Source organism: Serinicoccus sp. JS2-9, from assembly GCF_059025165.1.
Genome location: NZ_CM180091.1, coordinates 2302938 through 2358652 on the forward strand (window position 1 = coordinate 2302938; position 55715 = coordinate 2358652).

55 protein-coding genes (2 of these 55 cut by a window edge) are annotated in these 55715 nt (G+C 72.0%); 37 read left to right on the top strand and 18 right to left on the bottom strand.

Annotated features, from left to right (window positions below; translation table 11 throughout):
* Together aspA and AC5PYY_RS11080 are read right to left on the bottom strand one after the other, a co-directional pair.
* Positions 1-978: the 5' portion of an aspartate ammonia-lyase gene (gene aspA / locus AC5PYY_RS11075; protein WP_493896870.1), read on the bottom strand. The gene continues 456 nt to the left of window position 1, outside the view; the window shows 978 of its 1434 coding nt (coding positions 1-978); it begins with the start codon at positions 976-978; its stop codon lies off the left edge, out of view.
* A 34-nt stretch (positions 979-1012) separates the two neighbouring features.
* Positions 1013-1291: a hypothetical protein gene (locus AC5PYY_RS11080; RefSeq protein ID WP_493896871.1), complete on the bottom strand. Its 279-nt coding sequence runs from the start codon at positions 1289-1291 to the stop codon at positions 1013-1015.
* A gap of 560 nt (positions 1292-1851) precedes the next feature.
* On the opposite strand from AC5PYY_RS11080, the gene AC5PYY_RS11085 reads away from it, so the two are divergent.
* The 3 genes from AC5PYY_RS11085 to AC5PYY_RS11095 all read left to right on the top strand — a co-directional run bounded on the left by AC5PYY_RS11085 (position 1852) and on the right by AC5PYY_RS11095 (position 4458).
* On the top strand, positions 1852-2190 hold the full coding sequence (locus AC5PYY_RS11085; RefSeq protein WP_493896872.1) for a hypothetical protein: 339 nt from the start codon (positions 1852-1854) through the stop codon (positions 2188-2190).
* Positions 2191-2339: 149 nt separating this feature from the next.
* Complete coding sequence (locus AC5PYY_RS11090) at positions 2340-3851, top strand: alpha/beta hydrolase (RefSeq protein ID WP_493896873.1); 1512 nt, start codon at positions 2340-2342, stop codon at positions 3849-3851.
* A gap of 88 nt (positions 3852-3939) precedes the next feature.
* Positions 3940-4458 carry a cupin domain-containing protein gene (locus tag AC5PYY_RS11095; protein WP_493896874.1) on the top strand — a complete coding sequence of 173 codons (519 nt, stop codon included), beginning with the start codon at positions 3940-3942 and terminating at the stop codon, positions 4456-4458.
* 3 nt (positions 4459-4461) lie between these two features.
* Here the strand turns inward: AC5PYY_RS11095 and AC5PYY_RS11100 are convergent, their stop codons facing one another.
* The gene (locus tag AC5PYY_RS11100; RefSeq protein ID WP_493896875.1) at positions 4462-6951 is read right to left on the bottom strand and encodes a DNA gyrase/topoisomerase IV subunit A; all 2490 of its coding nucleotides are present in this window, start codon (positions 6949-6951) and stop codon (positions 4462-4464) included.
* Between the two features lie 241 nt (positions 6952-7192).
* Between AC5PYY_RS11100 and AC5PYY_RS11105 the strand changes: the two genes are divergently transcribed.
* From AC5PYY_RS11105 to AC5PYY_RS11120, 4 genes are all read left to right on the top strand, one after another.
* Entirely contained in the window at positions 7193-7909 is a 717-nt protein-coding gene (locus tag AC5PYY_RS11105) for a GNAT family N-acetyltransferase (RefSeq protein WP_493896876.1), read from the top strand.
* An 86-nt stretch (positions 7910-7995) separates the two neighbouring features.
* On the top strand, positions 7996-9207 hold the full coding sequence (locus AC5PYY_RS11110; RefSeq protein ID WP_493896877.1) for a metal-dependent hydrolase family protein: 1212 nt from the start codon (positions 7996-7998) through the stop codon (positions 9205-9207).
* Positions 9207-10160 (top strand): bifunctional Delta(1)-pyrroline-2-carboxylate/Delta(1)-piperideine-2-carboxylate reductase, encoded by a 954-nt coding sequence (gene lhpI / locus AC5PYY_RS11115; RefSeq protein ID WP_493896878.1) that lies wholly within the window; start codon positions 9207-9209, stop codon positions 10158-10160. Before AC5PYY_RS11110 ends, lhpI begins: the two co-directional genes overlap by 1 nt.
* 45 nt (positions 10161-10205) lie before the next feature.
* On the top strand, positions 10206-12080 hold the full coding sequence (locus AC5PYY_RS11120) for a helix-turn-helix domain-containing protein (protein WP_493896879.1): 1875 nt from the start codon (positions 10206-10208) through the stop codon (positions 12078-12080).
* An 82-nt stretch (positions 12081-12162) separates the two neighbouring features.
* Here AC5PYY_RS11120 and AC5PYY_RS11125 read toward each other — a convergent pair whose 3' ends face one another.
* From AC5PYY_RS11125 to AC5PYY_RS11145, 5 genes are all read right to left on the bottom strand, one after another.
* Positions 12163-13224 (bottom strand): branched-chain amino acid ABC transporter permease, encoded by a 1062-nt coding sequence (locus AC5PYY_RS11125; RefSeq protein ID WP_493896880.1) that lies wholly within the window; start codon positions 13222-13224, stop codon positions 12163-12165.
* The gene (locus AC5PYY_RS11130) at positions 13221-14090 is read right to left on the bottom strand and encodes a branched-chain amino acid ABC transporter permease (RefSeq protein ID WP_493896881.1); all 870 of its coding nucleotides are present in this window, start codon (positions 14088-14090) and stop codon (positions 13221-13223) included. Before AC5PYY_RS11130 ends, AC5PYY_RS11125 begins: the two co-directional genes overlap by 4 nt.
* An 81-nt stretch (positions 14091-14171) precedes the next feature.
* Entirely contained in the window at positions 14172-15422 is a 1251-nt protein-coding gene (locus AC5PYY_RS11135) for an ABC transporter substrate-binding protein (protein WP_493896882.1), read from the bottom strand.
* Between the two features lie 50 nt (positions 15423-15472).
* A complete protein-coding gene (locus AC5PYY_RS11140) occupies positions 15473-16180 on the bottom strand; it encodes an ABC transporter ATP-binding protein (RefSeq protein ID WP_493896883.1) in 708 nt (235 codons plus the stop codon).
* Positions 16173-16952 (bottom strand): ABC transporter ATP-binding protein, encoded by a 780-nt coding sequence (locus AC5PYY_RS11145; RefSeq protein WP_493896884.1) that lies wholly within the window; start codon positions 16950-16952, stop codon positions 16173-16175. The genes AC5PYY_RS11140 and AC5PYY_RS11145 overlap by 8 nt, the downstream gene beginning before the upstream one ends.
* A 172-nt stretch (positions 16953-17124) precedes the next feature.
* Here AC5PYY_RS11145 and AC5PYY_RS11150 point away from each other — a divergent pair, with 172 nt between their 5' ends.
* The gene (locus AC5PYY_RS11150) at positions 17125-17862 is read left to right on the top strand and encodes a 3-hydroxybutyrate dehydrogenase (RefSeq protein ID WP_493896885.1); all 738 of its coding nucleotides are present in this window, start codon (positions 17125-17127) and stop codon (positions 17860-17862) included.
* Between the two features lie 54 nt (positions 17863-17916).
* Here AC5PYY_RS11150 and AC5PYY_RS11155 read toward each other — a convergent pair whose 3' ends face one another.
* The 4 genes from AC5PYY_RS11155 to AC5PYY_RS11170 all read right to left on the bottom strand — a co-directional run bounded on the left by AC5PYY_RS11155 (position 17917) and on the right by AC5PYY_RS11170 (position 21964).
* Positions 17917-18768, bottom strand: coding sequence for an ABC transporter permease (locus AC5PYY_RS11155; protein WP_493896886.1), 852 nt, complete (start codon positions 18766-18768; stop codon positions 17917-17919).
* Positions 18765-19742, bottom strand: coding sequence for an ATP-binding cassette domain-containing protein (locus AC5PYY_RS11160; protein ID WP_493896887.1), 978 nt, complete (start codon positions 19740-19742; stop codon positions 18765-18767). The genes AC5PYY_RS11155 and AC5PYY_RS11160 overlap by 4 nt, the downstream gene beginning before the upstream one ends.
* Before the next feature lie 136 nt (positions 19743-19878).
* Positions 19879-20517, bottom strand: a complete 639-nt coding sequence (locus AC5PYY_RS11165; protein WP_493896888.1) for an outer membrane protein assembly factor BamB family protein — start codon at positions 20515-20517, stop codon at positions 19879-19881.
* Between the two features lie 184 nt (positions 20518-20701).
* A complete protein-coding gene (locus AC5PYY_RS11170; protein ID WP_493896889.1) occupies positions 20702-21964 on the bottom strand; it encodes an amidohydrolase in 1263 nt (420 codons plus the stop codon).
* A 38-nt stretch (positions 21965-22002) separates the two neighbouring features.
* Between AC5PYY_RS11170 and AC5PYY_RS11175 the strand changes: the two genes are divergently transcribed.
* Positions 22003-23067, top strand: a complete 1065-nt coding sequence (locus tag AC5PYY_RS11175) for a PfkB family carbohydrate kinase (protein ID WP_493896890.1) — start codon at positions 22003-22005, stop codon at positions 23065-23067.
* A gap of 203 nt (positions 23068-23270) precedes the next feature.
* A complete protein-coding gene (locus AC5PYY_RS11180) occupies positions 23271-23531 on the top strand; it encodes a hypothetical protein (RefSeq protein WP_493896891.1) in 261 nt (86 codons plus the stop codon).
* A gap of 167 nt (positions 23532-23698) precedes the next feature.
* Here the strand turns inward: AC5PYY_RS11180 and AC5PYY_RS11185 are convergent, their stop codons facing one another.
* Positions 23699-24322 (bottom strand): nitroreductase family protein, encoded by a 624-nt coding sequence (locus tag AC5PYY_RS11185; RefSeq protein ID WP_493896892.1) that lies wholly within the window; start codon positions 24320-24322, stop codon positions 23699-23701.
* A gap of 53 nt (positions 24323-24375) precedes the next feature.
* Between AC5PYY_RS11185 and AC5PYY_RS11190 the strand changes: the two genes are divergently transcribed.
* From AC5PYY_RS11190 to AC5PYY_RS11205, 4 genes are all read left to right on the top strand, one after another.
* On the top strand, positions 24376-27042 hold the full coding sequence (locus tag AC5PYY_RS11190) for a bifunctional acetate--CoA ligase family protein/GNAT family N-acetyltransferase (RefSeq protein ID WP_493896893.1): 2667 nt from the start codon (positions 24376-24378) through the stop codon (positions 27040-27042).
* A 12-nt stretch (positions 27043-27054) separates the two neighbouring features.
* Positions 27055-27633 carry a DUF5998 family protein gene (locus tag AC5PYY_RS11195; protein WP_493896894.1) on the top strand — a complete coding sequence of 193 codons (579 nt, stop codon included), beginning with the start codon at positions 27055-27057 and terminating at the stop codon, positions 27631-27633.
* 4 nt (positions 27634-27637) lie between these two features.
* The gene (locus AC5PYY_RS11200) at positions 27638-28864 is read left to right on the top strand and encodes an alkaline phosphatase family protein (RefSeq protein WP_493896895.1); all 1227 of its coding nucleotides are present in this window, start codon (positions 27638-27640) and stop codon (positions 28862-28864) included.
* A 62-nt stretch (positions 28865-28926) separates the two neighbouring features.
* Positions 28927-29652, top strand: a complete 726-nt coding sequence (locus AC5PYY_RS11205; protein ID WP_493896896.1) for a thymidine kinase — start codon at positions 28927-28929, stop codon at positions 29650-29652.
* Positions 29653-29838: 186 nt separating this feature from the next.
* Here the strand turns inward: AC5PYY_RS11205 and sepH are convergent, their stop codons facing one another.
* Positions 29839-31497 carry a septation protein SepH gene (gene sepH, locus AC5PYY_RS11210; protein WP_493896897.1) on the bottom strand — a complete coding sequence of 553 codons (1659 nt, stop codon included), beginning with the start codon at positions 31495-31497 and terminating at the stop codon, positions 29839-29841.
* A gap of 80 nt (positions 31498-31577) precedes the next feature.
* Between sepH and AC5PYY_RS11215 the strand changes: the two genes are divergently transcribed.
* The 12 genes from AC5PYY_RS11215 (at position 31578) to AC5PYY_RS11270 (ending at position 43457) form a co-directional block, all read left to right on the top strand.
* Complete coding sequence (locus AC5PYY_RS11215) at positions 31578-32255, top strand: trimeric intracellular cation channel family protein (protein ID WP_493896898.1); 678 nt, start codon at positions 31578-31580, stop codon at positions 32253-32255.
* The gene (locus AC5PYY_RS11220) at positions 32252-33490 is read left to right on the top strand and encodes a ferrochelatase (RefSeq protein ID WP_493896899.1); all 1239 of its coding nucleotides are present in this window, start codon (positions 32252-32254) and stop codon (positions 33488-33490) included. Before AC5PYY_RS11215 ends, AC5PYY_RS11220 begins: the two co-directional genes overlap by 4 nt.
* Positions 33490-34374 (top strand): inositol monophosphatase family protein, encoded by an 885-nt coding sequence (locus AC5PYY_RS11225; protein ID WP_493896900.1) that lies wholly within the window; start codon positions 33490-33492, stop codon positions 34372-34374. The genes AC5PYY_RS11220 and AC5PYY_RS11225 overlap by 1 nt, the downstream gene beginning before the upstream one ends.
* Before the next feature lie 217 nt (positions 34375-34591).
* Complete coding sequence (locus AC5PYY_RS11230; RefSeq protein WP_493896901.1) at positions 34592-34891, top strand: DUF4193 domain-containing protein; 300 nt, start codon at positions 34592-34594, stop codon at positions 34889-34891.
* A gap of 55 nt (positions 34892-34946) precedes the next feature.
* Entirely contained in the window at positions 34947-35450 is a 504-nt protein-coding gene (gene dut / locus AC5PYY_RS11235) for a dUTP diphosphatase (RefSeq protein ID WP_493899363.1), read from the top strand.
* Between the two features lie 7 nt (positions 35451-35457).
* Entirely contained in the window at positions 35458-36354 is an 897-nt protein-coding gene (locus AC5PYY_RS11240; protein WP_493896902.1) for a DUF3710 domain-containing protein, read from the top strand.
* The gene (locus tag AC5PYY_RS11245; RefSeq protein ID WP_493896903.1) at positions 36351-37070 is read left to right on the top strand and encodes a DUF3159 domain-containing protein; all 720 of its coding nucleotides are present in this window, start codon (positions 36351-36353) and stop codon (positions 37068-37070) included. The genes AC5PYY_RS11240 and AC5PYY_RS11245 overlap by 4 nt, the downstream gene beginning before the upstream one ends.
* Before the next feature lies 1 nt (position 37071).
* Entirely contained in the window at positions 37072-38469 is a 1398-nt protein-coding gene (locus AC5PYY_RS11250) for a class I SAM-dependent RNA methyltransferase (RefSeq protein ID WP_493896904.1), read from the top strand.
* A 121-nt stretch (positions 38470-38590) separates the two neighbouring features.
* Positions 38591-41395, top strand: coding sequence for an aconitate hydratase AcnA (gene acnA / locus AC5PYY_RS11255; protein WP_493896905.1), 2805 nt, complete (start codon positions 38591-38593; stop codon positions 41393-41395).
* A 121-nt stretch (positions 41396-41516) separates the two neighbouring features.
* Positions 41517-42734: a potassium/proton antiporter gene (locus AC5PYY_RS11260; protein ID WP_493896906.1), complete on the top strand. Its 1218-nt coding sequence runs from the start codon at positions 41517-41519 to the stop codon at positions 42732-42734.
* Between the two features lie 82 nt (positions 42735-42816).
* A complete protein-coding gene (locus AC5PYY_RS11265) occupies positions 42817-43068 on the top strand; it encodes a type II toxin-antitoxin system Phd/YefM family antitoxin (protein ID WP_493896907.1) in 252 nt (83 codons plus the stop codon).
* Positions 43068-43457 (top strand): type II toxin-antitoxin system VapC family toxin, encoded by a 390-nt coding sequence (locus AC5PYY_RS11270; RefSeq protein WP_493896908.1) that lies wholly within the window; start codon positions 43068-43070, stop codon positions 43455-43457. The genes AC5PYY_RS11265 and AC5PYY_RS11270 overlap by 1 nt, the downstream gene beginning before the upstream one ends.
* 39 nt (positions 43458-43496) lie before the next feature.
* On the opposite strand, the gene ppk2 is transcribed toward AC5PYY_RS11270, so the two are convergent.
* Both ppk2 and AC5PYY_RS11280 read right to left on the bottom strand, forming a co-directional pair.
* Positions 43497-44393 (bottom strand): polyphosphate kinase 2, encoded by an 897-nt coding sequence (ppk2, locus tag AC5PYY_RS11275; RefSeq protein ID WP_493896909.1) that lies wholly within the window; start codon positions 44391-44393, stop codon positions 43497-43499.
* Positions 44394-44454: 61 nt separating this feature from the next.
* Entirely contained in the window at positions 44455-45150 is a 696-nt protein-coding gene (locus AC5PYY_RS11280; protein ID WP_493896910.1) for a siderophore-interacting protein, read from the bottom strand.
* A 196-nt stretch (positions 45151-45346) separates the two neighbouring features.
* Between AC5PYY_RS11280 and AC5PYY_RS11285 the strand changes: the two genes are divergently transcribed.
* The gene (locus tag AC5PYY_RS11285) at positions 45347-45706 is read left to right on the top strand and encodes a hypothetical protein (RefSeq protein ID WP_493896911.1); all 360 of its coding nucleotides are present in this window, start codon (positions 45347-45349) and stop codon (positions 45704-45706) included.
* A 23-nt stretch (positions 45707-45729) separates the two neighbouring features.
* Positions 45730-46563 carry a PhzF family phenazine biosynthesis protein gene (locus AC5PYY_RS11290; protein WP_493896912.1) on the top strand — a complete coding sequence of 278 codons (834 nt, stop codon included), beginning with the start codon at positions 45730-45732 and terminating at the stop codon, positions 46561-46563.
* A gap of 18 nt (positions 46564-46581) precedes the next feature.
* Here AC5PYY_RS11290 and AC5PYY_RS11295 read toward each other — a convergent pair whose 3' ends face one another.
* Positions 46582-46962 carry a hypothetical protein gene (locus tag AC5PYY_RS11295; RefSeq protein WP_493896913.1) on the bottom strand — a complete coding sequence of 127 codons (381 nt, stop codon included), beginning with the start codon at positions 46960-46962 and terminating at the stop codon, positions 46582-46584.
* A gap of 397 nt (positions 46963-47359) precedes the next feature.
* Here AC5PYY_RS11295 and AC5PYY_RS11300 point away from each other — a divergent pair, with 397 nt between their 5' ends.
* From AC5PYY_RS11300 to AC5PYY_RS11340, 9 genes are all read left to right on the top strand, one after another.
* Entirely contained in the window at positions 47360-47497 is a 138-nt protein-coding gene (locus tag AC5PYY_RS11300) for an SDR family oxidoreductase (RefSeq protein WP_493899364.1), read from the top strand.
* Between the two features lie 76 nt (positions 47498-47573).
* The gene (gene dxs, locus AC5PYY_RS11305; protein WP_493896914.1) at positions 47574-49460 is read left to right on the top strand and encodes a 1-deoxy-D-xylulose-5-phosphate synthase; all 1887 of its coding nucleotides are present in this window, start codon (positions 47574-47576) and stop codon (positions 49458-49460) included.
* A gap of 2 nt (positions 49461-49462) precedes the next feature.
* On the top strand, positions 49463-50452 hold the full coding sequence (locus AC5PYY_RS11310) for a diacylglycerol/lipid kinase family protein (protein ID WP_493896915.1): 990 nt from the start codon (positions 49463-49465) through the stop codon (positions 50450-50452).
* A complete protein-coding gene (locus tag AC5PYY_RS11315; RefSeq protein WP_493896916.1) occupies positions 50452-51621 on the top strand; it encodes a phosphatase domain-containing protein in 1170 nt (389 codons plus the stop codon). Before AC5PYY_RS11310 ends, AC5PYY_RS11315 begins: the two co-directional genes overlap by 1 nt.
* A gap of 57 nt (positions 51622-51678) precedes the next feature.
* Positions 51679-52974 (top strand): ABC transporter substrate-binding protein, encoded by a 1296-nt coding sequence (locus AC5PYY_RS11320; protein WP_493896917.1) that lies wholly within the window; start codon positions 51679-51681, stop codon positions 52972-52974.
* A complete protein-coding gene (locus tag AC5PYY_RS11325) occupies positions 52971-53204 on the top strand; it encodes a hypothetical protein (protein ID WP_493896918.1) in 234 nt (77 codons plus the stop codon). The genes AC5PYY_RS11320 and AC5PYY_RS11325 overlap by 4 nt, the downstream gene beginning before the upstream one ends.
* Entirely contained in the window at positions 53201-53845 is a 645-nt protein-coding gene (locus tag AC5PYY_RS11330) for a carbohydrate ABC transporter permease (protein WP_493896919.1), read from the top strand. The genes AC5PYY_RS11325 and AC5PYY_RS11330 overlap by 4 nt, the downstream gene beginning before the upstream one ends.
* Positions 53842-54687: a carbohydrate ABC transporter permease gene (locus tag AC5PYY_RS11335; RefSeq protein ID WP_493896920.1), complete on the top strand. Its 846-nt coding sequence runs from the start codon at positions 53842-53844 to the stop codon at positions 54685-54687. Before AC5PYY_RS11330 ends, AC5PYY_RS11335 begins: the two co-directional genes overlap by 4 nt.
* Complete coding sequence (locus AC5PYY_RS11340) at positions 54687-55133, top strand: DUF3253 domain-containing protein (RefSeq protein WP_493896921.1); 447 nt, start codon at positions 54687-54689, stop codon at positions 55131-55133. The genes AC5PYY_RS11335 and AC5PYY_RS11340 overlap by 1 nt, the downstream gene beginning before the upstream one ends.
* Here the strand turns inward: AC5PYY_RS11340 and AC5PYY_RS11345 are convergent.
* Positions 55127-55715, bottom strand: the 3' portion of a protein-coding gene (locus tag AC5PYY_RS11345) for an iron ABC transporter ATP-binding protein (protein WP_493896922.1). 167 nt of this gene lie beyond the right edge of the window; 589 of the gene's 756 nt are visible here — the last part of the coding sequence; its start codon lies beyond the right edge, outside the window; it ends in the stop codon at positions 55127-55129. The two genes, AC5PYY_RS11340 and AC5PYY_RS11345, sit on opposite strands and share 7 nt — an antisense overlap.

Below are 55715 nucleotides of genomic sequence, written 5' to 3' on the forward strand. Positions count from 1 at the left end.
CTTCGCCGGCATGATCGAGGACCCGGCCTGGCGCTCGGGGAGGTTGATCTCGTTCAGCCCGGCGCGCGGACCGGAGGAGAGCAGCCGCAGGTCGTTGCAGATCTTCGACAGCTTCACCGCCAGGCGCTTCAGGGCGGCGTGGGCCATGACGTAGGCGCCGGTGTCGCTCGTGGCCTCGATGAGGTTCGGCGCCGGCACGCACGGGCGGCCCGTCACCTGCGCGAGCAGCGAGACCGCGAGCGCGGAGTACCCGGGTGGAGTGTTCAGGCCGGTGCCGATGGCAGTCGCCCCGAGGTTGAGCTCGAGCAGGAGGTCCCTGGCGGAGTCGAGGTGACGCTGTTCCTCGCCAAGAGTGACGCCGAAGGCGGTGAACTCCTGCCCGAGCGTCATCGGCACCGCGTCCTGCAGCTGGGTCCTCCCCATCTTCAGCACGTCGGAGAACTCCTGCCCCTTCGCGGCGAACGAGCGCTCCAGGTGAGTGAGCGCCTGCGCGAGCTCACCGATCATCGAGTCCAGCGCTAGTCGGAAGCCGCACGGGTAGGCGTCGTTCGTCGACTGGCTGCGGTTGACGTGGTCGTTCGGGTTGACAACGTCGTACCGGCCGCGCTCGTAGCCGAGCCGCTCGAGAGCGAGGTTGGCGAGCACCTCGTTGGTGTTCATGTTGACCGAGGTCCCGGCACCGCCCTGGAAGACGTCGATCGGGAACTGGTCGAGGCACCGACCGTCGTCGAGCACGTCGTCGCACGCCCCGACGATCGCGTCCGCGATCTCCTGCGGGAGGGCGCCGAGCTGGGCGTTCGCCAGCGCCGCCGCCTTCTTGACCCGCACCATGCCGAGGACCATCTGCGGCACGTCGCTGATGGTGGTCCCGCTGATTGGGAAGTTCTCCACCGCCCGCACCGTGTGCACACCGTAGTAGGCGTCGTGCGGCACCTCCAACGGCCCCAGCAGGTCACGCTCCGTGCGAGTTCTTGCCATCCGAACCACCATCCGCGAGTAGGTCCGTCGACGATCAGTCGACTACTACAAACTGTAGCAATGACGTCGCGACACTCATCCCCCGGTGGCATGACGAAGGGGGTGGCCGGCCGGCCACCCCCTTCGCCTGTGTCAGCTCCCGCTGACCGTGAGCCTCAGCCCTCAGCACCGTGATCGGCGCAACGTCCGGCGTGCCGCCGAGGAAGACCAGGGAGACGAGCAGGTCGTTCCACACCCAGAGGAACTGGAAGATCCCGAAGGACGCCAGCGCCGGGCCGATGAGCGGCACAAGCAGCTGGAAGAAGATGCGCACGTGCCCCGCACCGAGTCGCCCGGCCTCAGCGCCGCCTGGTAGGTCTCTAGCGTGTAGCTGCCCGGGCTGGTGAAGGAAGTCCACCAGCCGGTGTTGTTGATGTCGCGCTGCTCCCGGAAGGAGGTGACGAGCAGACCGATGGTCGGCAGGGTCCACAGCGCGGCGATGGCGATCGCGACGAGCGAGGCGCCTGGGCTGGAGAGGAAGCTCTCGGCCTGCGAGGCAGAGCCCGAGGCCGTCCGGCGCCTCTTGCCCGGTGTCTTGCCGGTGCCCGCGGCCGACGTCTTGTCGCCAACCCGGGTCTCCTCGCGGACCTCCTCGTGGATGTCCTCGCCGTCGACGGGGTTGGGGATGGTACCCAACAGGCGTCCTTCCGCATCTGGATGACGTTGTACGTCACGATCGGGATGACCAGCAGGAAGAGCAGCACCGCGAAGGCGGCCGCCAGGCCTGGTCGGTTGTACCGGAAGAGGGCGTCGCTGACGACCCGCGTCTGACGTCGTCGGGGCGGGTCGGGGAGACCCCCGGCCCGCCTCGACATCAGAGGGAGGACAATCGCCATGAGCACCCCAGAGACGCTCGGCCTCATGCTCTGTGCGATCGCGATCTTCGCGGTCGTCTTCATCGCCATCCCGCTGCTCGCCGCCCGCTTCAGCGGTCGGACCGGTGAGCGCATCCAGGCGGCAAGCTTCGTGCTGCCGACCCTGCTCTTCATCCTCGTGCCGGTGCTCGCGACCGGGATCGGGTTGTTCTACGCGCTCGTCGTGGACTGCACCCCGTGGGAGAAGGTCGCCAAGTGCGCCCAAGGTAAGGCTTCGGCAAAGAAATCGACCGAACTCTTCCTCTGCCCGTGCCTCCCGCCTAGCGTCCGAGCATGCAGCCCGCTCGCCGCAGCCTGATGGCCGCGCTCGTCGACGCCGACAACGCCGGCTGACCACGACAGGTGCTGCCGGCCGCGGAGGGGTCGGCCGGCAGCCCTACCTCACCGGGCGTCGCGAAGGGTTGCTCCTGACCCCACCGGGCGTCGCGTGTGGTTGGATCATCTGCCATGGATCGGGCCCCCGAGATCCACTTCGCCCATGCGCACGGCTCGTCGATCGCCTACGAGGTCTACGGTGACGGGCCGGTGACGATCTGCGGGGTCCCGCCGATGGCGCAGAACATCGAGCTCGCCTGGGAGTCCCCGGTGATGCGGCGGATGTTCGAGCGCTTCGCGGCCTTCTCCCGGCAGGTCGCCTTCGACAAGCGAGGGACCGGTATGTCGGACCGCTCGCTCGATCTGCCCGCCCTGGACGAGCGGGTGGACGAGTTGAGCGCGGTCATGGACGCCGCGGGTGTGGATCGCGCCTTCATCCACGGCGTGTCCGAGGGCGGGCCGATGGCCATCATGTTCGCCGCGACCTATCCCGAGCGGGCCGAGGGACTCATCCTCGAGGGCAGCGCGGCGTCGCTGCTCTCCGACGAGGAGCGCGCCGCCCGGGCGGACCCCGCAGTGCGGGAGCAGGCGCTCGTCCGCCAGCGTGCCTTCATCGACGGCTGGGGCACCCCGGAGTCGCTCACGGTGTCGCTCTTCGGTCCCTCGCTGCTCGACGACGAGGAGTTCTGCCGATGGTGGCCGCACTACGAGCGGCACGCCGCCAGCCGCGACGCCATCGTCGAGCTCTTCCGCCACAACGGTGAGATGGACGCCCGCGGCGTCCTTCACCGGGTCGACTGCCCGGTCCTGCTGGTGCACCGCACGGACGACCAGATCGTGCCGGTCTCACGGGCACACGAGACCCTCGATCTCTTCCGCGAGGCGGGCGCCGACGTACGCCTCGTCGAGCTGCCGGGGCACGACCACTTCACCTTCGCCGGTGACCCCGACGCGGTCTGCGACGCCATCGAGCAGTTCACCACCGGCTCGCTCGCCGCCGGTCGCCCGGAGGCGCGCAGGCGGCATACCGTGACGGTCCGGGTCCTGGGTGGCTTCGAGGTCCTGGTCGACGGCGCGGCCGTGCCACTCGCGTCGTGGGGCTCGCGGCGGGCGCGGACCCTCCTCAAGCGGCTCGTCGTGGCGCGCGGCTGGCCGGTCACCCGGGACGAGCTCATCGAGCTGCTGTGGCCGGGCGAGCGCTCGGACCGGCTCACCGCGCGCCTGTCGGTCCAGCTCTCAGCCGTCCGCCGCATCCTGCACGGCGCGGTGATCGCCGACCGCTCCACGGTCCGTCTGGACCTCTCCGCTGTCGAGGTCGACCTCGAGGCCTGGTCGCTCCTGTCCGACGACACCGAGGTCGTCGACCGGTATGCCGAGCTCCTCCCCGAGGACGCTCACGAGGAGTGGGCTCGCGGCGCTCGCGACGCCGCCCGGGACCGGTTCGTGGCGGCCGCCCGCCGCCTCGCCGACGCGGCCGACGACGAGCGAGCCGTCGACCTGCTCCGGCGCATCCTCGAGGTCGACCCCTACGACGAGGCGGCGCACCGGGCGCTCGTGCGCTGGCTGCGCCGGGCCGGGCGCCAGGGTGAGGCGGCCCGCGCCCAGGAGCGCTACGAGAGCGCCATGGACGAGCTGACGCGCTGACCCTCTCCGGCACGGTGGCCGACGTGGGTCCGCCGGGCCGGCCGTCGACCAGAAGGTTTCCGAAAGGCTGCGCCTGGATGCTGAGGGCATGGAGACGCAGACGAAGACCAGCCCACGCGACCGTTTCGCCCACCTCCCCGACGGCGAGGGGGTGCACTACCACTTCCTCAACCACCTGGCGACGGTCAAGGTGCGGGCGGGGGACTCGGCCTCGGGCATCGGCGCGGTCGAGTTCGCCGCCCCGCGCGGTTTCGGCCCGCCCCTGCATGTGCACCGCGAGGAGGACGAGCTCTTCTACGTCCTCGAGGGGCGCGTCCGGTTCGAGCTCGATGGCGGCGCGTCGGTCGTGCACGGCGAGCCGGAGAGCTGCCTGCTGCTGCCGGTCCACGTGCCGCACACCTTCTGCGTGGAGTCCGACACCGCGCGGATGTTGACGGTCTTCGCCGGTCGGCGGTCGGCGCCGAGCTTCGACCACTTCGTCGAGACGCTCGGTGTCCCCACCGCGGAGGCGACCCTTCCGACCCCGGTCGAGATCGACCCGGGGGTGGTCGCCCAGGCTTGCGCCCAGCACGGGATGGAGGTCCTCGGGCCGCCGCCGTTGGCCTGAGGACTACCTCGGGCTGGCGACGGCAGCGATGGGGGCACTGGCCGGGACGCCCGACCCGTCCCGTTTGTCGTTGGTCTCCGGCAGCTCGACCGCCACGCCGTTGCCCGATGCGGCCCGCGGGGGAGCAGCGCCGGCCCAGCCCAGGATGAGCGCATCCTCGCCGCGCAGCAGGCGGTGGCAGCGCACGCCGCCGGTGGCCCGACCCTTGGTGGGGTAGGCCCACAGGTCCGTGACCTTCACCGAGCCGGTCTGGCTGCCGGCCGGCGACCCCGACGACCCGGCGACGGTCACCACGACGTTCTCCGCCGCGGTGTCCACGGCCGCGAAGCCGATCACGCGACCGCCCTCGCCCAGCTTGATCCCGGCGATGCCTCCGCCCGAGCGCCCCTGCGGCCGCACCAGACCGGCGGAGAAGCGCAGCAGGGCGGCTTCCGAGGTGATGAAGACGAGCTCCTCCTCGCCGCTGCGCAGCTCGACAGCGCCCACGACGGAGTCGCCGTCCTTGAGCGAGATCACCTCGAACGCGTCGCGGTTGCCGGGGTAGTCCGGATTGACCCGCTTCACCACGCCCTGCGCGGTGCCCAGCGCCAGACCCGGGCCCTCACCGGTGAGGCTGCACAGCCCCAGCACCTGCTCGCCCGGCGGCAGGTCGACGAAGGCCGAGACGGGCGCACCCCCGGAGAGGTTCGGCGCCCCGGCCGACGGCGGCAGGGCGGGCAGCTCGACCACCTGCAGGGTGACCACCCGCCCGGCGCTGGTGAGCAGCCCCACCTGACCGCGCGCCGTCGCGGCCACCGTCGAGGTGATGACGTCGTGCTTGGCCCGGCGCCCGCCGCCGTCCCCGCTCTCGAGCGGGTCCTCGCCCGCGGTCCGCGCCAGCAGACCGGTGGAGGACAGCAGCACCCGGCACGGGTCGTCGGCGACCTCGAGCTGCATACCCGCCGCCTTGCCCGTGGCGCTGGGGGCGGCCGAGGACGACGCCGAGGCCCCGTCGCTCTCCAGCAGCACGGTGCGCCGGGGCGTCCCGTGCTCGGCCGCGACGGCGGCGAGCTCGTCCGAGACGAGCTTGAGCAGCAGCTGACCGTCGGCCAGGATCGCCTCCAGCCCCTCGATCTCGCGCTGCAGCTCATCGCGCTCGCCCTCCAGCTCCAGGCGGGAGAACTTGGTCAGCCGCCGTAGCGGGATCTCCAGGATGTCCTCGGCCTGCGTCTGCGACAGGTCGAAGACCTGCATGAGCCGGGTCCGGGCCTCGGCCGCGTCGTCGCTGGAGCGGATGAGCTGGATGACCTCGTCGATGTCGAGGATCGCGACGAGCCGTCCCTCGACGATGTGCAGCCGGTCCTTCTTCTTGCCCAGCCGGTGCTCGGTGCGCCGCCGCACGACGTCGGTGCGGAAGTCGACATACACCTGCAGCAGGTCGCGCAGCCCCAGCGTCCGCGGCTGTCCCTCGACGAGCGCCACGTTGTTGATCCCGAAGGACTCCTCCATCGGGGTGAGCTTGTAGAGCTGCTCCAGCACCGCCTCGGGGTTGAAGCCGGTCTTGATCTCGATGACCAGGTGCAGACCCTTGGTCCGGTCGGTGAGGTCGAGGATGTCGGAGATGCCCTGCAACTTCTTGCTCTGCGCCAGCTGCTTGACCTTCTCGATCACCTTCTCCGGCCCGACGAGGTAGGGAAGGTCGGTGACGACGATGCCCTTCTTGCGGGGTGTGACGTTCTCGATCCGCACGGTCGCCCGCGTCTTGAACGATCCGCGTCCGGTCTCGTAGGCCTCGCGGATGCCCTCGAGTCCGACGATCCGCCCGCCGAGCGGCAGGTCCGGGCCGGGCACGAAGCGCATGAGCGCCTCCAGGTCGGCGTCCGGGTGCGCGATGAGGTGCCGGGCCGCGCCGATCACCTCGACGAGGTTGTGCGGCGGCATGTTGGTCGCCATGCCGACCGCGATCCCGGTGGCCCCGTTGACCAGGAGGTTCGGGAAGGCCGCCGGCAGCACCTCGGGCTGGAAGAGCTGGTCGTCGTAGTTGGGGACGTAGTCGACGGTACTCTCGTCCAGGCTCCCCGTCATGAGCAGCGCCGCCGGCGCCATCCGCGCCTCGGTGTAGCGGCTCGCCGCGGGGCCGTCGTCCAGCGAGCCGAAGTTGCCGTGCCCGTCGACCAGCGGCAGCCGCATCGTGAAGGGCTGGGCCATGCGCACCATCGCGTCGTAGATCGCCTGGTCCCCGTGCGGGTGGTACTTACCCATCACCTCACCGACGACGCGGGAGCACTTCACGTGTGCTTTGTCCGGACGCAGCCCCAGCTCGGTCATCCCGAAGAGGATCCTGCGCTGCACCGGCTTGAGCCCGTCGCGCGCGTCGGGCAGCGCCCGGGAGTAGATGACCGAGTAGGCGTACTCCAGGAACGCGCCCTCCATCTCCTCCTGCACATCGACCTCGAGGATGTTCTCCTCGACGTCGAAGAGGTCCTCGCTCTGCGGGCGCTTGCGGCGGGCCATCGGTTCGGTGCATCCCTTTCGGTGGGTCGGTGCTTCGCTTCGACACCGGTCGTGCGGCTGGCTGGCACCGCGCACACGACCGCGCCGCGCCAGGCATCGTTCAGGGTATGCCGCCACGCCCGGTCGACGGGGGAGGCGCGGCGACACCGGTGGACGAGGCCGGGATGCCCCAGCTGCTCTGCCTGGGCCGGTCCGGAGAAATCTGCTGCGCCCGCCCCTGCGGAGGCCGTACGGTGTCGGCATGTCGACCTTCGCGCCCGTCATCGAGGAGCAGGGCGCCCTGCCGCCCGGCGCGACCGTCCTGCGGGAGCACCCGGGTCTCACGGTCGCCGTCGACCCTGACATGGAGCTGCGGACCGCGGCCGCCCTGCTCACCCGGGAGGAGAGCTCGCAGGTCGTGCTGGCCTCGGGTCCGGCCGCGCAGCTGGCGCTGCCGCCGGCACCCACGCTGGCGCAGGTCCTCGACGGGCTGGCCGGGCTGGGGCTGCGCTTCCACGGGGCGGACTGCCTCTACTTCGTCCCCGAGCGCGAGCGCGCCGCTCTGCTGGCCGAGCCGACCCCCAGCCATGTCCGGGAGCTCTCTCCCGAGGACGCACCGGCCTTCGCGGCGTTCGTGCAGTCCTCCACGACGGAAGATCTCGACGAGGCCTACGTCGAGCTGGACCACTGGCTCGTCGTGGGGGCCTTCGACGGCGGTCGCCTCGTTGCGGCGGCCAGCGCCTACCCGTGGCGCGACGGCACACTGGCCGACATCGGCGTCATCACGCTGCCGACCGCACGGCATCAGGGCCACGGGGTGGCGCTGGTGCGTGAGATCTGCCGGCGGATCATCGCCCTGGGCTACGAGCCGCAGTACCGCTGCCAGCTGAGCAACGACGCCTCGCGGTCCCTCGCTCCCCGCGCGGGGCTGGCGCTCTTCGGCACCCGCGACGTCGTGGTGGCCGAGCCCGTCGCCTGAGCCGGCCCGGGCGCGCTGGCACCGCCGCACCCATCTCGCGAGCACGGTGCCGACCATCGCCGAGCGGCACCACTACGCTCGCCGTCATGAGCAGCGTTCTCTTCACCGGCGGCATGGTGGTCGACGGCACCCTGGCCGAGCCGTCCGTCGCCGACCTCCTCGTCCGTGACGGCCGGGTGGCCGAGATCGGTCCTGACCTGGGCGCCGAGGCCGACACCGTGGTCGACTGCAGCGGCCAGACCCTGACGCCCGGTCTCTTCGACTGCCACGTGCACTTCATGCTGGAGCAGCCCAGCGTGGTCCGGGCCCTGCAGACGCCGTTCAGCCTGCCGTTCTTCCAGGCGGCCGACCGGATGCGGCGGACCCTCGCCACCGGCATCACCTGGGTGCGCGACGCCGGAGGCTCCGACCTGGGCGTGGCGGAGGCGGTGCGGCGCGGCCTCACCGCAGGGCCTCGTATGCAGATCGCGATCACCATGATCAGCCAGACCGGCGGTCACGGCGACGGGTGGCAGGTGTGCGGAGCCCACGTCGACCTCATGGCCGAGCATCCCGGGTGCCCGTCCGGGGTCGTCGACGGACCGGTCGAGATGCGCAAGAAGGTCCGCGAGCTGATACGTGCCGGCGCCGACGTCCTCAAGGTCGCCACGAGCGGCGGCGTGCTCTCACCCCGCAGCAACCCTCTGCACGGACACCTACGCGACGACGAGGTCGAGGCGCTGGTGACGGAGGCCACCGCCGCGGGGCTGCACGTCATGGCGCACGCCCAGGCCACCGAGGGGATCAAGACCGCGATCCGTGGGGGTATTCGCTCGATCGAGCACGGGATCTACCTCGACGACGAGGCGATCGAGATGATGCTGGAGCGTGGCACCTGGCTGGTCCCCACCCTCCTCGCGCCCCGCGCGGTGCTCGCCCAGGCCGACGCTGGCGAGCCCCTGCCAGACGCCGTCGTCGCCAAGGCGCGCATGGTGTCCGAGGCGCACGACGACTCGGTCCGGCGGGCGATCGCGGCGGGAGTGAAGGTCGCGATGGGCACCGACTCCGGCGTGGGGGTCCACGGCACCAACCTCGACGAGCTGGCGATCATGCGCGATCTGGGCATGAGCGAGGTGCAGGCCTGGCACGCGACGACCCAGGTGGCCGCCGAGCTGCTAGGGGTCGACGAGGAGCACGGCACGCTCGAGCCGGGCAAGGTCGCCGACGTCGTCGTGCTCGACGGTGGGTATGACGATCTCACCGGCCTGAGCGACCGGGTCCGCTCGGTCTGGCTCGCGGGGGAGCGGGCTCCGGTCTGATGCGAATGCTCGACGCGGAGGCGGTGCGGGCCGGTCTCGACCCGCCGGCGCTGGTGGCCGCGCTGGGTGACGCCTTCCGGGCAGCGGACGTGACGGTCCCCGACCGCGCGCTCCAGCCGCTGGGCCAGGACCCGGAGGCGACGCTGCTGCTCAAGCCCGCCTGGGGCCTGGACGGCTGGCTGGGGGTCAAGGTGGCCACCCACCACCCGGCGAACGGCGCCCACGGACTGCCCGCCATCCACGGCACCTACGTCCTTCTCGACGAGGCGACCGGCGCCCCCGCAGCGGTCCTCGACGGCACCGAGCTCACCCGGTGGCGCACCGCTGCGGCGAGTGCCCTCGCGGCCGAGCACCTCGCCCCGGAGGAGGTCGGCGAGCACCTGCTCGTCGGCGCGGGCAACGTCGCCGCCGCCGTGCCGGCCTGCTACGCCGCGGTCCGCGACGTGGGGCTCACCCGGGTGTGGGCCCGCGACCCCGACCGGGCCGCGGAGCTGGTCGACGAGCTGCGCGCGCAGGGGTATGCCGCCGACGTCGCCCGCGACCTGCGCGCCGCCGTGCGCACCGCGGATGTCGTCACGACCGCCACCTCGGCGACCCGGCCCCTCGTGCTGGGCGAGGACGTCCGCCCCGGCACCCACGTCGATCTCGTCGGCTCGTTCACCCCGCAGATGCGGGAGGCCGACGAGGCCCTGATGACGGCCGCCCGGGTGGTCGTCGACGTCCCCGAGGCACGGCATACCGCAGGAGAGCTCACCGGACCCCTCGAGCGGGGCACGCTCACCGCGCGGGACGTGCGGGTCACGCTCGCCGACCTCGTGACCGGGCGGGAGCCAGGACGTCGCTCGCCCGACGAGATCACGGCCTTCGTCTCGGTCGGCACCGCGGTGGAGGACCTCGCCGCCGCGGCGCTCGTGGTCCGCACCCTCGGGGCCGGCGGAGATCGCCGTCACTGAACGGGCGCCGGGCCCGAGCGGGCGCAGCGCCTACAGTGTCGCCGCATGGACACCGGACGGCTGGCGGAGCGCTACCTCGAGCTGCTCGCCGACGACCGCCCCGTCACCGGTCTCGACGCCGACCTCGAGGGCGTGAGTGACGACACGGACCGGCAGCAGGCGCAACGGCTGCACGACCTGGCGGTGCGGGCCCGGTCGCTGCGTGAGCTCGGCCGCCGCCGCGAGACCGAGCTGCGGGCGCTCTACGACACCGTCGCGGACCTGTCCGCGCTCAAGGACCTCGACGACGTGCTCGCGGCGATCGTGCGCCGCGCGCGCTCGTTGCTCGGCTGCGACGTGTCCTATCTGTCGTTCAACGACCACGACGCCGGATACACCTACATGCGGCATACCGAGGGGATCCACTCCGAGGAGTTCCGCCGGGTGCGGCTCGGCTTCGGCGAAGGGATCGGCGGGCTCGTCGCCCAGACGGCCCGGCCCTACCTCACGGCCGACTACTTCGCCGACGACCGCTTCGAGCACACCACCAGCGTGGACAGCGCGGTCCGCAGCGAGGGACTCACGGCGATCCTGGGGGTCCCGCTGCTCCTGGGGCGCACCGTGACCGGGGTGCTCTACGCCGCCAACCACGACGCCCGGCCGTTCGGCCGTGAGGACGTCGACCTGCTGAGCTCGTTCGCCGGTCACGCGGCCCTGGCTCTCGAGAACGCCCGCCGCACCGAGGCCACGCAGCGGGCGCTGGCCGACCTGCAGCAGACCAGCGAGCTGCTCCGGCAGGCGGCCGAGGGGTCCCAGCGCGCGTCCGACGCCCACGACCGGCTCGCCGCGGTCGTGCTCCAGGGCGGGTCGCTGCAGGACGTGGCCGACGAGCTCCACGACGTGCTGGAGGAGCCGGTGCTCATCGTGGACGCCCGGGGCACGACCCTTGCCGCCGGCGGCGCCCCGCCGTTGTCGGAGGCGGAGGAGGCGCGGGTACGCCGTTCGCTGGACGACAACCGTGCGCACGTGGCGGGCGGCGTCAGCATCGCCCCGGTCTGGGCCGGCGGCGCCCCGCTCGCGGCCGTCGTCGTGCGGACGGAGGTCGACGACGTCTCCCGGCGCATCCTGGAGCGGGCCGCGTCGACGGCCGCGCTGCTCATGGTGGTGCAGCGCAGCACGTCCGAGACGGAGACCCGGCTGCGCGGCGACCTGCTGGTCGACCTGCTCCTGGGCCGGTCCGGCACCGGATCGCTCAGCGCCCGTGCCAGCGTGCTGGGGGCCGACCTGACGCGACCGCTGGCGGTGCTCGTCGTGGAGGGCGCCGACGCACAGCTGCGCCAGGCCTGCGGCGACCTCGCGGCCGGCGCCTCGGGTCTGCTGTCGGAGGTCGGGGACCGGTTGGTCCTCGTGGTCGCCGACCGCGACCCGGTGCAGACCGGCCGGCAGCTGGTCGGTGACCGGGGAGCGCAGGCGGGCCCCGGTCCCGGTCGAGTCGCCGTGGGACGGTCGCGCCCGACGGTCGGCGCCGCCGGACCGGTCACCGGGGTGGACGGGGTCCGCGACGGGTATGCCGAGGCCACCCGCTGCCTCGACGCGCTGCTCTCCCTCGGCCGGCGCGGTGACGTCGCCGACAGCGCGACCCTGGGCTTCGTCGGCCTGCTCCTGGGCAAGGGGGACCCGCGCGAGCACGTGCGCGACCGGCTCGGTCCGGTGCTCGACTACGACGCCGAGCGCGGCACGGCCCTGGCCCACACCCTGGAGGTGTGGCTGGCCCAGGACCGACACCTGGCCCGCACCGGGGAAGAGCTGCACGTGCACCCCAACACCGTCACCCAGCGGCTGGACCGCGTGGGCCGGCTCCTGGGGGAGCGGTGGCAGGAGCCGGAGCGGCTGCTCGAGCTGGGGCTGGCCCTCCGGCTGCGGCGGATTCTCGCCGACTAGTCACCCCTGGACGTCTGGTGGTGCAGGTCCGTGCATCCCGGGCGTTCCCCCGCGCACGCCTGTGGCACGAGGAACGGCCCAGTCAGCCGCGGCCGGCGGGAGCGTGCTCCCCGTCGTCGGCGCCGAGCGTGTCATCGGGGTGGTCGTCCTCGGGCCGGTCCTCGGGGGAGCGGCCCCGGCGTCGGGCCAGCAGGTCGACGACCGTGCCCCAGACGCCCCGCCGGAAGAGCAGGACCACGATGATGAAGACCGAGCCGGTGATGATGCCGATGCCGTCGAAGCCGGAGCTGGCGAGCTGGTCCTCGAGCAGCACGATGATGAGGGCACCGATGATGGCGCCCCACAGGGTGCCGATGCCGCCCAGGACGGTGATGAGCACGACCTTGCCCGACGTCTGCCAGGACACCTCCTGCAGCGACACGAAGCCGTGGCTGATGGCGAAGAGGCCGCCGGCCAGGCCAGCCAGGCCGGCGGAGAGCACGAAGACCATGACGCGATAGCGCTCCACGTCGTAGCCCAGCGCCCGGGCCCGGGCCGGGTTGTCGCGGGTCGCCACCAGGACCCGACCGAACGGCGAGTGGACCACCCGCCAGGCGCACCACATACCCAGCAGCACGAGGGGGAGTGCCGCGTAGTAGAACCAGAAGGCGTCGGTCTCGACCGCCTCAATCCCGAAGAACGTGCGCGGAACGCCCTGCAGGCCGTTCTCCCCGCCGGTGACGCCACGCCACTGGTTGACGATGAAGAAGAGCATCTGCGCGAAGGCCAGCGTGACCATGGCGAAGTAGATGCCGCTGCGTCGCACGGTCAGCAGACCGATGGGCAGCGCCAAGGCCATCGCAAAGAGCGCGCCGGCCAGCGCCGCGACGGGGAAGGGCACCCCCAGCTCGATGGCCACGATGCCGGCGACGTAGGCCGAGCCGCCCCAGAACGCGGCGTGCCCGAAGGACAGCAGCCCGCCGTAGCCGAGCAGCAGGTCGAGTGCCATCGCGAACAGCGCCCAGCAGGCGACGTCCATGGCGATGGGCGGATAGATGAACCAGGGGAGCGACAGGGCGAGCGCGAGCCCCACGGCCAGCAGCAGCCAGCTGCGCAGCGGGCGGCCCAGCACCGGGGCGTCCAGGCGAGCGGTGAGCGAGCTCATGCGTTCTCCTCCCGTCCGAAGAGTCCGGCCGGCCGGATGAGGATCACCAGGGCCATGAGGACGAAGATGACGATCTGGGACAGCGCGGGCGCGTAGGCCTGCCCAAAGGCCTCGACCAGCCCGACGAGGAAGCCGGCGACGACCGCGCCGACGATCGACCCGAGGCCGCCGATGACGACGACCGCAAAGAGGATGATGATGAAGCTGGAGCCCATGTCGGCCGTGATCGCCCGGAACGGCGCGGCCAGCACCCCGGCCAGTCCGGCCAGCGCGATGCCGAAGCCGAAGACGGGGGCCACCCAGCGGTTGACGTCGATGCCCAGCGCGCGGGTCAGCTCGGCCCGCTCCGTGGAGGCGCGCACGATCATGCCGATGCGGGTGCGGGTCATGAGCAGCCAGACACCGGCGCACACCAGCAGCGAGAAGGCCAGCACGAACAGGTGGTAGACGGGGAGCCGGATGTCACCGAGGTAGAACACTCCGGTGAGGACGTCGGGGCGTTCGTAGGGCAGGCCGGAGACGCCGTACTGGCGCTTGACCAGGTCGACGAGCAGCAGCGTGAGGCCGAAGGTCAGGAGGAAGTTGTAGAGCGGGTCGAGCTGGGCCAGCCGGCTCACCAGCAGCCGCTCGATGACGACCCCGAAGAGGAACATGAGGATCGGCACCACGACGAGGGCCACCCAGAAGTTCATCCCGACCAGGTCGAGGAGCACCGCCGCGGTGACCGCGCCGAGCATGTAGCAGGCGCCGTGGGCGAAGTTGACGACGCCGAGGACGCCGAAGATGATCGCGAGCCCGAGCGCGGCCAGCGCGTAGAAGCTGCCGGCGGCCAGGCCCTGGATCGTGTACTGCAGGAACTCGTACATGCCTCTCCTCGGGCGGGGGGCGATCCCGGGGCGGTCGGTGCCGACCGCCCCGGGGAGGATGACTGACGGGGCCGGGGAGGGCTACTCGCCCATCTCGCAGGAGGACTCCTCCAGCGGCATGAAGGCCTCCTCCGCCGGGATCGTGGAGATGATCTCCTCGTAGTCCCAGTCCTCGCTCACGGCGTCGGGGGCCTTGACCTCGGCCAGGTAGACGTCGTGGATGACCCGGTGGTCCTCGGCGCGGATCGTGCCGTTGCGCAGGAAGACGTCGTTGACCTCCTTGCCCTCGAGGTTGCCGATGATGGTGTCGGTGTCGTCGGTGCCCTCGGCCTGGATGGCCTCGAGGTACTGCAGCGCCGCCGAGTAGCTGCCGGCGTGGGCGAAGGAGGGCCGGGTGTCGGTCTCCTCCATGAAGCGATCGGCCCACTCGCGGTTCTGCTCGTCGTAGTTCCAGTACCACGCGTCGGCGAACTGCACGCCCTCGAAGGCCTCGACCCCGAGGGAGTGGATGTCGGTGATGAACATCAGGCCGACGGCCAGGCTGATGCCGTCCGCGGCGTAGCCGCCCTCGTTGAACTGCTTGACCAGGTTGATGAGGTCGCCGCCGGCCTGCATGGTGCCGATGACGTCCGGCTCGGCGCTCGCCGCCTTGGTGAGGAAGGTGGAGAAGTTGTCGTTCGGGAACGGCGTGGCGATGTGGTCACCGATCGTGCCTCCGGCGCCCTCGATGGCGTTGGTGAAGGAGGCGTCCATGTCCTGCCCGAAGGCGTAGTCCGGGTAGATGATCTGCCAGTCCGCACCGCCGTTCTCGGTGATGGTGGTGCCGGTCGCGTTGGCCAGCATGTAGGTGTCGTAGGCCCAGTGGAAGGTGTACTTGTTGCACTGGTCGTTCGTCAGCGCGGTGGTGCCGGCGGTGACGTTGAGGTGCAGCTTCTGCTTGGCCTCGGCCTGGGTGGAGACGGCCAGCGCGGCCGAGCTCGTGGGCACGTCGAGGATGACGTCGGCGCCCTCCCGGTCGTAGAGCTGCTGGGCCTCGGTGTTGGCCACGTCGGGCTTGTTCTGGTGGTCGGCGGAGACGACCTCGATCTCCTCGACGACGGCGTCGTCGCCATACTTCTCCTGATAGTCGGCGACCGCCATCTCCACGGCGACCACCGAGTTGGGTCCGGACAGGTCCTTGTAGACACCGCTGGCGTCGTTGAGGACGGCCAGGACGACCTTGCCGTCGCTGAACTCGCCCTCACCTCCGCCCGGTCCGCCCTGACCACAGGCGGTGAGGGTGAGCGTCCCGGCGGCCATGGCCGCCACGGTGGCGCGTCTTGTGCTCTTCATGCGTCTCTCCCTTGAGTGCTGGTGCGAGGTGGGTGGATCAAGGTATGCCGTCACATACCGAGGTACTCGAGCAGCTCACCCTGTCGCGTGGTGAACTCCTCGTTGTCGAGGTCGGCCGCGACCGCGCCCTCGGCGAGGACGTAGTGCCGGTCGGCCACGGTGGCCGCGAACTTCACGTTCTGCTCGACGAGCAGCACCGTGGTGCCCTGCTCCTTGACCTCCAGCAGGATCTCCCTGATCCGCTGGACGATGACCGGGGCCAGCCCCTCGGTGGGCTCGTCGAGGAGCAGCACGCGGGCGCCGGTGCGCAGGACGCGGGCGATGGCGAGCATCTGCTGCTCGCCGCCCGAGAGGGTGGTGCCGGGCGCGCGGCGACGGTCGGCCAGGACGCCGAAGGCGTCGTAGACCCGATCCAGGTCCCAGGCGCTCTCCCGGTCCACGACCGGGGGAAGGGTGAGGTTCTCCTCCACCGAGAGCGAGGCATACACGCCGCGGTCGTCCTGCACCCAGCCCAGCCCCCGGCGGGCCCGTTGGTGCGGGTGCGCCTTGGTGATGTCGGTGCCCGCGAGGCTCACGGTGCCCCGGATGTCCCGGTGCAGTCCCATGATCGAGCGCAGCAGCGTGGTCTTCCCGGCGCCGTTGCGGCCGACCAGGGTGACGACCTCGCCCTCGCCGACGCGCAGGTCGACGTCGCGCAGCGCCTGGGCGTCGCCGTAGAACGCGGAGAGGCCGCTGACCTCGAGCATCGACTCAGGCATGGCTCTCCTCCCCGAGGTAGGCGCTGATGACCCGGTCGTCGTTCCGGACCTCGTCGTAGGTGCCACGCGCCAGGACCTCACCGGCCATGAGCACGGTGACGTGATCGGCGAGGCTGCCGACGACGTGCATGTTGTGGTCGACGAAGACGACCGTGCGGCCGGAGGCGATCTGACGCACGAGGGCGATGGTCCGGTCGACGTCCTCGCGTCCCATGCCAGCCGTGGGCTCGTCGAGGAGCAGCACCTGCGGGTCCATGGCCAGGACCAGGGCCATCTCGAGGGCGCGCTTCTGGCCGTAGGCCAGCTCGCCCGCGTGCCGGTCGGCCAGGCCGGTGAGCCCCACCTGCTCGAGCAGGTGGTCGGCCTGGTCGCGGTACTGCGCCAGCAACCGGTCGGAGCGCCAGAACCGCATGCCGCCCCCGGCCATGCCCTGCAGCGCCAGCTCCACGTGCTCGCGGGGGGAGAGGTTGTCGAAGAGGCTCGTGATCTGGAAGGAGCGGGCGACGCCCAGGTGGGCGATGTCCTCGGGCTCCTGGCCGGTGATGTCCTTGCCGTGCACCGTGATGGTGCCCTCGGTCGGCTTGAGGTAGCCGGTGAGCAGGTTGAACAGCGTCGTCTTGCCGGCGCCGTTGGGGCCGACAAGGGCATGCACCTCACCCTCCACGACCTCCAGGTCGACGGAGCTCACGGCGCGGAAGCCGCGGAAGTCCTTGGTGAGGCCCCGGGCGGACAGCGCCACCGTGCGCGTCCCGGTGCGGGCGTCGTCGCTCATGGGCACCGACAGTAGGTGGGCCGGGCACCTGCTCCTATGTGGCCAAAGCACACAATTGACGCGGTGGAGATGGGCGTGCGTCACATGGACAGCGCCGATGTGGCGGGTGAGGATGCTGGTCGGACGGCTGGCGACGCCCAGGTTGCCGCCGCCGACCGAGAGGACGTGAGTCATGACGACGCGAACCGTGCTGGTGACGGGTGGGGCCAGCGGGATCGGTGAAGCCGTCGCCCGGCGGGCCGCCCGCGACGGGCACCGCGTCATCGTGGCCGACCGGGATGCCGAGGCGGCCGAGCGGGTCGCTGGCGACGTCGGGGGCGAGGCCTGGGTCTGCGACCTCTCGGACACCGGTGCCCTCGAGGAGCTGACCCTCGAGTGCGACGTGCTCGTCAACAACGCGGGGATCCAGCGGGTTGCCCCGGTGCACGAGTTCGTCCCCGACGACTTCCGGCTCATCCACCGGCTCATGCTGGAGGCGCCCTTCCTGCTGGCGCGGGCGGCGCTGCCGCACATGTATGCCCAGGGCTGGGGGCGGATCCTCAACATCAGCTCGGCTCACGGGCTGCGGGCCTCGGCGTTCAAGTCGGCCTACGTGTCGGCCAAGCACGGGCTCGAGGGGCTGTCGAAGGTCATCGCGCTGGAGGGGGCCGAGCACGGCGTCACCTCGGTCTGCGTCAACCCCGGCTACGTGCGGACGCCGCTGGTGGAGGCGCAGATCGCCGACCAGGCCGCGACGCACGGCATCGGCGAGGATGAGGTTGTCGAGCAGATCATGCTGACCCGCTCACCCGTCAAGCGGCTGGTCGAGCCGGAGGAGGTCGCCGCGCTGGTGGCCTTCCTCATCTCGGACGACGCCGGCATGGTGACGGGCACGTCATACACGATGGACGGCGGCTGGACCGCGCAGTAGCCGTCACCGGCCCACGCCGACGGGCGGACCGGTGACGACCTCCGCGCGCCCGGGTCAGCGGGAGGACGCCTGCCGGAAGCGGTTGACCGCCAGCGGGATGAAGATCACGAGCAGCAGCACCGAGCCGGTGAGGACCGTGATGACGGGGTTCTGCATCGGCCAGGTGTCCGGTGTGGGCGCCGAACCGGCGTTGCCGAAGAGCTCCCGGGCCGCCTGGACGAGGGCGGAGATCGGGTTCCAGTTGGCGATCGTCTCCAGCACCGAGGGCAGGTTGGATGACTGCACGAAGGCGTTGGAGATGAAGGTCAGCGGGAAGAGGATCATGAACGACGCGTTGTTGATCACCTCTGGCGTCGGCACGATGATCCCGAGCAGCACCATGACCCAGCTGAAGGCATAGCTGAAGAGCAGCAGGATCGCGACGCCGGCGAGGAAACGCACCCACCCGTCGGTGAACCGCCACCCGACGGCCATCCCGCTCAGCATCATGATGACCATCGAGATGGCGTTGAGCACGAGATCGGCGTTGGTCCGGCCGAAGAGCACCGACGAGTCGTGCATCGGCAACGTGCGGAACCGGTCGATGATGCCGTCCTTGAGGTCCTGCGCCATCTGGAAGCCGGAGAACGTCGACCCGAAGAGCACCGTCTGCCCGAAGATGCCGGCCATGAGGTAGTTGGTGTAGTCGCCGCCCTCGATCTGGATCGAGCCGCCGTAGACCTGCGAGAAGAGCAGCACGAACATGATCGGCTGCAGCACCGCGAAGAGCAGGATCTCGGGGTTGCGACGAAACTTGATGAGGTTGCGCCAGGTGACGGTGCGGACGTCGCTCGCCCACTGGGCCAGACCCGATCCACCCGCGCCCTCGACGCTGCGGGAGGGCCGGGCAGTCGTCTGGGGGGTCATGCGACCTCCTCGGTCTCGGTCTCGTCGGCGTGCTCCCGCCCGGTGAGGGCCAGGAAGACGTCGTCGAGGGTGGGGCGCCGCATGCCGGCGTCGTGCAGCTGCACCCCGGCCTCACCCAAGGCGCCCAGCACGCGCTGCAGGGTCTCGGGTCCGCCGGAGACGGGCACCGACAGGGTGCGTCCCGCGGCGTCGGACTGCACCTCGTCGGCGCCGAGCCGGGTGAGCACCTCGCGTGCGGTGGGGCCCTGGGCGGCGTCCACCAGGGTGACGACGACGCGATGCCCGCCGACCTGGGCCTTGAGCTCGTCCGCGGTGCCCTCGGCGATGACCTGCCCGTGGTCGATCACGCTGATGTCGTCGGCCAGGTAGTCGGCCTCCTCGAGGTACTGGGTCGTGAGGAGCACCGTCGTGCCCTGCCCGACGAGGTCCTTGATGACCTCCCACAGCCCGAGCCGGCTGCGGGGGTCCAGCCCGGTGGTGGGCTCGTCGAGGAAGAGGATCTGCGGGTTGTTGACCAGGGCGCAGGCGAGGTCGATGCGCCGCCGCATGCCGCCCGAGAAGCCCTTGACCGGCCGGTCGGCGGCGTCCACCAGGTCGAACTGCTCCAGCAGCTCGACCGCGCGGGCCTTGGAGCGCGAGGAGCCGAGGTGGTAGAGCCGCCCCACCATCTCGAGGTTCTCCCGCCCGGTCAGGTGCTCGTCGACCGCGGCATACTGCCCGCTGGCGCCGATCACCCGACGCACCCCCTCGGGGTCGGCCAGCACGTCGATACCGGCGACCGTCGCGGTGCCGGAGTCGGGGCGCAGCAGCGTGTTGAGGACCTTGACGGTCGTGGTCTTGCCGGCGCCGTTGGGCCCGAGCAGCCCCTTGACAGTGCCTTCCGGCACGGCGAGCGAGAGCCCGTCCAGGGCGTGCACGTCGCCCGAGCGGGGGTGGTAGGTCTTGCGCAGCTCGTGCGCCTCGATGATGGTCACGGGGACCCCACGGGAATGCTCACGAGTGAAGGCTATGCCGTGGCTCTGACAGACCCGAACCGGTGAGTCAGACCACCTGTGCGACCGCGGTCCCGTCCGGGCGCTCAGGGGAAGCGGCTGATGCCGTGCGGATCCGTCACGATGTCCACGTCGTGTGGTGTGTCGACGAGCAGGGCATCGAGTGCCCGGGCAGTCGGCGGGGCCTGAATGTCACCGCTCGCATTGCAGGCGAAGAACAAGAAGTCGCAGCGGATGATCTGTTCGCGGTCCAGTCCTCTCCGGTGATGTCCCGGCTCCAGAGCTCCTGGCCGGTGTGTTCATCGACCCCCGCCACACTGACCTTGGTCGCCTCAGAAAATGCGAGGAGGCCTGTGGTGTAGTCGACGGTCGCATTGCCCGAGCCCTCGCACACGAGGACGATGCGGGAGACATCGTCCGTCGCCCCGCCACATAGTCCGGCTCCTCGCCTCCGCCACAACTCCTCGCCCGAGTCCAGATCCAACGCCATGAGCTGGTGGTCCGCCACAGGGATCTCGAGCGAACGCACGACCTCGACACCCGCCGAGTCGATGGCGACGAGGTCCACCCACGGTCCCTCGTAGCCGCCTTGAGCGAGGGCGATGAGATGACCGTCGAGAAGCGAAGGGGAACGGACCCGCGTCGCGCCTGAGAGATCCCTCGTGATGCGCCACCTCTCGTCTCCGGACGTCTCATCGATGGCCGCGAGCTGCAGCGCTGTGGACGGCTCGTCGTTCTCAGGCTCGACGTACGTCACCAACTGGCCGTCTATCGCGACAGGGTTGGAGAGAATCTCAGCTTCCCACCTCCACAGCGGTGCAGGCGCGGGCTCCCCCCGCTCGTGACCTGCCTGTGACACAGGCGTGGGCGGACCAACGCCTGTGTCACCACCACCCGCACAGGTATGCCGTCACCCTGGCGGTCTGCTCCGCTCCGGCGGGTCAGCGGCCCAGCCAGGCGAGCGCAGCCGCCACCATGGCGCGCACCCCGGTGTCGAGCATGGGCTGCAGCACCGGGGCGAACTGCGGCGCGTGGTTGTCGGGGAAGTCCTCGTGCTCAGTGCCGCGCTCCTCCGCCGCCGCCCAGGCCGCCGGGTCGAAGGCCCCGAAGCCCCAGTAGCAGTACGGCGTCCCCCAGGCGTCCGGCAGCTCGGAGAAGTCCTCCGACCCCATCTCGGGGGTGAAGACCCGCACCTGCTCGGCGCCCAGCTCCGCCTCGAGCGCTGCCCGCACGGTCTGCGTCGCCTCGGGGGAGTTGTCGGTCACCGGCAGGTGGTCGAAGGTCTCGACCAGCGGTGCGGGAGCGCCCCAGGCGTCCGCCTCGGCGCGGGCGGTCCGCCCGATGAGCTCCAGGCAGCGCGCCGCGACCGCTGCGTCGTAGGTGCGTACGGTGCCCTCGATGACCGCCTGCTCCGGGATGATGTTGGTCTTCGTCCCGGCGGCGATCCTGCCGACCGTCACCACGGCGGTGGCCTGTGGCGAGACCTGCCGCGCGACGATCGTCTGGAGCCGCAGCACCAGCGAGGACGCCATGACCACCGGGTCGATCGCCAGGTGCGGGGCCGAGCCATGGCCACCCCTGCCGCACAGCGTGATCCGGAAGTCGTCGCAGCTGGCCATGATGGGCCCCGGAGCGACCTGCACCGACCCGGCCGGTCCAGGCAGGACGTGCTGGGCCAGCCCCACGTCGGGTCGGGGGAGGCGGTCGGTGAGCCCGTCGGCGACCATCGCCTCCGCGCCGTTGAACTGCTCCTCCGCCGGCTGGAAGACCGCCACCAGCGTGCCGCCCCAGTGGTCGCGCCCCTCCAGCATGAGCCGGAGCGAGGCCAGCAGCGTGGCCACGTGGGTGTCGTGCCCGCAGGCGTGCATGACGGGCACCTGCTCGCCGGCGGCGTTGGTCGTCGCGACGGTCGAGGCGTAGTCCAGCCCGGTGTCCTCGGCCACCGGGAGCCCGTCCATGTCGGCCCGCACGAGGACGGTCGGCCCGTCGCCGTTGCGGATCACCGCCGCGACCCCGGTCCCGGCGATCCCGGTGACGAGCTCGACGTCGCCGGCCCCCGGCATACCCCGGATCTCCTCCACGACGCGCGCCGCGGTCTCGTGCTCGGCCATCGACAGCTCGGGGTGGGCGTGCAGGTGCCGGTAGAGGTCCTCGACCCAGGGGCGGATCGTCGGCAGCGGCTCGAGGACGGCGCGGGTGCTCATGCAGGGAGGGTATGCCGCCGCGTGGCACGCTACGTCCCATGACCCCCAGGGTGATCCACACCGGTCAGGCGATGGTCGACCTCGTGCTCGAGGTCGGGCACCTGCCCGAGCGGGGCGGCAACGTCATGGCCGACTCCGCGACCAGGTATGCCGGGGGTTCGGTGACCATCGTCGTGGCGGCCGCTCGGAGCGGGGCCGAGGCGGTGCTGGCGGGCGCGGTCGGCACCGGGCCGAACGGTGACCTCGTGCGCGAGGTGCTGGACGCCGAGGGTGTGGGTGTCAGCGCGCCGCCGGTCGCCGATCTCGACACGGGCGTCTGCGTCGTCCTCGTCGAGCCGAGCGCCGAGCGGACCTTCGTCACCACCCGCGCGGCCGAGCGGCGGATCACCGAGGATTCGCTCGCCACCAGCGCTCCCGTGGCGGGTGACCTCGTGTGCGCCTCCGGCTACACCCTCCTGCCGCCGACCCGTGAGCCGCTGCTGGCCTGGCTGGAGAGTCTGCCCGAGGGCGTCGAGGTGGTGCTCGACCCGGGTGCGCCGTTCTCCACCTTCGACGACGAGCTGGTCGAGCGGGTGCTGGCGCGCACGACGATCTGGACGTCCAACGCCGCCGAGGCCCGCGACCTGACCACGATGTCGATCACTGATTCTTCTGCCATGGCGCACAAAGACACGGTCGACAATGAGGCGACGTCGAAGTCGACCACCGGTTCTGCTGCCATGGCGCGACAAGCCGTGGTCGAATTCGCCGGTCAGGGCGGGGCGAGCGAGGGGGCGCCGGACCTGGTGACGCTGTGCGACGCCGTGGCGCGGCGGCTGCCGGACGAGGCGCTGGTGGTGGTCCGCGACGGGCCGCGCGGGTGCGTCGTCCGGTCCTCCGGGACGACGACGGTCGTGGCGGGCTTCCCGCAGCAGCCGGTCGACACCAACGGTGCGGGTGACACGCACACCGGGGTCCTGTGCGCCGAGCTGGCCCAGGGCCGTGACCTGGTCGAGGCGGCCCGCCGGGCCAACGCGGCCGGAGCGATCAAGGTGACCCGCCGCGGCCCGGCGACCGCCCCGAGCTCGGACGAGGTCGATGCCTTCCTCTCGGCCGCTCCCTGAGTGAGTCGCCCGGTGATCCGGCCGTGCGATAGGCGACGACCAGGACCGCCACCCGCAGCCCGAGCGATGGGCTCGGTGGGGGAGGTCACGATCAGGTCACGATCCCCGGTCCTGGGCAACCTGCGGGGGGCCCTGGACATCTAGGAGGTGAGGTCGGCGCGCAGGGGGCGCCGTCCCACCACCTCCGAGGACAGGGGCACACGATGGGCACCACCGCACAACCGACCAGCACCTCCCACCGAAACCGCAACGGCAGCGCCGTCGCGGACGCCCTGGTCGAACCCGTCCGCCACGCGCCCGAGGTGCAGCTGGCGCTCTCGGCGCTCCTCGTCGTCCTGGCTGGGCCGGTCGCTCAGGCCATCGCCCCGACGAGCGCGGTGGTCGCCGGAGCGTCCGCCATCCTGCTGGTCGTGGGCCTCGTGCTCGCCGTCCTGGCCGCCGTCGGCCTCCTGCGCAGCCGCTGACGGCGGTCCGCAGACCGCGCTGACCCTGTGGTCCGCAGACAGCCCGGCCGGTCAGTGCCGAGCAGCCGGTCAGTGCCGAGCGGGCGGTCAGTGCGACGCGTGCGGTCAGTGCTACGCGTGAGTGGTCGGTTCAGCGCGCTGGCGGTCGGTGCCCCGCGGGCAGCGCCTCACTCCTCCCACGGGCGACCGAACCTCCCGTCGTGACCCACCTCCTCCACCGGTCGCCGCCCGCGACGGAGGGACGGGGAGCGCCGGTCGGTCGCGCCGTACCCCATCGCCACAACACCCACGATGCGCCGGTCGTCCGGTGCCTGCATCGCGGCGAGCGTCTCGGCCTGGCGTCCCGGAGGCACCCCGAACAAGAGCCCGGCGAGCCCCTCGTCGACGGCGGTGAGCAGCAGGAGCAACGCGGCCATGCCGGTGTCGACGTCCCAGTAGGGGACCGGCCAGTCGGCCTCGTCGCGGTCGGCCTGCCCCTTGTCCGGCTCGGCGTAGCGGTCGAGGTAGGTCTCCTTGTCGGACAGGCACAGGATGAGACAGGGCGCACTCCGGACCCCGCGCAGCCAGGAGTCGGCGCGCTCGGCCGCCTCGGCCCCGGTGGCGGCGGCCCAGAAACGGTGGCGGTCGGAGGCCTCCGTCAGCACCACGAAGTCCCACCCTTGGGAGAACCCGGCGCTGGGCGCCCGGATCGCGTGCCCGAGCGCGCGGCTGATGATCTCGCGCGGCACCGGACGCGCCGGGTCATAGGCACGGACCATCCGGCGCCGACGCACCACCTCGCGAAACTCCATACCCACAGATGCTGGCACAGGGCACCGTCAGCCCCGGGTGGGATAGTGGAGCCATGAGCGAGCCCGATCCCGTGCCACCGGGCTATCCACGCGAGTGGGAGGCCGACGTCGTGCTCTCCGACGGCAGGGTCGCGCACGTGCGCCCGATCCTCCCGTCGGACACCGAGGCGCTGCACGCGTTCCATGCGGCGCAGTCCGAGGAGTCCATCTACCTGCGCTTCTTCGCGCCGATCAAGCGGCTGTCCGACAAGGACGTCCACCGCTTCACCCACGTCGACTACAGCGACCGCGTCGCCCTGGTGATGTTCGTCCGCGACGACCTCGTGGGGATCGGGCGATACGACCGCCTGGAGCCAGGTGGCACCGAGGCCGAGGTCGCCTTCAACGTCTCCGACCACCACCAGGGCCGCGGCATCGGGTCGGTGCTCCTCGAGCACCTGGCCGACATCGGCCGCGAGGGCGGCGTCACGCGCTTCGTCGCCGACGTGCTGCCGCAGAACCGCAAGATGATCGGGGTCTTCCGCGACGCCGGCTTCGAGGTGACGCACGCCTTCGACGACGGCGTCATGGCGGTGTCCTTCGACATCGAGCCCACCGACGCCTCCCGCGCCGTCCGGCTGTCCCGCGAGCACCGCTCCGAGGTGCGCTCGGTCCGGGCGGTCCTCCACCCGGAGTCCGTCGCGGTCGTCGGCGTCAGCCGGCGCGAGGGCACGATCGGTCGGGCCTTCTTCGACGACATCCTCACCGGCGGGTTCACCGGCACCGTGCACGCGGTCAACAGCCGCGCCGAGCCGGGCACGCTCATCAGCGGCTGCCCCAGCGTCGCGTCCGTCCGCGACATCGAGGGCGGGGTGGACCTCGCCGTGATCGCGGTGCCGGCCGAGGACGTCCTGGCCATCGTGGACGAGTGCGCCGACGCCGGTGCCAAGGCGCTGGTCGTCGCGAGCGAGGGCTTCGCCGAGCGCGGTCCCGAGGGGCGGGCGCTGCAGCACGAGCTGCTCGTGCGCGCCCGGCACTACGGCATGCGGGTGCTCGGCCCCAACAGCTTCGGGCTCATCAACAACGACCCGCAGACGCGGCTCAACGCCTCGATCGCCCCGGCTCACCAGCTGCCGCCGTTCGGGACGTTCGGGCTCTTCAGCCAGTCTGGCGGGCTCGGCATCGCCCTGCTCGCCTCGGCGCGCCGACGCGGCCTCGGCATCTCCACCTTCGCCTCCGCGGGCAACCGCATCGACATCTCCGGCAACGACCTGCTGCAGTACTGGATGGACGACGACGCGACCTCCTCGGTCGGGCTCTACCTCGAGACGATGGGCAACCCGCGCAAGTTCACCCGGATCGCGCGCGAGCTTGCGATGCGCAAGCCGGTCATCGTCGTGAAGTCCGGCGTCGGTCAGTTCGCCGTGCCGCTCGGGCACCGGGTCCGCGCTACGGGGGAGCGCCCGGAGATCTTCGGCCAGATGCTGCGCCAGTCCGGCGTCATCCGGGTCGACAACGCGCACCAGCTCTTCGACGTCGCCCAGCTCGTCGCCAACCAGCCGCTGCCGCGGGGCCAGCGGGTCGCGGTCGTGAGCAACAACGACGCCCTCGGGTCGCTCGCGGCCGATGCCGCCTCGAGCCGGGGCCTGGAGGTGACCCACGGCCCGGTGACGGTCTCCGCGGAGGCGCTGCTGGAGGAGTTCCAGCAGGTCGTCGAGGGGGCGCTCGCCGACGACGCGGTGGACTCGCTCATCGCCTGCTTCATCCCGCCCGTCGCCGACATCGACCCGGAGGTGGTCGAGGCGGTCGGCGCGGCCGTGGCCGGTCACGACAAGCCATGTGTCGCCACCTTCCTGGGTATGCGTGGCGTCACGCCGGGCTCGGGGGTCCCGACCTATCCCATGCCCGAGGATGGGGTGCGGGCGCTCGCCGCCGCCACCCGGTATGCCGAGTGGTTGCGTCGCGACCACGGCGAGCGGGTGCGCCCCGACGGACTGCGCCGCACCACCGTCGCAGAGATCCTCGAGGCGGCGCTGGCCCAGTCGCCGCGAGGCACCGAGCTCACCCGCGCCGAGGTCGAGCAGGTGCTCGGCGCCTACGGCATCTCCGTCTGGCCCGTGGTCCCGGTCCACTCCGACGACGAGGCGGTACGCGCCTACCAGGAGCTGCGCGGCACGGTGGTCCTCAAGGCCACCTCGCCGGTCCTGCAGCACCAGCCCGGACAGGGGTGGATCCGCACCGGGCTGCGTCACCCCAAGGCCGTGGGTGCGGCATACCGTGACCTCGACGCCCTGCTCGCGCCGCTCGGCGCCGAAGGCATCGCGATGCAGCAGATGGCTCCCTCGGGGGTCCCCATCGAGGTCAACTCGGTGGAGGACCCGCTCTTCGGCCCGGTGGTCGGTTTCGGCGTGGCGGGGCTGCCCATCGACCTGCTGGGCGACGAGGCGCACCGGTTCCCGCCGCTGACCGACGTCGACATCACCGAGATGATCGGCTCGATCAAGGCCGCTCCGATGCTCGACGGCTACCGCGGCGCGATGCCGGTCGACCACGGTGCCCTGCACGACCTGATCGCCCGGGTGTCCGTGCTGGCCGACGACCATCCCGAGCTCGCGCACCTGCGGCTGAATCCCGTCATGGCGCACCAGGACGGCGTCGACGTGCTCGGGGCGACGATCCGGGTGGCGCCGGCCCCGACGCGGGCGGACGCCGAGCGGCGGGCACTGCTGTCGGAGGTCTGAGACGATGACCCCATGCCCCGCCGTGTGACGTCTCCGCTGCCCGACTCGCTGCTTCAGGACATCGAGGCGGCGGGCTACCTGCCGGCCGTGGTCCACGACGTCGTCGCCACGGCGGTCGGGCGCGACCAGGTGGTGACCCACCTGGTGCACGCGGAGACGACCTTCGACGAGCTGGCCGTCCGCAACCACCTGACCGTCCTCGTCGTCACCGACCGGCGGCTCGTCATCGCGCACGCCGACGACCACGAGGGTCCGGAGCGGCAGCGGATGGCCACCGCCACGAGTGAGACCGTGCCGCTGCGGGCGGTGCGCGGGGTCATGTTGACGCACGTCGTGCCGGACCCGGAGACGTATGACGGTGGGCTGGCGGGGCGGGCCATCACCCTCACGCTCGGGTGGGGTGCGGTGTCGCGCGTCGACCTGCTCCCGGCCGTGTGCGAGGACCCGCAGTGCGAGGGAGACCACGGCTACGAGGGCACCGTCTCCAGCGACGACATCTCGCTGCGGGTGGCGGCCGACACCGACGGAGTCGAGCGGCTGGAGCAGGCGCTGGCCTTCGCCAGCGAGCTGTCGGCGCGCCTGGGGCACTGAGCTCGTGCCGTCCTCGGACACGGGACTGAGCAGCGACCCCGCGCGACCGGGCGGCGTGCCGGGCGACGCCGTCGTGGCCGCGGCCGCGGCGGCATACCAGCCACCCGAGCCGGGCACCGGACTGGCCTCGGTGCTTCCGGCTGCGCTCGCCGCACTCGGGGTGGCCGACCTGCCGGAGGGCGTCGCGCCGGCAGACTGGTCGCTCCCCGAGACGCGCGCGGTGGTCGTGGTCCTCGCTGACGGGCTCGGCGCCCGGCAGCTGGAGCGGCGCAGCGGTCACGCCCGCACGTTGCGCGGGTGGGCGACACCGGACGGGGCGGGCAGCTGTGCCTGCGGCTTCCCCTCGACGACCGCGTCCTCGCTCACGAGTCTGGGCACCGGCCGCGCCGTCGGGGAGCACGGGATCGTGGGGTGGCAGACCAACTTCCGCGGCAGACTCTTCAACCACCTCGCCTGGCAGGACGGCCCGGACCCCGGGTCGCACCAGCCCCTGCCCACGCTGCTGCAGCATGCCGCGCGCCGCGATGTCGCCACGAGCACGGTGTCCTGGCCGCGGTATGCCGGGTCCGGGCTGACCCGCGCCTCGCTGCGGGGCGGCGGCTTCCTCGACGCGACCAGTCATGTCGAGCGGACCCTCGGCGTGCTGCAGGGCGTCGCGCAGGCGGGGCGTCGGGGCCGCGCGCTCGTGTATGCCTACTGGGACGAGATCGACAAGGCCGGCCACGTCCACGGTCCGGACTCGCTGGAGTGGGGCGAGGCGGTCGAGGCGCTCGACGGCTGGGTGGCCGCGCTCGTCGACCGGCTGCCGGAGGACACCGTCGTCGTCGTCACCGCCGACCACGGGATGATCGAGGCACCGCACGCGCTGCGTCGTGACCTGGCGCACGAGCCGGTGCTGGAGGAGGGGATCGACCTGCTCGCGGGCGAGCCGCGGGCCCCGCAGGCCTGGTGCCGCCCCGGCGCCGCCGACGACGTCGTCGCGACGTGGCGCGAGGAGTTGGGGGAGAGCGCGATCGTGCTGGCCCGGGACGAGGCGATCGAGGCGGGGTGGTTCGGACCGGTCCCGACGGCATACCGCGAGCGGATCGGCGAGGTCGTCGTCGCGATGCTCGGCCAGGCGACCCTGCTCGACTCACGCCAGCTGCGATCCCAGGTGCTGGCCCTGCGCGGCCACCACGGCTCGATCAGCGACGCCGAGACGGCGATCCCGCTCCTCATCGCGACCATGTAGCCGCTCGTCGGCCCTCCGCCCACCCGCCCCACGCCCAGTCGGGTGGTCCGTAGACTGCTGCGGTGGCTGAGCTCGTGTTCTTCACCGGGACGATGGACTGCGGGAAGTCGACCCTGGCTCTCCAGATGGACCACACGCACGCCCAGCGTGGGCGCGCGGGGTTGCTCTTCACGCAGCACGACCGCTCGGGCGAGGCGGTCCTCTCCTCCCGGTTGGGGCTGACCAAGGGTGCGCTCGAGGTCGGCGACGACCTGGACTTCTGGGACCTCGTCGCCGACCAGCGCACCAACGGCCGTCGCATCGACTACCTCATCTGCGACGAGGCGCAGTTCTACCGTCCCGAGCAGATCGAGCAGCTCGCCCGACTCGTCGACGAGATGGGGATCGACGTGTATGCCTTCGGCATCACCGCGGATTTCCGCACCGCCCTCTTCCCGGGCTCCCAGCGCCTCATCGAGCTCGCCGATCGGACGCAGCAGCTGCAGGTGCAGGCGCTGTGCTGGTGCGGCAAGCCGGCCACCGTCAACGCGCGCGTCGTCGACGGTGCGATGGTCGTGGAGGGAGAGCAGGTCGTCGTCGGTGACGTCGGAGGGCCCGAGGAGGGCGAGGATGCCGAGGTCGGTGAGCCGGGCCCGGCGAGGCACGCACCGGTCGTGGAGTATGAGGTGCTCTGCCGGCGTCACTACATGCGCCGCATGAGTTCGGCCGCGGCCCGTGCGGCGTCGCTCTCGCCGGACACCCTGCCCTTCGACCTCGACCTCTGCCCGCTCCCCACGCCAGAGATCTGACGGGCCAGCGCGGCATACTCCCTCGGTCGCAGCACACCGCGCGGCCAGTCACGGCATACTGCGCGGCCAGTCACGGCATAGTGCGCGGCCGGTCACGGCATATCGCGCGGCCGGTCACGGCATATGGCGCGGCCAGTCACGGCATATCGCGCGGCCAGTCAAGGCATATCGCGCGGCCAGTCGGTCTCACTGGCGGTCGCGGGAGCCGAACATGATGTCGTCCCAGCTGGGGACGCTGGTGCGCCCCTTACGGCCGGACCGCTGCTGTTCGCCGGACTCGTCGCCCGTCGGCTGCTGGCCTTGGCCTGCCTCGTCGGCGGGCGCGTCCTCGGGCGAGCCTGCCTCGTCGGCGGGCGCGTCCTCGGGCTCGGCTGCCGCGTCGTCGCCGTCGACGGGGGCGCCCTCGTCCTCGCCTGACGCGTCCCCGGGTGCCGGCGCGGGAGCTGCTTCGGCCTCGTCCCCGGCCGCGATCGCGGGGTCGTCCGCGTCCTCGGACGGCCCGTCTCCCTCCTCGACGTCGTGGGACTGCGGATCTGCGTCGGCCGAGGCCAGCTGCCCTTCTGACGCCGCCTCTGCCACTGGAGACTCGCTGCCGACCATGTCTGGCTCGTCCTCGGGCTCGACGTAGTCGACGTAGCCGGGCTCGTGGTAGCCCTCGTCCTCGTCCTCACCGGTCCCGAAGAACTCGTCGAAGGTGACCTCCTGCGGGTCGTGCCGGGTGCGCGCGAAGGTGCCCTCCGGCTCGTGCGCGTCCTCCGCAGTGTCCGTCGCCGCGGCCACGGGGAGCCGGAGGCCACGCCGCTTGCGGGCCCGGCCCTTGCCCCGCCCGACGGCACGCTGCGCCTCCTCGGGCGAGGGCGGCTCCGGCCGCGGCTGGGCCTCGGCGCCGTCGGACTCCGTCGCCTCGGGCGCGCGGTCGTCGTCGGCGCCCCCGTCGGTCGTGGGCTGCCCGGCCCCGGCCGACTCCTCGGCATCCTCCGGCGACCCGACCGGCGCCACGGACTCGGTGGCGGAGCCTCGCGGGTGCGCCGCGGGCGGATCGCCCATCGTGTCCGGGTCGTAGGGCAGGTCCTCCAGCGGCAGGACCTCCTCGGGCATCGCCTGCTGGCCGGGCACGTGGCCCGGGTCGTCCTCGGTCTTGCGCGTCACCTGAGAGCGCCGACCGCGACGCTGCCGCCGCTCCCGCATCGTCGCCATGAGATCGGCGGCCGCCTCGTCCTCCCCGTGGGAGGCGCCGAGCAGCGGGTGCCCCTCCAGGCCTCCGGGAAGGGCCTGCTCGTCCTCGCTGAGCCACCGGGCCTCGTCGTCCAGCGCCTCCAGCAGGCGCGAGCGCACGTCGTAGTGCCACGCTCCCCGCCGCTCACGGCCACCGGCGCCGAAGGCGACGATGACGGTCCACGGCCCGTGCGCCTCGCCCCGCGCGGCGTCCCAGGACACGGCGGTGAGGTCGACGCCCCGGCTCTGCAGCCGCTCCCGCACGCGGCGGTCGAGCGTGTGTGATCCGTCGGTGCGACCGCTGGCGCGCACCGGCGAGCGCTGCGCCAGCCCCACCACGTGCTCGCGCTCGGCCAGCACGGGCCCCTCGAAGCGACGCACCCGTTCGAGGTCCCAGCCGGTGGAGGCGGCGACGTCCTCGGCGGGCTGCCCGGCCCGGATCATCGCCTGCACGTCGCGCGGGCTCACCGTCGCGGCGGGGCCACCGACGCCTCCCTTCGCCGCGCCTGGCCGCGGGCGCAGCGCGGCGCGCAGACGGTCGTCGACGCGCACGGCATACTGCGTGCCGTCGTCGCCGGTGAGGACCAGGCGACCACCCTCGTCGAGCTCGACGAACTGGAGCTGCTGCATGGTTCACCACTGTGCCACCCGCGCCTCGCCCTGGGCGGGAGGGCACGCCGCCACGAGCCGCCGGATACGCTGGACCCGCCATGATCGCCGCCTCCGCTGATGTCCGTCTCGCGCTGGACATCGTGGGCATCTTCGTCTTCGCCCTTTCCGGCGGCCTGGTCGCCGTCCGCGCCCGCCTTGACCTCTTCGGCGTCGCGGTCCTCGCCTGGGTGAGCGGCCTGGGCGGCGGCATCATCCGCGACGTCTTCCTCGGCGACGTCCCGCCCGACGGCATCAGCAACCCCTGGTACGTCGTGACCGTCCTCGCGGCGGGTCTGGTCGTCTTCGCCTTCTACGGGCTCTTCGTCGACCTCTCCCGGCACCGGCCCAAGCTGCGGCTGCACCGCATCAGCCAGGCGGTGAAATACCTCGACGCGGTCGGCCTGGCCACCTTCGCCGTCGCGGGAGCGCTCAAGGCGGTGCTGCTCGGCGCCCCGCCGCTGGCCGCGATCTTCGTCGGCGGCATCACCGCCGTCGGCGGCGGCGTCATCCGCGACGTCCTCGTCGGGCAGGTGCCCGAGGTGCTCCGCCGCGAGCTGTATGCCGTGCCCGCGCTCCTCGGGGCGGCGATCGTCGTGGTCGCGGCCGAGCTCGGCGTCCTGTCCTACCTCGCCATCTGGCTCACCACGCTGCTCGTCCTGGGCATCCGCGTGGCCGCCATCGTCTTCGACCTGCACGCACCTGTGCCCACATCACCGTCCAGAGGAGAAGCCTCATGAGCAACCCCATCGCCGATCCGACCGAGCCCGACCCGACCGTGAGCCAGCCTGGCCCCGACGCCGCCGGAGGCGCCATCGGCGACGCCGAGGAGGAGGTGGTGGCCGAGCTCGAGGAGGTGCTCTCGGAGTCGAGCGACCACGACCTCTACCCCTACCAGGCCATCGTCCTCACGAGCTTCGGGGGACCGGAGGGCCCGGAGGAGGTGATGCCCTTCCTGCGGCGCGTCACCGCAGGCCGTGGCATCCCCGACGAGCGGCTCGAGGAGGTCGCCGAGCACTACCTGCACTTCGGCGGGAAGAGCCCGATCAACGACCAGAACCGCGCGCTCATCGAGGCGCTGCGCGCCGAGCTCGACCGGCGGGAGATCCCGCTCCCGGTGTTCTTCGGCAACCGCAACTCCGAGCCCTTCCTCGCCGACGCCTTCCGCGAGGCCTATCAGGAGGGGATGACCCGGCTGCTGTCGATCACGACCAGCGCCTACTCCTGCTACTCCTCGTGCCGGCAGTACCGCGAGGACATCGCCGCGGCGCAGCAGGAGCTGGCCGACGAAGGCCGGCAGGTGCACGTCGACAAGGTGCGGCAGTACTGGAACCACCCTGGCTTCTCCGGCGCCAACGCCCGCATCGTGGGCGAGGCGGCCCGCCAGATGCACGAGCGCACCGGCGTGGTGCCGCACCTCGTCTTCGTCACCCACTCCCTCCCGATCTCGATGGACGACACCTCCGGGCCCGGCGACGACGAGGGCAACCTCTACTCCGCCCAGCACCGAGAGCTGGCGGCCGCGATCACGCGCGAGCTGGCCGCCACGCTCGGCGAGGAGGTGGGGCACGACCTCACCTACTGCTCCCGCTCCGGGCCCCCGAGCCAGCCCTGGCTCGAGCCCGACGTCAACGACCACCTGCGGCAGCTCGCCGAGCGGGGCGTCCAGCACGTCGTCCTGGCTCCCATCGGCTTCGTCTCCGACCACATGGAGGTCGTCTTCGACCTCGACACCGAGGCGCGGGAGACCGCCGACGAGCTCGGCCTCGACCTGCTCCGCGTGCCCACCGTCGGCACCGACACCGAGTTCGTCATGGGTCTGGTCGACCTCGCGGTCGAGCGGGGCGCGCAGGCGCGCGGCGAGGAGGTCGCCACGCCGACCTGGCCGGGCGAGGAGCCGCGACCTGCCGTCTGCCGGCCCGGGTGCTGCCCCAACCTGAGGGTCGCCAGGCCCGCCGCCTGCGGGAGCGACTGATGTCGGCGCCGGGGGGAGCGCCCGACCCGCGGCGGGTGCCCGAGCCGGAGCGGGTGGAGCTGCGCGAGCTCGCCGTGCAGCTCGTCGCCGAGGCCGGCGCGATGATCCGCGACGAACGCCCCGACCGCCTCGGCGTCGACCACACCAAGAGCAGCGAGCTGGACGTCGTCACCGTCATGGACACCCGGTGCGAGACCTTCCTGCGCGAGCGCCTCGCCGCCGCGCGCCCGCACGACGGCGTCCTCGGTGAGGAGGAGGGCCTGGTCGCGGGCAGCTCCGGCCTGTCCTGGGTGGTGGACCCGATCGACGGCACCGTCAACTACCTCTACGACCTCCCGGCGTATGCCGTGTCCGTCGCCGTGGTCGTGGGCGACCCCACCACGCCGGGGGCCTGGGCACCGGTCGCCGGTGCCGTGGTCAACCCGCGCACCGACGAGGTCTTCCACGCCCAGGCCAGTGGGGGAGCCGTGGTCGAGTCGCGCGGCGGCACGCTGCCGCTGCACGTCAACGACCCCGAGGACCTGGCCGCCGCCCTGCTCGCGACCGGGTTCGCCTACGACCGCGAGCTGCGGCGGGGGCAGTCGGCGATCGTCGCCGACCTGCTCCCGCGGGTCCGCGACGTCCGCCGCCTGGGTGCCGCCGCCCTCGACCTGTGTCATGTCGCGGCGGGCCGGGTCGACGGCTACTGGGAGCGCGGCACCCATGCCTGGGACCACGCCGCCGGGCTCCTGGTCCTCACCGAGGCCGGTGGCACGGCGTCCGGGATCGGCGCCGACGACCCGCCGTCGGTGGACCTGGTCGTGGCGGGCGGCCCGAGGTTCCAGCCCCTGCTCAGGGCGGAGATCGAGCGACTCTCGCAGGGTCTGGCTCCCGGCTCCACCTGAGCTTTCCCTGACCTCTCGTGAACCCCTCACCTGAGCTCTCCCTGACCTCTCGCTGACCTCCTGACGCGGCGCCCCGGCATACCGCCTCGCGTTCAGGGGGGTGGATAGGGCAGAATCCGCGCGACGCCGCCGACCACCCGGCACCGCCGGGCACAAAATCGGGGGCTGCGGCGTTCACGACGGCGAGACCACACGGCAGAGGCGAAAGGCGATCCAGATGGCGACGGATTACGACGCACCACGCAAGAACGATGACGAGCTCAACGAGGACTCCATCGAGGAGCTGAAGGCACGGCGCAACGACAAGTCCTCGGGCAGTGTCGACGTCGACGAGACCGAGCAGGCCGAGGGCTTCGAGCTCCCGGGGGCGGACCTGTCGGACCAGGAGCTGTCGGTGCACGTGCTGCCCCGGCAGCAGGACGAGTTCACCTGCTCGCGCTGCTTCCTGGTGCACCACCGCAGCCAGCTGGCCAAGGAGGTCAGCGGGCTCCCCGTCTGCACCGAGTGCGCGGCCTGAGGCCGCTGGGGACGCCGCCCGCGCCCAGCGCGGGCGGCTACCCTCGGTGACGATGATGACGGACACCTACCCCCCGCTCGTCCCGGTCGCGCTGCAGCGCCTGGACGACGGTCTGCCGATCCCCGCGCAGGCGCGCCCCGGCGACGCCGGGGTGGATCTGCATACCCGCGAGGACGTCGAGCTGGCACCGGGGGAGCGCGCGCTCGTCGGCACCGGGGTCGCGATCGCGCTGCCGCAGGGGTATGCCGCGTTCGTCCACCCCCGCTCGGGGCTCGCCGCCCGCCACGGCCTCACCGTGGTCAACGCGCCGGGCACCGTCGATGCCGGCTACCGCGGTGAGATCCTCGTCAACCTGCTCAACACCGACGCCCAGGAACCGGTGCGGCTCACCCGCGGCGACCGGATCGCCCAGCTGGTGGTCCAGCCCGTGGTGCGCCCTGACTTCACCGTGGTCACCACCCTGCCGGCCTCCGAGCGCGGCGCGGGCGGTCACGGGCACACCGGCACCACCTCCACCCCCCACCCGGCGACCGCCGGCACGACCCTCTCGAAGGACTGACCTGCTCGTGGCACTCTTCGGCCGACGCAAGACCAAGGACCTCACCGACGACGAGCTGCTCGCCCTCGACGAGGAGGAGGTCGAGGAGTCGGCCCGCCCCGACCCCGCCGAGGGCGAGCCGGGCGTCGACCGCGACTGGGTCCGCGCCGAGGACGGTCCCTACGACATCACCGAGTGGCACGACCTGGACGGTCGCATCGACCTCGGCGCACTGCGGCTGCCGGCCGCCAAGGGGATGCAGCTGCGGCTGGACATCGAGCAGGGCAGCGGCCGCGTCATCGGCACCACCCTGGGCTTCGGGGCGTCGCAGGCGCAGATCCAGGTCTTCGCCGCGCCGCGCACCGACGGCCTGTGGGACGAGCTGCGCGCCGAGATCGCCCGCGGCCTGGTCGACTCCGGTGGCGCCGCCGAGACGGTGACCGGGCTCATGGGCAAGGAGCTGCGCGCCCGGATGCCTGGTCGCGCCCCCGACGGGCGGGTCGCCTACCAGCCGGCGCGCTTCCTCGGTGTCGACGGCCCGCGGTGGTTCCTGCGCGTGGTCATCGGCGGCCCGGCCGCCACGGACGACAACCAGGCGCGCGGGATCTTCTCCTACGTCCGCCGGATCGTCGTGCGCCGCGGTGACGAGCCGCGTCCGCCGCGTGAGGTCCTGACCCTCACCCCGCCGAAGGGCTTCGCCGAGGCGGTCGCCAAGGAGGCCGAGGCCAAGCGGGCGCAGCAGGCCGCAGCCAAGCAGGCCGCCGCGCAGGAGGCGGTCCGCAAGGCCCCGTCTGCCGCGGGCAGCAGCGACGCCAGCTCGGTGGCGGGTATCACGCCGCAGGCACCCGGTGTCGGTCGGCACCGCCCGCCCCAGCCGGCCCCCACCGACGCGCCCAAGGCACCCAGCAACCCCGACTTCACGTGACCGGGACACCCGGCACCGAGGAGCCCGCGACGGTCGAGGAGACCGTCGAGCAGGTCATCCGGCGGCGCATCAGCGACGCGCTCGGCGGGTGGTACGGCTCCCTCGAGACCGCGCTCCCGACCGTGGCCTTCGTCGTCACCTGGCTGGTCACCGGCGCCGTCCGCCCCGCCGTCATCGGGGCGGCCGCGCTGCTGGTCGTGCTCGCGCTCGTGCGCGGCCTGGTGGTCGGCGGGTCCTGGCGCTTCCTCGGGTCGGCCGTCTTCGCCACCGCGATCGCGGCCTTCTTCGCGCTGCGCTCGGGCCAGGCGGAGGACGCCTTCCTGCCCGGCATCCTCGTCAGCGGGGCGTATGCCGTGCTGGCGCTCGTCTCGATCCTGGCGCGGTGGCCGCTGCTGGGCTTCGTGGTGGCGGTCGGGGACCCGGACTTCGCGGAGCGGCCGACGGCCTGGCGGCGCGACCCCGGCCTGGTGCGGGTGTGCTCGCGCCTCACCTGGGTGCTGGTCGCGCTCTTCGTCATCCGGGTGGCGATCATGCTGCCGCTGTATCTCGCGGGTCAGGTCGCCTGGCTCGGGGTGGCGAAGATCGCCCTGAGCTGGCCCGCCTATCTGCTCGCCGTCGTGGTCATGGGCTGGCTGCTCGCCGTGGGCCGCACCCCGGCGCAGCCGACGGACGCCGAGAGCGGCACCGCCGCGATCGACCCCTCCACGGACCGGTGACGTGAGCGTCGACGTCGGCGACGAGCTGGAGCTGACCGTCGGTGACGTCGCGCACGGGGGGCACTGCGTGGCCCGCGTCGGGGACAGTCCCGAGGGGCTCGTGGTCTTCGTGCGGCACGCGCTGCCGGGGGAGCGCGTCACCGCGCGCGTCACCGAGGTCGGTGGTGGCAGCCGCTTCCTGCGGGCCGACGCGGTGCAGATCCACGACGCGGCACCGGGTCGGGTCGGCCCGCCGTGTCCCTTCTCCGGGCCGGGCCGGTGCGGTGGCTGCGACTGGCAGCACGCCGACCTAGAGACCCAGCGTGAGCTCAAGGCACAGGTGGTCGCCGAGCAGCTCGAGCGGCTCGGTGGGTTGACCCGCGCCGAGATCGGGGCCCTCGGCGCCGACGGCACCCTCACGTGCGAGCCGCTGCCCGGAGACGAGGACGGGCTGCGCTGGCGCACCCGCGTCGAGGTGGCGGTGCGGCATACCCCGGGCGGGCCGGTCCGGTCGGGGCTGCGGGCACACCGCTCGCACGACGTGGTCCCAGTCGACGACTGCCGGATCGCCGCGGCGGGCATCCTCACCACGGGCGTCTTCTCCGCCCCGGATCGGCTCGTGCCGGCGACGACCTCGCGATCGCGGACCAGCGATGTCGTGACCGCGCTCGACGCCGTCGCCCCGGCGGTCGGAGAGCCGGTCGTCGTGCCGCTGGCCCCGCCACCCGCCCCGCGCTCCCGCGGCCGTGGTCGACCTCGGGGCGCCTCCCGGCGGGGCGCCCGCCGCCCGCCGGCGCCGGTCGGGCCGGTCCCCGAGGTCACCGAGCGGGTCGGCGGGCACGACTTCACGCTGTCCGCCAGGGGCTTCTGGCAGGTGCACCCCGGAGCGGCCGCGACCTTCACCCAGCAGGTCCTCGCCTGGCTCGAGCCGCAGCCGGGGGAGCGGGCGCTCGACCTGTATGCCGGCGTAGGCCTCTTCGCGGTGCCCCTCGCCGAGGGCGTCGGCGAGGGAGGCAGCGTGCTCGCCGTGGAGGCGGACGTCGAGGCGACGCGGTCCGCGCAGCGGCACCTGGCGGCATACCCCTGGGCGCGCGCGAGCGCCGAACCCACCGAGCGCGCGCTGGGCCGGCTGGTCGACGCGGGGGAGCGGACCGATCTGGTCGTGCTCGACCCGCCGCGCACCGGGGCGGGTGCCGAGGTCGTCCGCGCGATCGCGGCCCTGCGGCCCCGAGCCGTGGTCTACGTCGCTTGCGACCCCGCCGCCCTGGCCCGCGACCTGACGACGGCGCGGGAGGCGGGGCTGGCGCTGGAGGCGCTGCGGGTGCTCGACGCCTTCCCGATGACGCACCACGTGGAGTGCCTGGCGCTGCTGCGGCCCGATCCCGCGGCACCGGGCGCACCTCAGGGCGACCTCACCTGACGGCAGAGCCGCCGGTGCGGCAGGATGGGCGCCACGGAGGCGTGGCGCGTTGCGGCGGGCAGCCTCGGTGAGTTATCTTGATGTCAAGATAAAGAGCCAGTGAGCGAAGGAGCGACCCACGTTGAGCACCCATCCGAACAGCTTCGATGCCCAGGGCACGCTGGAGGTGGGCGACGCCAGCTACGAGATCTACCGGATCGGTGGTCTGGAGGGCGCCGATTCCCTGCCCTACTCGCTCAAGGTGCTGCTGGAGAACCTGCTGCGCACCGAGGACGGCGCCAACATCACCGCCGACCACATCACCGCCCTGGCGGGCTGGGACGCGAACGCCCAGCCGGACACCGAGATCCAGTTCACCCCGGCGCGCGTCATCATGCAGGACTTCACCGGCGTGCCCTGCATCGTCGACCTCGCCACGATGCGCGAGGCGATGGGTGACCTCGGCGGCGACCCGACCCGGATCAACCCGCTCGCCCCCGCCGAGCTGGTCATCGACCACTCCGTCATCATCGACGTCTTCGGACGCCCGGACGCCTTCGAGCGCAACGTCGAGATCGAGTACGAGCGCAACGAGGAGCGCTACCAGTTCCTGCGCTGGGGCCAGACCGCCTTCGAGGACTTCAAGGTCGTGCCGCCCGGCACCGGCATCGTCCACCAGGTCAACATCGAGCACCTCGCCCGCACCGTCATGACCCGCGACGGCGTGGCCTACCCCGACACCTGCGTCGGCACCGACAGCCACACGACCATGGTCAACGGCCTGGGCGTGCTCGGCTGGGGCGTGGGCGGCATCGAGGCCGAGGCCGCGATGCTCGGCCAGCCCGTCTCGATGCTCATCCCGCGCGTGGTCGGTTTCAAGCTCACCGGGTCGGTGCCGTCAGGCGCCACCGCCACCGACGTGGTGCTGACCATCACCGAGATGCTGCGCGAGCACGGCGTCGTCGGCAAGTTCGTCGAGTTCTACGGCGAGGGCGTCACCCAGGTGCCGCTGGCCAACCGCGCCACGATCGGCAACATGAGCCCGGAGTTCGGGTCGACCTGCGCGATCTTCCCGATCGACGACGTCACCCTCGACTACCTGCGCCTCACCGGCCGGTCCGACGAGCAGGTCGCGCTCGTCGAGGCCTACGCCAAGGAGCAGGGCATGTGGGCCGACCCCGGCAAGGAGGCGCGCTACAGCGAGTACCTCGAGCTGGACCTGTCGACCGTCGTGCCGTCCATCGCCGGGCCGAAGCGCCCGCAGGACCGGATCGAGCTGTCCCGTGCCAAGGAGCAGTTCTGCTCCGACCTCGCCAACTACGCCGAGGACACGCCGCTGTCGGCCGTCGACCACGAGCTCGACGACACCTTCCCCGCCTCGGACGCGCCCTCGCACGACGCCAGCGACGCCGCCCAGCAGGCGGCGCGGCCGATGCGCAGCGGCCGGTCCAAGGACGGCTCCACCCGCCGCGCGTCCAAGCCGGTCGAGGTGACGATGGACGGCGAGACCTTCGAGATCGACCACGGCATCGTCGCGATCGCCTCGATCACCTCGTGCACCAACACCTCCAACCCGTCGGTGATGATGGCGGCGGCGATGCTGGCCAAGAACGCCGTGGAGCGCGGGCTCACCGTGGCCCCCTGGGTGAAGACCTCGATGGCCCCCGGGTCCAAGGTGGTCACCGGCTACTTCCACAAGGCGGGCATGTGGCCGTACCTGGAGCAGCTGGGTTTCCACCTGGTGGGCTACGGCTGCACCACGTGCATCGGCAACTCCGGCCCGTTGGTCGAGGAGGTCAGCCAGGCGATCAACGACAACGACCTCGCGGTGACCTCGGTCCTGTCCGGCAACCGCAACTTCGAGGGCCGGATCAACCCGGACGTGAAGATGAACTACCTCGCGTCCCCGCCGCTGGTCATCGCCTACGCCCTCGCCGGCACGATGGACTTCGACTTCGAGGCCGAGCCGCTGGGGCAGGACGCCGAGGGCAACGACGTCTTCCTCACCGACATCTGGCCGGCCCCCGAGGACGTCGAGGCCACCATCGCCACCTCGATCAGCCGCGACATGTTCACCGAGGACTACAGCGACGTCTTCGCCGGCGACGAGCGCTGGCAGAGTCTCGACACCCCCGACGGTGACACCTTCGAGTGGGCCGGTGAGTCGACCTACGTCCGCAAGCCGCCGTACTTCGAGGGCATGGGCGCCGAGCCCGAGGCCGTGGAGGACATCTCCGGGGCGCGCGTCCTGGCGCTGCTGGGTGACTCGGTCACGACCGACCACATCAGCCCCGCCGGGTCGATCAAGGCGGACAGCCCGGCCGGGACCTACCTCTCCGAGCACGGCATCGAGCGCAAGGACTTCAACTCCTACGGCTCGCGCCGCGGCAACCACGAGGTCATGATCCGCGGGACCTTCGCCAACATCCGGCTCAAGAACCAGCTGCTGGACGGCGTCGAGGGCGGCTTCACCCGCGACTTCAGCAACGGCGGCGGCCAGACCACGATCTACGACGCCGCGCAGCGGTATGCCGAGGCCGGCACCCCGCTCGTGGTCCTCGCCGGCAAGGAGTACGGCTCGGGATCCTCGCGCGACTGGGCGGCCAAGGGCACGCGGCTGCTCGGGGTCAAGGCGGTCATCGCCGAGTCCTACGAGCGGATCCACCGGTCCAACCTCATCGGGATGGGCGTCCTCCCGCTGCAGTTCCCGGAGGGTGAGAGCGCCGAGAGCCTCGGGCTGGACGGCACCGAGACGTTCGACATCGCGGGTGTCACCGGCCTCAACGACGGGTCCACGCCGGACACCGTGAAGGTTACCGCCACGCGGGAAGGCGGCGAGACGGTGGAGTTCGACGCCGTGGTCCGGATCGACACCCCCGGCGAGGCGGACTACTACCGCAACGACGGCATCCTGCAGTACGTCCTGCGCTCGCTGGCCACCGCCTGACGCGAGGCGCGAGAGCGCGCTGCACCAGGGCGCCCCGCCGGTCACCACGACCGGCGGGGCGTCGTCGCACGGAGCCGGGACGGCATACCTGACGGGGCCGCAGAGCAGGGAAGAGGACCCCATGGACCTGGTGGTGCTGGCGGCGGGCGCCGTGCTCATCCTGGCGGTCCTCGCCGCGCGGGTCTCGGAGCGGGTGCGGGTGCCGGTGCTTCTGCTCTTCCTCGCCCTGGGGATGGTGGCGGGGTCGGAGGGCCCCGGGGGTATCGCCTTCGACTCCGCGGATCTCGCGCAACGGATCGGGACGCTGTGCCTCGTGGTCATCCTCTTCGCCGGCGGTCTCGACACCGCCTGGTCCTCGGTGCGCTCGGTGGTGGGGCCGGGGCTGCTGCTGGCGACGGTCGGGGTGCTGATCAGCACCCTCATCCTCGGGACCGCTGCGTGGTGGCTCCTCGGGTCGTACACCGATGTCGATCTCGGCGGCGACGGCATCACCTGGACGGAGGGGCTTCTCGTCGGAGCGATCGTGGCCTCCACCGACGCCGCGGCGATCTTCGGGCTGTTCCGCTCCGGCGGCACGCAGCCGCGCCGGAGGCTGCGGTCGCTGCTGGAGCTGGAGTCGGGCACCAACGATCCGATGGCCGTCATCCTCACGGTCACCCTGCTCAGCATCGTCACGCGTGGCGAGACCAGCCTGCTGGCCTCGCTGGGTGGCATCGTCCTCGGGATCACCGTCGGCGTCGTGCTCGGCCTGCTGCTGGGGCTGCTGTCGGCGGTGGGGGTGGATGCGCTACGGCTGTCGATCGCCGGTCTCTATCCCGTGCTCTGCCTCGGGGTGGCGCTCACGACCTACGGTGCGGCGCAGGCGGTGGGCGGCAATGGCTTCCTCGCGGTCTACCTGTGCGGACTCGTCCTGGGCAACCGGGTGCGCTCCCACCGGCGGCTGATCATCCAGGTGAGCGACGCCCTGGCCTGGCTGGCCCAGATCACGATGTTCGTGACCATGGGGCTACTGGTCTTCCCCTCCGAGCTGGTGGAGGTCGCCCCGGTCGGCATCCTGCTCGCGCTCATCCTCATGCTGCTGGCCCGCCCGGCCAGCGTGGTCCTGTGCCTGCGGCCGCTCGGGTTCGCGTGGCGCGAGACCGCGTATGTGTCGTGGGCCGGCCTGCGAGGAGCCGTCCCCATCGTGCTCGCGACCTTCCCGGCGACGCTCGGTCTGGCCGAGGCGCGCGACATCTTCGAGGTGGTGTTCTTCATGGTCGTGGTGTCCGTGCTGGTCCAGGGCACGACCCTGGTGCCGGTCGGCCGCCGGCTGGCGCTGGAGGAGGCACCGGGCGGCTAGCGCCGTGGCTGGTGAGGCTGCTCGAAGTAGGCCATCGTTCACTCCGCGGCCCGGTGTGCTACGTAGGTGCTACGCTGGTGCCATGACGACGATCAGTCAGCGTGAGCTGCGCAACAGCAGCGGAGAGATCATGCGCGGGCTGAGCGCGGGCCAGGAGTACACCATCACGAACCGCGGAAAGGTCGTCGGTCGTCTGATCCCCGCGTCGGGCTCGGTACTGGACTCCTTGGTGACGCGGCCTGCCACCCGGCGCGGGGGATGGAGCCGGATCCCGCGGGTGACCCGGACCGAGACGACCCAGTCCGTCCTGGACGAGCTGCGCGCGGAGGGCTGATGGTCGCGCTGCTCGAGACGTCCGCGATCGCGAAGGTCGTCGTGGACGAGGCCGAGTCCGGGGCCATGGTGGACTGGCTCGACGACCAGGACGCGTCGACCTCTCTGGTGATCTCGGCGCTCGCTGTCGTCGAACTTCGCCGGCTCGCCCGGCGCCTCGACGTCGATCCGGCGGCGGTGGTCAGCGTTCTCGCGGGGGTCGACGTCGTCCCGGTGACCGAGGCGATGCTGCACCACGCGGCGACTCTGCCGCAGCCATACCTGCGGACCCTCGACGCGGTCCACCTGGCGACCGCCCTGGCGATCGAGGCGCACGAGCTGGTGACGTATGACGCCAGACTCGCGGAGGGGGCGGTGCAGGAAGGTCTGAGGGTGCGGGCGCCGGCGTGACGGCATACCCCTGCGCGGTCACCCGGAAGGAGGCTCCCCTCAGCTGACGCCCTTCGGACGCGGCCGCTTGACCGGCTTGCCCGCCTTCTTGCCCACCTTCGCGGCGTGATCGGGCACCGGGTGCTGCAGCGAGCGCGCGGTGCGTTGGTATCCGGTCGACTCCGGCCGCTCGGGGAGCGAGAGCTCGGGCTGGTCGATCTTCTGGTAGGGGATCGAGGAGAGCAGGTGCGCGATCATGTTGATCCGCGCCGAGCGCTTGTCGTCGGAGGCGACGACGTTCCAGCGTGACTCCGGGATGTCGGTGTGGACGAACATCTCGTCCTTGGCCCGGCTGTAGTCCTCCCACCGGGTGAGCGACTCCAGGTCGGTGGGGGAGAGCTTCCACCGGCGCATCGGGTCCTGCAGGCGGGAGCGGAAGCGCAGCTCCTGCTCGGCGTCGGAGACGGAGAACCAGTACTTGCGCAGGATGATCCCGTCGTCCATGAGCATCCGCTCGAAGATCGGCGTCTGCTGCAGCCACCGCCGGTGTTCCTCGGGGGTGCAGTAGCCCATGACCCGCTCGACGCCACCGCGGTTGTACCACGACCGGTCGAAGAGCCGGATCTCCCCGGCGGCCGGGAGGTGCTCGACATACCGCTGGTAGTACCACTGCGTCGTCTGCCGCTCAGTGGGTGTCGGGAGCGCGACGATCTGCGCCTGCCGAGGGGAGAGGTACTCCGTCACCCGCTTGATCGCCCCGCCCTTGCCGGCGGCGTCCCGCCCCTCGAAGACGACGACGAGCCGGTGGCCGGTCTCCTTGAACCACGTCTGCATCTCGACGAGCTGTTCCTGCAGCCGGATCAGCTCGGCCTCGTAGACCTTCTTGTCCAGTCGTGGGACGGTGCTCTTGGGGAGCCTCTTCGCCGACGTGTTCTTCCCGCCCGTCTTCTTAGCCATCTGCCCATGCTGCCACTACGACGCAGAGTAGGGAAGGGTCGAGGTCGAGGGGCGGTGTCGGTCAGGACTCCAACGGGGCGTGGTGGTCCCGCCCCGCGACACCGCGACGCCAGTAGCCGTCGACGTGCACCGCCGAGCCCTGATCCGCACCGAGACCGAGCTCGGTGGCCGCGCGGCGCACCTGCACCATCGCCCCGGCCTCGCCGGCGGCCCAGACCGAGCAGCCCGGGCCGGGCGGCGGATCGAGCTCGCGCAGATGGAGGGCGAGCGCGTCCTCGTCGTCGCCGAGCAGCCAGGTGAGGGTGACGCCGTCCCGGGTGGGCAGGTCGATGACCGCGTCCGCGCCGGGGACCTGCACGGCGACGTGCAGTGGCGTGTCCTGCGGCGCCTCCTCGATCCATCGGGCCAGGGCCGGGAGGGCGGTCTCGTCCCCAAGGCAGACGTAGCGGGTCGCCTCGGCCGACTCGATCACCGAGCCCCGGGGTCCGAGCAGCCCGACGACGTCGCCGGGGGAAGCCTGCTGCGCCCAGCTGCTGGCGGGCCCGGTGCCGTGGACGACGACGTCGAGCACGAGGCCCTGCGTGGCCAGGTCACTGTCGGGCTCGTGGACGGCGCGCACGGTGTAGTCGCGGGTGACGGGGCGCTCAGCGCCCTCGGGGAGTTGGGGCCGGTCGTCGACGATGGTGGGCAGCGTCAGCTCCCCGGAGGTGGGGTGCGGGAAGGCGACCTTGACGTGGTCGCCGACCGCGAGCGGCACCCACGGTGTCGGGACTGGCGGCGGAACACCCGCCGGGTCGATTTAGCACACGAGGCTGCCGGACTGAGCAGACGAGGCCGCCGGATCGAGCACACCAGGCTCTCGGTCGGGGATGGGAAGGGATGGGAGGGGGTGGGGAAGTCGGGTGGAGGTCTCAGGGTGGGGCATGGGGGTAGAGAGTCGTACACTTGTTCGTATGAACAGCGGACCTCCCGGGTGGCCCGACCGGGTGCCCCCGGCCGGGGTGCCCGGGTGGGAGCAGGCCGCGGTGTCCTGGCTGCTCGACCAGTGTCCGGCGGACTACCGGGCGTATGCCGCATGGCGGCGGCACCCCACCGCGCTCGCCTGGGTGGCGACCCGGCACCTGGAGGCGCAGCTGGAGGCGATGCGCGGTGCCTGGCGCGACGTCCGCCCCGAGCTCGGCCCGGCGCTGCCCCCGGGGAGCCTGGGTGACGTGCTCGAGTCGTTGGCCCGCGAGGGGCTGCGGCTGCGCGCCAACCACCGGTCGGCCGGGCTGCTGCTGGAGGCGCTGCGGCTGCGGGCGCCGGTGGCGTGACGGCGTGTGCCTACGATCGAGGCATGACCTACGGCTTCAGCCAGTTCGACGTCTTCTCGACCCGCACCGGCGAGGGCAACCCGGTCGCCGTCGTCCACGACGCCGAGGGCCTGGCGACCGAGCAGATGCAGCGCTTCGCGGCCTGGACCAACCTGTCGGAGACCACCTTCCTGCTGCCGCCCTCGGACGAGGACGCCGACTACCGGGTCCGCATCTTCACCCCGACGACCGAGCTGCCCTTCGCCGGGCATCCGACGCTCGGCAGCTGCGCCGCGTGGCTCGCTGCAGGAGGTCGCCCCCGCGACGATGACGAGATGGTCCAGCAGTGCGGCATCGGCCTGGTCTCGGTGCGGCGTCGGCACGACGGGCTGCTGGCCTTCGCGGCGCCGCCGCTGCTGCGCTCCGGCCCGGTCGAGGCCGACCTCGCCGAGCGGGTGACGGGCATCCTCGGGCAGCCACCGGTCTCGCTCGCCTGGGGCGACAACGGCCCGGGTTGGGTCGTCGCCGAGCTGCCCAGCGCGCAGGCCGTGCGTGCGCTCGTCCCGCACTTCCCCGAAGGTGAACAGCTCGACCTCGGCGTCTTCGGCCCGGAGGGGGAGGGGCCCGAGGGCGGTTACGAGGTGCGCGCCTTCTTCGCGGACCAGACCGGGCGGCGGGAGGACCCGGTCACCGGCAGCCTCAACGCAGCCATCGCGATGATCCTCGCCGAGCGGGAGCCGGGCTGGCGGCGCTACACCGCCGCGCAGGGCACGGCCCTCGGCCGACGCGGCCGCATCGAGGTCGAGCGCAACGGTGACCGGCTCTGGATCGGCGGGCACGTGGTGCCCAGCATCACCGGCAGCCTCCGGCTGCCGTGAACGACCACCACCGCCGCGTCAGGACAGGGTGAGGCGCTGGCTCAGCGCCCGGCGGAAGGCGTCCACGTCGCCCCCCAGCGCGTCCAGCTCCGCGGCGTCGAGCAGCACGGCATACTCGCCCCCGGCCTCCCGACCCAGCACCACCGGCAGCCCGCTGTCGCGCGCGGCGACCTGCTGCTCGGGGGTCAGCTCGTTGCGGTGCCGCAGGTCCACCGCCACCTCGAGCCCGGCGACCATCGCGTCCCAGTCGCGGCGACGCCGGACCCGTCCGTGCGTGATGTCGCACAGCGAGCAGTGGGCCGTGCCCCGCACCTTGCCCCAGACGTAGGCGAGCTCGCCCAGCGGCCCACCGTCGGCGTCGTAGACCCCCACGACCTCGGTCACGCCACCTGTCGCCATTGCCACCACCGTACCGGCACCGTGGCGGGGAGCCCTGCGCCACTGCGCGTCCCGACGCGCCGGTTACCGTCGTGGACATGCCTCGCCGAGTGCTCGTCACCGATGCCGACTCCTTCCTCGGTCCCGCCGCGGTCGAGCGGTTCCGCGCCAAGGGCGAGGAGGTGGTGGCACTGACCGAGCCGCTCGCCTCCCGCGCCGCGACGGCCACCCTGGTGGCCGAGCGCGGCCCGTTCGACGTCGTCGTCGCCAATCTCAAGGCCCCGATCACGGTGGCCCCGGTCGGCGAGCACGACGACGCCACGCTCGCCACGCTCTTCGGTCGCCTCGTCGATTCGCTCTTCTGGCTCTTCACCGCCTGCCTGCCGGAGACCGTGGCGGACCCAGCTTCCAGGCCTCGCTGCGCGAGGCGGTTCCGGCCCGGCGCCTCGGCTCCGGCGCGGAGGCCGCCGCCGCGCTGTGGTGGCTGGCCTCCACGGAGGCGTCCTACGTCGTCGGCCAGGTCCTCACACTCGACGGCGGCTGGAGCCTGGGGTGATCCCAGGTCGTTCTCAGCGGTGGGCACGTAGACTGTGCTGGCTGGAACGACGCCGCCGACGCCGGAGGATGATCCCGTGGCCCTGATGCGCACCATCACCGGACCGTCCGACCTCAAGCGGTTGACGCCGCGTCAGGTGGATGCGCTGGGGGAGGAGATCCGGGACTACCTCATCTCCTCGGTGTCGCAGACGGGGGGCCACCTCGGCCCCAACCTGGGCGTCGTGGAGCTCACGATCGCGCTGCACCGGGTCTTCGACTCCCCGCGCGACACCCTGCTCTTCGACACCGGCCACATCTCCTACGTGCACAAGCTGCTCACCGGTCGGCACGACCTGTCGACGCTGCGCAAGCAGGGCGGCATCTCCGGTTACCCCAGCCGGGCGGAGTCCGACCACGACGTCGTCGAGAACTCCCACGCCAGCTCCTCCCTCTCTTGGGCCATCGGCATCGCGGCCGGACGCAAGCTGCGGGGCGAGACCGACCGGCATACCGTCGCGGTCATCGGTGACGGCGCGCTCACCGGAGGCATGGTCTGGGAGGCGCTCAACAACATCGCCGACCAGCCGGACCTGCCGCTCATCATCGTCATCAACGACAACGAGCGGTCCTACGCGCCGACCCGCGGCGGCATGGCTGACTACCTCGCGTCGCTGCGCGCCACCCAGGAGTACGAGCACGTCCTCTCCTGGGGCAAGCGCCAGCTCACCCGCACGCCCGTGGTCGGCAGGCAGGTCTACGAGACCCTGCACGGGATGAAGAAGGGGCTCAAGGACATCGTCAGCCCGCAGGGCATGTTCGAGGACCTGGGGCTGAAGTACCTCGGCCCGGTCGACGGGCACGACGTCGAGGCGATGGAGACCGCCCTACGCCGTGCGCACGACTTCGGGGGAGTGGTGCTGGTCCACGTCCTCACCGAGAAGGGCCACGGCTACGACCCCGCCACCGCGGACGAGGCGGACCGCTTCCACGCCGTCGGCAAGATCAACCCCGAGACCGGGCTCCCGCTCGAGCTCTCCGGACGGTCCTGGACCGACGAGTTCAGCGACGAGCTGGTGCGCCTGGGCAAAGAGCGCGAGGACATCGTGGCGCTCACCGCGGCCATGCTCATCCCGGTCGGCCTGCAGCCCTTCGCCGAGCGCTTCCCGGGCCGCGTCTTCGACGTCGGCATCGCCGAGCAGCACGCCGTGGCGATGGCCTCGGGCCTGTCCTTCACCGGTCTCCACCCCGTGGTCTGCATCTACGCGACCTTCCTCAACCGCGCCTTCGACCAGCTCCTCATGGACTGCGCGCTGCACCGGCAGGGCGTCACCTTCATCCTCGACCGGGCCGGGATCACCGGGTCCGACGGCGCCAGCCACAACGGTATGTGGGATCTCACCCTCGTCGGCATCGTGCCGGGCATCCGGGTGGCCGCCCCGCGTGACGGCGAGCAGGTGGCGCTCGCCCTGCGCGAGGCCGTGGATATCGACGACGGGCCGAGCGTCGTGCGCTTCCCGAAGGGCACGGTCAGCGCGCCCATCGAGGCGGTGCGCCGGGTCGGCGGGCTCGACGTGCTGCGCGATGTTGCCGACGTCGAGGACGATCCTGACGCGCCCGTCGACCTGCTGCTCGTCGGCGTGGGCTCCATGGCCCAGCCCGCGCTGGAGGTCGCCGACAAGCTGGCGGCCGAGGGCCGCCGCACCATGGTCGTCGACCCGCGCTGGGTGCTGCCCGTGAGCGAGGAGCTCGTGGAGCTCGCGCGGACGGTAGGGCACGTCGCGGTCATGGAGGACAACATCGTCGGCGGGGGCATCGCCAGCGCCCTCACCCGGGCGCTGCGCGAGGCGGGCGTGGGCACGCCGGTGCACGGCTACGGCATACCTCAGGAGTTCCTGGACCACGGCTCCCGGGGGCAGGTGCTGGAGCGGATCGGCCTCACCCCGGACCAGGTGGCCACCTCCCTGTCCGCCGCCCTCGCCTGACGATGACCCTGGCCGCGGGCCGGGTCGCGCTCGTCGTCAACCCGGTGGCCCGGAAGGCGGCGCGAGCCCGGCGCGAGGTCGAGATGGCTTGTGCCGCAGCAGGACTCCCCACCCCGCTCGTGCTCACCACCACCGTCGAGGACCCAGGTCCCGGCCAGGCCCGCGCGGCGCTGGACGCCGGGTGCCGGCGGGTCGTGGTCGCCGGCGGCGACGGCACGGTGCGGCTGGTGGCGGGAGAGGTGACCCGAGCGGACGACGGCGAGCTCGGCATCGTCCCGGCCGGCACCGCCGACCTCGCGGCGCGCAGCCTCGGCCTGGCGCGGCGTCCGGTCCGTCGGGCGGCCCGCGTCGCGGTCTCCGCCCCGGCCCGACCGGTCGACCTCGGTGTCGCCGAGCTGACCCGGGCCAGCGGCGAGTCGGACCTCGAGCCCTTCCTCGTCGTCGTCGGGGTCGGCCACGACGCGCAGATCCTGGCCGGTCTCGATGCCCGGGCCAAGGCGCGGGGCGGCTGGCTGGCCTACGTCACCCCTGGACTGCGCCTGCTGCGCCGGGTGGACCGGCCCGTCACCGTCCAGGTCGACGACGGGGACGGGCCGATGCCCGCACCGGTCGCGGACGACACGAGGGATGAGCACCAGGAGCGGGTCTGGACCGTGCTGGTCGTCAACGCCGCCCGGCTCCCGCTCGGTGCCCGGGTCGTCCCCGCGGCCCGCCCCGACGACGGCTTGCTCCACCTGGCCCTGGTGGCTCCGCGATCACTGGTGGACTGGGCGCGGATCGCGCGCACCGGCTGGGGCGGACGGCACAGAGACGACGCGGCGCTGCGGTATGCCCGGGGCCGCGTCGTCACGCTGAGGATGCCGGACGCACCCGTCCAGGTGGACGGGGACGTCGTGGCGGATATCGTCGGCGCACGGGTCGAGATCCGACCGGGGGCCCTGCGGGTCGCCGGGGCTCTCGGCGGTGCCGTCCCGCAGACCGAAGGAGCCTGATGGACCCTCGAGCGATCCAGATCACCTCGCTGACCTCCGGATGGCGCACCGACGCCGACGAGGAGGCGCGCATCCTGCAGATCCTGGCGGACGTGCCGCGCGGCCAGCTGGACGGCGTGCTGGCGGACCTCGACCTGGACCGGGTCATCGGCGACGTCGACGACCACGTCTGGGGCCCGGACCACCGGACCGCCCTGCTCGACCTGCTGCTGCGCGAGCGGCGGGAGGAGCTGTCGCTGCCGGTGCTCGCCCGGGTGATCGCCGCCCTGCACGCAGGCCCCACCCCACGCAGCCACCAGGAGGCGATCGCCGACGTGCTCGTGGGCCTGGAAGGTCGCCGGTTCCACGACCTGAAGTACCGCCTCAACGCCGCGCGGGATTACCACGACCTCGAGCACCTGATCTTCTCCGACCTCGACGAGGACCTCCAGGACCGCGTCCTGGAGCACATCGCCGAGCAGGCCACCGTCGACCCCACCTCCGACCTACGCGTGCTCTGCGACATCGACGACACCGTGCGGGCCATGCTGCACGACCGCCGCTACCCGCGTGGCACGGTCTATCCCGGCGTCGTCGAGCTGCTCACCGAGCTGGACCACGGTGCCGCGGCCGACGAGGGCCGCGTCGGCGACATCACCTTCGTCACCGCCAGGCCGGGCGGTCCCCGCGGGCTCGTGGAGCGGTATACCCGCAACGACCTCGCCGAGCTGGGCCTGCCCCCGCACTCGGTGCTGGGCGGCTCGCTGCTCAACCTGCACACCAAGAACGCCATCGCCGAGCGCAAGATCCAGAACATGGAGCGCGACCACCTGCTCTTCCCGGAGTGTCGCATGGTCTTCATCGGCGACAGCGGCCAGGCCGACGGCGACGTAGGTGCGCAGATGCGGCGCCGTGCCCCGGACCACGTGGTCGGCACACTGCTGCACGACGTGACCGGCCTCGACGAGGCGGCGCGCGCGGCGTGGGCGGAGCAGGGCGTGCACGTCTTCGACACCTACGCCGGCGCCGCGTCGCACGCGGTCCGCCTCGGCCTGTTGACGTCGGAGCAGGCGGCGACCGTGGCCCGCGCCACCCGGCAGGGGCTGGACTCCGTGGCGCTGGAGATCGACCAGCGTCGCCACCTGGAGAACGTTCTGGAGCGCGAAGAGGAAGCGCTCGGCCTAGGCTGAGCAGGCCGCTCCCCGCACGGCGTCCGTCGCCGACCGCACTCACGCCCGGAGTTCGCCATGCATCTGTCCCGACGCTCATTCCTTGCTGCCCTGGGAGCGGCAGCCACCCCCGCGGCCCTCGGCGGCTGCGCCGGATTCTCGACCGGTGGGGGAGGCGGGCAGGTCGACGGCACCCTGACCTTCACCACCTGGGGCACCGACGCCGAGCTCGCCGGCTTCCGCTCCGCGATCGCCGCCTTCGAGGAGGCCAACGACGGCGCCACGGTCACTCTCAACGCGGTGCCCTACCAGCAGATGTTCACCAACATCGACGCCCAGCTGCAGGCGGGCAACCCGCCCGACGTCTTCCGGGTGCCCTACTACACCTTCGGCAGCTACGCCGGGCGCGACCAGCTGCTCGACCTCTCGCCCTACCTGGCCGGCGACGTCGCAGACCGGTTCACGCCGCAGGCGTGGGCTGCCGTCCAGAGCGGAGGATCCCCCTTCGGCGTGCCGCACCACACCGACACCTCGGTCATCCTCTACGACGTCCAGGCGCTCTCGGACGCAGGGATCGACACAGTGCCCGAGACGATCGAGGACGCGTGGACCTGGGAGGAGTTCGCCGAGGTGGCGCGCCGGTTGCAGGAGTCGCTTCCCTCGGACCGCTCGCCCTTCGCCTACAACTGGCAGGGCAACGGCGTCACCCGCTGGCTCAGCTGGCTCTTCGAGGCCGACGGTCGCTTCCTCGAGGATGACCTCCTTACGCCGGCCATCGACTCCGAGGCCGGCGCCGCGGCGGTGGAGTTCACCTCGAGCTTCTTCCGCGAGGGCCTCGTGCCGCGCAACAACTCGATCAGCTCCTCGACCTACGCCGCGGACAGCTGGTTCGCCGGGACCGTGCCGATGGTCTTCGCCGGCGCCTTCCTGCTGCCCGATGCCGAGGAGACCTACGAGCGGGAGTGGGCGGCCACCTTCCCGCCGCGGCGGGAGCGCTCCGCGGGCGACTTCGGCGGCAACGCGCTGGTGGCGACCTCGCAGACCGAGCAGCCAGAGCTGGTCGCCGCCTTCCTGGAGTTCGTCACCCAGGCCGAGCAGATGCGCGACTTCTGCGCCACCTCCTCGCTGCTGCCGACGCGGGCCGACCTCGTCGAGGACGGCATCGAGTTCGACGTGCGACCCGAGCTGTCGCAGGTCTTCCTGCAGCAGTCCGGTGCGGTGCTGCCACAGGACTCCGGCCAGGTGGCCTCACCCGACATGTCCTCGATCATCACGGTGCTGCAGGACGGGCTGGAAGCGAGCTTCCTCGGTGACGCCGACGTCGAGGCGACCCTGACGGCCCTCTCCGACGGCATCGCCGACGCGACACAGTGACCGCGCGCGCTCGGGAGGCGCTCGCGGGGTATGCCTTCGCCGCGCCGACCCTGCTCCTTCTCGGCGCCTTCGTGCTGCTGCCGCTCGCGGGCGCCATGGCGATCAGCCTGCAGCAGACCGACGGCTTCGGCGAGGGCACCTTCGTCGGTCTCGACAACTACCGTCGGCTGGTCCAGGACCCGGTCTTCTGGCGAGCCACCCTCAACACCGGGCTTACACCGTGCTCGTGACCCCGGCCGCCATGGCGATCGGTCTGGGCCTGGCGCTGCTGCTGGACTCGGCGCTGCCCGCCCGCGGGGTGCTGCGCTCGGTGCTCATCCTGCCGATGGCCATCTCGGGGGTGGCGACCGCGCTCATGGGCGTGCTCATCTTCGACGAGAACAACGGCTTCTTCGCCGAGGTCGCCCGCAGCCTGGGGCTGCCCGGTGTGGATTGGCAGACCCACGGCCCGGCCGCGTTCGCCTCCGTCGTCATCATGACCCTGTGGTGGCGGGTGGGCTTCAACATGCTCATCTACCTCGCCGGCCTGCAGGGGGTGGCGCACGAGCTCTACGAGGCGGCCCGCCTGGACGGCGCCAACGCCTGGCAGCGGCTCCGGCACGTCACCGTCCCGCAGCTGAGTCACCAGTCGTTCTTCCTGGTGATCCTCAACATCATCTACTCCTTCCAGGTCTTCGACATCGTCTTCGTCATGACCGGTGGGGGACCGGAGCGGGCCACCATCGTGCTCGTCACCTACGCCTACGACACGGGGTTCGTCACCCGGGACCAGGGGTATGCCGCCGCGATCGGCGTCGTCCTGCTCGCGGTGACCCTGGTGGTCACGGCGGTGCGGTGGCGGGCGCAGCGGCGCCGGGAGGAAAGCGAATGAACGGGCGGACGCGTGGGCCGGTCGCGCGGCGCCGGATGGGTGCGGCGGTGCGCTTCGTCGCGGCCCTCGGGGCGGCGGCGGTCATCCTCTTCCCGTTGTACTGGATGGTCGTCGTGGCCTTCTCCAGCAGGTCGTCCCTGGCCGGGGGCGGCCTGCGGATGTGGCCGGCGCAGGTGACGTGGGACAACTTTGGCCGCGTCGTCGAGGACTTCCCGGTGCTCACCTGGTTCGGCAACTCGGTGGCCATCGCGCTGGTGACCTCGGTCATCATCGTGCTCGTCAACCTGCTGGCGGGGTATGCCTTCGCGCACCTGCGCTTCCCGGGCTCGGGGGCGCTGCTGCTGCTGGCGCTGTCGACGCTCATGCTGCCCGTGCAGGTCATCATGGTGGGGCTATTCCAACTAGTGACCGGGCTCGGCCTCTACGGCAGCTACTGGGCGGTCATCCTGCCGACCGCGGCGTCCGCCTTCGGTGTCTTCCTGGCCCGGCAGTTCATCCTCACCATCCCGCGCGAGCTCATCGAGGCGGCCCGGATCGACGGGGCGACGCACCTGCAGATCTTCTGGCGCATCGTGCTGCCGTTGTCGCGCCCCCTCATCGCCGTGCTCTTCTTCATGAGCATGCTCCAGACGTGGAACGACTTCGCCTGGCCGCTCATCGCGCTGCGCGAGAACGCGCTCTACACGCTGCCGGTCGGGCTGCTCTTCCTGCAGGGGCAGTTCGGCCCCGACTACGGCGCGACGATGGCCTTCGCCCTCATCACGGTGGCCCCGATGGTGCTCGTCTTCCTCCTCGCCCAGCGCTGGTTCGTGCAGGGCTTCTCCCGGAGCGGGTTGCGCTGATGGGCACCGTCGAGGAGAAGTGGTGCGCCTCCTGCGGCAGGCGGATCGAGTGGCGCAAGAAGTGGGAGCGCAGCTGGGAGCAGGTGCGCTACTGCTCGGGCGCGTGCCGTCGCCGGGGCGTCCGCCCGGTCGACCGCGAGCTCGAGGAGGCGCTGCTGGACCTGCTCGACGCCCGGTCGGCGTCGGCGTCGGTCTGTCCCTCGGAGGCCGCGCGCCGGGTCGCCGGACGCCAGGGTGAGGGCGGGGCGCCGACGAAGAGCGCCAAGGGCGGCCGGTCCGGTGGTGACGACGCGAGCGAGGATTGGCGAGTCCTCATGGAGCCGGCGCGGCGCGCCGCCCGGCGCCTCGTCGTGCGCGGCCAGGTCGAGATCACCCAGCGGGGTCAGGTGGTCGACCCCTCCACCGCCTCCGGGCCGATCCGCGTGCGCCGTGCCCGCGGTCAGTAGTAGACGGCGAGCGGTCCGTCGGGACCGTCGATGACCCGGACCGGCGTATGGAAGACGCGGGTCAGGGTCTCGTCGGTGAGGATGTGCTCCGGCGGGCCGAACTCGGTGATCGTGCCGTCGTTCATCGCCATGATGTGGTCGGCGTAGCGCGCGGCGAAGTTGATGTCGTGCAGAACGATGACCACGGTGCGGCCGAGCTCGTCGGCGGCGCGGCGCAACTGGCGCATCATCTGGACCGAGTGCTGCATGTCGAGGTTGTTGAGCGGCTCGTCGAGCAGCACGTAGTCGGTGTCCTGCGCGAGCACCATGGCGACGTAGGCGCGTTGCCGCTGGCCGCCGGAGAGCTCGTCGAGGTAGCGGTGCTCCAGGCCCCCGAGGTCGAGGAAGTCGATCGCCTCGCTGATGTGCCGCTCGCACTCGGGCGTCAGCCGTCCGCGCGAGTGCGGGAAGCGCCCGAAACCGACCAGCTGGCGCACCGTCAACCGGGTGATGAAGTGGTTCTCCTGGCGCAGCACCGACAGGATCTTGGCCACGGCCTGGGACGGGGTGTTGACGACGTCATGGCCCGCGACGGTGATGGTG

What these genes read in the sequence shown, in the direction of transcription:
- AC5PYY_RS11085 (WP_493896872.1), top strand. Translation starts at nt 1,852, where the DNA reads ATGAGCACCCCAGAGACGCTCGGCCTCATGCTCTGTGCGATCGCGATC.
- AC5PYY_RS11090 (WP_493896873.1), top strand. Translation starts at nt 2,340, where the DNA reads ATGGATCGGGCCCCCGAGATCCACTTCGCCCATGCGCACGGCTCGTCG.
- AC5PYY_RS11095 (WP_493896874.1), top strand. Translation starts at nt 3,940, where the DNA reads ATGGAGACGCAGACGAAGACCAGCCCACGCGACCGTTTCGCCCACCTC.
- AC5PYY_RS11100 (WP_493896875.1), bottom strand. Translation starts at nt 6,951, where the DNA reads ATGGCCCGCCGCAAGCGCCCGCAGAGCGAGGACCTCTTCGACGTCGAG.
- AC5PYY_RS11105 (WP_493896876.1), top strand. Translation starts at nt 7,193, where the DNA reads ATGTCGACCTTCGCGCCCGTCATCGAGGAGCAGGGCGCCCTGCCGCCC.
- AC5PYY_RS11110 (WP_493896877.1), top strand. Translation starts at nt 7,996, where the DNA reads ATGAGCAGCGTTCTCTTCACCGGCGGCATGGTGGTCGACGGCACCCTG.
- lhpI (WP_493896878.1), top strand. Translation starts at nt 9,207, where the DNA reads ATGCGAATGCTCGACGCGGAGGCGGTGCGGGCCGGTCTCGACCCGCCG.
- AC5PYY_RS11120 (WP_493896879.1), top strand. Translation starts at nt 10,206, where the DNA reads ATGGACACCGGACGGCTGGCGGAGCGCTACCTCGAGCTGCTCGCCGAC.
- AC5PYY_RS11125 (WP_493896880.1), bottom strand. Translation starts at nt 13,224, where the DNA reads ATGAGCTCGCTCACCGCTCGCCTGGACGCCCCGGTGCTGGGCCGCCCG.
- AC5PYY_RS11130 (WP_493896881.1), bottom strand. Translation starts at nt 14,090, where the DNA reads ATGTACGAGTTCCTGCAGTACACGATCCAGGGCCTGGCCGCCGGCAGC.
- AC5PYY_RS11135 (WP_493896882.1), bottom strand. Translation starts at nt 15,422, where the DNA reads ATGAAGAGCACAAGACGCGCCACCGTGGCGGCCATGGCCGCCGGGACG.
- AC5PYY_RS11140 (WP_493896883.1), bottom strand. Translation starts at nt 16,180, where the DNA reads ATGCCTGAGTCGATGCTCGAGGTCAGCGGCCTCTCCGCGTTCTACGGC.
- AC5PYY_RS11145 (WP_493896884.1), bottom strand. Translation starts at nt 16,952, where the DNA reads ATGAGCGACGACGCCCGCACCGGGACGCGCACGGTGGCGCTGTCCGCC.
- AC5PYY_RS11150 (WP_493896885.1), top strand. Translation starts at nt 17,125, where the DNA reads ATGACGACGCGAACCGTGCTGGTGACGGGTGGGGCCAGCGGGATCGGT.
- AC5PYY_RS11155 (WP_493896886.1), bottom strand. Translation starts at nt 18,768, where the DNA reads ATGACCCCCCAGACGACTGCCCGGCCCTCCCGCAGCGTCGAGGGCGCG.
- AC5PYY_RS11170 (WP_493896889.1), bottom strand. Translation starts at nt 21,964, where the DNA reads ATGAGCACCCGCGCCGTCCTCGAGCCGCTGCCGACGATCCGCCCCTGG.
- AC5PYY_RS11175 (WP_493896890.1), top strand. Translation starts at nt 22,003, where the DNA reads ATGACCCCCAGGGTGATCCACACCGGTCAGGCGATGGTCGACCTCGTG.
- AC5PYY_RS11180 (WP_493896891.1), top strand. Translation starts at nt 23,271, where the DNA reads ATGGGCACCACCGCACAACCGACCAGCACCTCCCACCGAAACCGCAAC.
- AC5PYY_RS11185 (WP_493896892.1), bottom strand. Translation starts at nt 24,322, where the DNA reads ATGGAGTTTCGCGAGGTGGTGCGTCGGCGCCGGATGGTCCGTGCCTAT.
- AC5PYY_RS11190 (WP_493896893.1), top strand. Translation starts at nt 24,376, where the DNA reads ATGAGCGAGCCCGATCCCGTGCCACCGGGCTATCCACGCGAGTGGGAG.
- AC5PYY_RS11195 (WP_493896894.1), top strand. Translation starts at nt 27,055, where the DNA reads ATGCCCCGCCGTGTGACGTCTCCGCTGCCCGACTCGCTGCTTCAGGAC.
- sepH (WP_493896897.1), bottom strand. Translation starts at nt 31,497, where the DNA reads ATGCAGCAGCTCCAGTTCGTCGAGCTCGACGAGGGTGGTCGCCTGGTC.
- AC5PYY_RS11215 (WP_493896898.1), top strand. Translation starts at nt 31,578, where the DNA reads ATGATCGCCGCCTCCGCTGATGTCCGTCTCGCGCTGGACATCGTGGGC.
- AC5PYY_RS11220 (WP_493896899.1), top strand. Translation starts at nt 32,252, where the DNA reads ATGAGCAACCCCATCGCCGATCCGACCGAGCCCGACCCGACCGTGAGC.
- AC5PYY_RS11225 (WP_493896900.1), top strand. Translation starts at nt 33,490, where the DNA reads ATGTCGGCGCCGGGGGGAGCGCCCGACCCGCGGCGGGTGCCCGAGCCG.
- AC5PYY_RS11230 (WP_493896901.1), top strand. Translation starts at nt 34,592, where the DNA reads ATGGCGACGGATTACGACGCACCACGCAAGAACGATGACGAGCTCAAC.
- dut (WP_493899363.1), top strand. Translation starts at nt 34,947, where the DNA reads ATGACGGACACCTACCCCCCGCTCGTCCCGGTCGCGCTGCAGCGCCTG.
- AC5PYY_RS11260 (WP_493896906.1), top strand. Translation starts at nt 41,517, where the DNA reads ATGGACCTGGTGGTGCTGGCGGCGGGCGCCGTGCTCATCCTGGCGGTC.
- AC5PYY_RS11265 (WP_493896907.1), top strand. Translation starts at nt 42,817, where the DNA reads ATGACGACGATCAGTCAGCGTGAGCTGCGCAACAGCAGCGGAGAGATC.
- AC5PYY_RS11270 (WP_493896908.1), top strand. Translation starts at nt 43,068, where the DNA reads ATGGTCGCGCTGCTCGAGACGTCCGCGATCGCGAAGGTCGTCGTGGAC.
- ppk2 (WP_493896909.1), bottom strand. Translation starts at nt 44,393, where the DNA reads ATGGCTAAGAAGACGGGCGGGAAGAACACGTCGGCGAAGAGGCTCCCC.
- AC5PYY_RS11285 (WP_493896911.1), top strand. Translation starts at nt 45,347, where the DNA reads ATGAACAGCGGACCTCCCGGGTGGCCCGACCGGGTGCCCCCGGCCGGG.
- AC5PYY_RS11290 (WP_493896912.1), top strand. Translation starts at nt 45,730, where the DNA reads ATGACCTACGGCTTCAGCCAGTTCGACGTCTTCTCGACCCGCACCGGC.
- AC5PYY_RS11295 (WP_493896913.1), bottom strand. Translation starts at nt 46,962, where the DNA reads ATGGCGACAGGTGGCGTGACCGAGGTCGTGGGGGTCTACGACGCCGAC.
- AC5PYY_RS11310 (WP_493896915.1), top strand. Translation starts at nt 49,463, where the DNA reads ATGACCCTGGCCGCGGGCCGGGTCGCGCTCGTCGTCAACCCGGTGGCC.
- AC5PYY_RS11315 (WP_493896916.1), top strand. Translation starts at nt 50,452, where the DNA reads ATGGACCCTCGAGCGATCCAGATCACCTCGCTGACCTCCGGATGGCGC.
- AC5PYY_RS11320 (WP_493896917.1), top strand. Translation starts at nt 51,679, where the DNA reads ATGCATCTGTCCCGACGCTCATTCCTTGCTGCCCTGGGAGCGGCAGCC.
- AC5PYY_RS11335 (WP_493896920.1), top strand. Translation starts at nt 53,842, where the DNA reads ATGAACGGGCGGACGCGTGGGCCGGTCGCGCGGCGCCGGATGGGTGCG.
- AC5PYY_RS11340 (WP_493896921.1), top strand. Translation starts at nt 54,687, where the DNA reads ATGGGCACCGTCGAGGAGAAGTGGTGCGCCTCCTGCGGCAGGCGGATC.